General features: G+C 72.5%; 47 protein-coding genes and 3 tRNA genes. 28 read left to right on the top strand and 22 right to left on the bottom strand.

Translation table 11 applies throughout. From position 1 onward, the window contains the following. Nucleotides 1-113: 113 nt before the first annotated feature. Nucleotides 114-196: transfer RNA gene (locus ACFUC1_RS07230), tRNA-Leu, on the bottom strand. 155 nt (nucleotides 197-351) lie between these two features. Between ACFUC1_RS07230 and ACFUC1_RS07225 the strand changes: the two genes are divergently transcribed. From ACFUC1_RS07225 to pknB, 7 genes are read left to right on the top strand one after another with little or no spacing between them, the layout of a single operon-like run. After that, nucleotides 352-1206 (top strand): FhaA domain-containing protein, encoded by an 855-nt coding sequence (locus ACFUC1_RS07225; RefSeq protein WP_379118124.1) that lies wholly within the window; start codon nucleotides 352-354, stop codon nucleotides 1204-1206. Between the two features lie 9 nt (nucleotides 1207-1215). After that, nucleotides 1216-1719 carry an FHA domain-containing protein gene (locus ACFUC1_RS07220; RefSeq protein ID WP_379118122.1) on the top strand — a complete coding sequence of 168 codons (504 nt, stop codon included), beginning with the start codon at nucleotides 1216-1218 and terminating at the stop codon, nucleotides 1717-1719. 11 nt (nucleotides 1720-1730) lie between these two features. Next, nucleotides 1731-3083, top strand: a complete 1353-nt coding sequence (locus ACFUC1_RS07215; RefSeq protein WP_379118120.1) for a PP2C family protein-serine/threonine phosphatase — start codon at nucleotides 1731-1733, stop codon at nucleotides 3081-3083. Beyond that, a complete protein-coding gene (locus ACFUC1_RS07210) occupies nucleotides 3080-4456 on the top strand; it encodes an FtsW/RodA/SpoVE family cell cycle protein (RefSeq protein WP_379118118.1) in 1377 nt (458 codons plus the stop codon). Before ACFUC1_RS07215 ends, ACFUC1_RS07210 begins: the two co-directional genes overlap by 4 nt. Then, nucleotides 4453-5910 (top strand): peptidoglycan D,D-transpeptidase FtsI family protein, encoded by a 1458-nt coding sequence (locus tag ACFUC1_RS07205; RefSeq protein WP_379118116.1) that lies wholly within the window; start codon nucleotides 4453-4455, stop codon nucleotides 5908-5910. Before ACFUC1_RS07210 ends, ACFUC1_RS07205 begins: the two co-directional genes overlap by 4 nt. Continuing rightward, nucleotides 5907-7166 carry a serine/threonine-protein kinase gene (locus tag ACFUC1_RS07200; RefSeq protein WP_379118114.1) on the top strand — a complete coding sequence of 420 codons (1260 nt, stop codon included), beginning with the start codon at nucleotides 5907-5909 and terminating at the stop codon, nucleotides 7164-7166. The genes ACFUC1_RS07205 and ACFUC1_RS07200 overlap by 4 nt, the downstream gene beginning before the upstream one ends. Beyond that, nucleotides 7163-9025: a Stk1 family PASTA domain-containing Ser/Thr kinase gene (gene pknB / locus ACFUC1_RS07195; protein ID WP_379118112.1), complete on the top strand. Its 1863-nt coding sequence runs from the start codon at nucleotides 7163-7165 to the stop codon at nucleotides 9023-9025. The genes ACFUC1_RS07200 and pknB overlap by 4 nt, the downstream gene beginning before the upstream one ends. A 107-nt stretch (nucleotides 9026-9132) precedes the next feature. On the opposite strand, the gene ACFUC1_RS07190 is transcribed toward pknB, so the two are convergent. The 4 genes from ACFUC1_RS07190 to ACFUC1_RS07175 are packed head-to-tail and all read right to left on the bottom strand — an operon-like array spanning nucleotide 9133 to nucleotide 11434. Continuing rightward, the gene (locus tag ACFUC1_RS07190; RefSeq protein WP_379118109.1) at nucleotides 9133-9792 is read right to left on the bottom strand and encodes an aminodeoxychorismate/anthranilate synthase component II; all 660 of its coding nucleotides are present in this window, start codon (nucleotides 9790-9792) and stop codon (nucleotides 9133-9135) included. Then, the gene (locus tag ACFUC1_RS07185) at nucleotides 9789-9998 is read right to left on the bottom strand and encodes a hypothetical protein (protein ID WP_379118105.1); all 210 of its coding nucleotides are present in this window, start codon (nucleotides 9996-9998) and stop codon (nucleotides 9789-9791) included. The genes ACFUC1_RS07190 and ACFUC1_RS07185 overlap by 4 nt, the downstream gene beginning before the upstream one ends. Nucleotides 9999-10001: 3 nt before the next feature. Then, complete coding sequence (locus ACFUC1_RS07180) at nucleotides 10002-10685, bottom strand: class E sortase (RefSeq protein WP_379118103.1); 684 nt, start codon at nucleotides 10683-10685, stop codon at nucleotides 10002-10004. Beyond that, nucleotides 10682-11434: a DUF881 domain-containing protein gene (locus ACFUC1_RS07175; RefSeq protein ID WP_379118102.1), complete on the bottom strand. Its 753-nt coding sequence runs from the start codon at nucleotides 11432-11434 to the stop codon at nucleotides 10682-10684. The genes ACFUC1_RS07180 and ACFUC1_RS07175 overlap by 4 nt, the downstream gene beginning before the upstream one ends. A gap of 65 nt (nucleotides 11435-11499) precedes the next feature. On the opposite strand from ACFUC1_RS07175, the gene ACFUC1_RS07170 reads away from it, so the two are divergent. Then, on the top strand, nucleotides 11500-11748 hold the full coding sequence (locus ACFUC1_RS07170; protein WP_379118100.1) for a cell division protein CrgA: 249 nt from the start codon (nucleotides 11500-11502) through the stop codon (nucleotides 11746-11748). 358 nt (nucleotides 11749-12106) lie between these two features. Here ACFUC1_RS07170 and ACFUC1_RS07165 read toward each other — a convergent pair whose 3' ends face one another. Further along, a complete protein-coding gene (locus tag ACFUC1_RS07165; RefSeq protein WP_379118098.1) occupies nucleotides 12107-13024 on the bottom strand; it encodes a rhomboid family intramembrane serine protease in 918 nt (305 codons plus the stop codon). Between the two features lie 69 nt (nucleotides 13025-13093). Then, on the bottom strand, nucleotides 13094-13612 hold the full coding sequence (locus tag ACFUC1_RS07160) for a peptidylprolyl isomerase (protein ID WP_310152177.1): 519 nt from the start codon (nucleotides 13610-13612) through the stop codon (nucleotides 13094-13096). Between the two features lie 167 nt (nucleotides 13613-13779). On the opposite strand from ACFUC1_RS07160, the gene ACFUC1_RS07155 reads away from it, so the two are divergent. The 6 genes from ACFUC1_RS07155 (at nucleotide 13780) to ACFUC1_RS07130 (ending at nucleotide 18839) form a co-directional block, all read left to right on the top strand. After that, entirely contained in the window at nucleotides 13780-14622 is an 843-nt protein-coding gene (locus tag ACFUC1_RS07155) for a hypothetical protein (RefSeq protein WP_379118095.1), read from the top strand. 115 nt (nucleotides 14623-14737) lie between these two features. Next, entirely contained in the window at nucleotides 14738-15265 is a 528-nt protein-coding gene (locus ACFUC1_RS07150) for a MauE/DoxX family redox-associated membrane protein (protein ID WP_379118093.1), read from the top strand. Between the two features lie 5 nt (nucleotides 15266-15270). Further along, nucleotides 15271-16227, top strand: a complete 957-nt coding sequence (locus ACFUC1_RS07145; RefSeq protein WP_379118091.1) for a hypothetical protein — start codon at nucleotides 15271-15273, stop codon at nucleotides 16225-16227. 96 nt (nucleotides 16228-16323) lie between these two features. Beyond that, a complete protein-coding gene (locus ACFUC1_RS07140; protein ID WP_379118089.1) occupies nucleotides 16324-16923 on the top strand; it encodes a hypothetical protein in 600 nt (199 codons plus the stop codon). Between the two features lie 3 nt (nucleotides 16924-16926). Then, on the top strand, nucleotides 16927-17442 hold the full coding sequence (locus tag ACFUC1_RS07135) for a hypothetical protein (RefSeq protein WP_379118087.1): 516 nt from the start codon (nucleotides 16927-16929) through the stop codon (nucleotides 17440-17442). Next, nucleotides 17439-18839, top strand: a complete 1401-nt coding sequence (locus ACFUC1_RS07130; protein WP_379118085.1) for a hypothetical protein — start codon at nucleotides 17439-17441, stop codon at nucleotides 18837-18839. Before ACFUC1_RS07135 ends, ACFUC1_RS07130 begins: the two co-directional genes overlap by 4 nt. A gap of 10 nt (nucleotides 18840-18849) precedes the next feature. Here ACFUC1_RS07130 and selA read toward each other — a convergent pair whose 3' ends face one another. Then, nucleotides 18850-20157: an L-seryl-tRNA(Sec) selenium transferase gene (gene selA / locus ACFUC1_RS07125; RefSeq protein WP_379118084.1), complete on the bottom strand. Its 1308-nt coding sequence runs from the start codon at nucleotides 20155-20157 to the stop codon at nucleotides 18850-18852. 73 nt (nucleotides 20158-20230) lie between these two features. On the opposite strand from selA, the gene ACFUC1_RS07120 reads away from it, so the two are divergent. The 5 genes from ACFUC1_RS07120 (at nucleotide 20231) to ACFUC1_RS07100 (ending at nucleotide 22819) form a co-directional block, all read left to right on the top strand. Continuing rightward, complete coding sequence (locus tag ACFUC1_RS07120; protein ID WP_379118082.1) at nucleotides 20231-20536, top strand: hypothetical protein; 306 nt, start codon at nucleotides 20231-20233, stop codon at nucleotides 20534-20536. Between the two features lie 86 nt (nucleotides 20537-20622). Continuing rightward, the gene (locus ACFUC1_RS07115) at nucleotides 20623-20805 is read left to right on the top strand and encodes a YegP family protein (protein ID WP_379118080.1); all 183 of its coding nucleotides are present in this window, start codon (nucleotides 20623-20625) and stop codon (nucleotides 20803-20805) included. Between the two features lie 92 nt (nucleotides 20806-20897). Then, nucleotides 20898-21398 carry a hypothetical protein gene (locus ACFUC1_RS07110; protein WP_379118078.1) on the top strand — a complete coding sequence of 167 codons (501 nt, stop codon included), beginning with the start codon at nucleotides 20898-20900 and terminating at the stop codon, nucleotides 21396-21398. A gap of 155 nt (nucleotides 21399-21553) precedes the next feature. Then, the gene (locus ACFUC1_RS07105; RefSeq protein WP_379118076.1) at nucleotides 21554-21934 is read left to right on the top strand and encodes a hypothetical protein; all 381 of its coding nucleotides are present in this window, start codon (nucleotides 21554-21556) and stop codon (nucleotides 21932-21934) included. 96 nt (nucleotides 21935-22030) lie between these two features. After that, entirely contained in the window at nucleotides 22031-22819 is a 789-nt protein-coding gene (locus ACFUC1_RS07100) for a hypothetical protein (protein ID WP_379118074.1), read from the top strand. Nucleotides 22820-22869: 50 nt separating this feature from the next. Here the strand turns inward: ACFUC1_RS07100 and ACFUC1_RS07095 are convergent. From ACFUC1_RS07095 to gyrB, 6 genes are all read right to left on the bottom strand, one after another. Next, nucleotides 22870-22945: transfer RNA gene (locus ACFUC1_RS07095), tRNA-Ala, on the bottom strand. A 37-nt stretch (nucleotides 22946-22982) separates the two neighbouring features. Continuing rightward, nucleotides 22983-23102 carry a DLW-39 family protein gene (locus tag ACFUC1_RS07090; RefSeq protein WP_379118072.1) on the bottom strand — a complete coding sequence of 40 codons (120 nt, stop codon included), beginning with the start codon at nucleotides 23100-23102 and terminating at the stop codon, nucleotides 22983-22985. Nucleotides 23103-23141: 39 nt separating this feature from the next. Next, nucleotides 23142-23218 (bottom strand) — tRNA-Ile (locus ACFUC1_RS07085). Nucleotides 23219-23426: 208 nt separating this feature from the next. Further along, entirely contained in the window at nucleotides 23427-23954 is a 528-nt protein-coding gene (locus ACFUC1_RS07080) for a DUF3566 domain-containing protein (protein WP_379118070.1), read from the bottom strand. After that, the gene (gene gyrA, locus ACFUC1_RS07075; RefSeq protein ID WP_379118068.1) at nucleotides 23951-26620 is read right to left on the bottom strand and encodes a DNA gyrase subunit A; all 2670 of its coding nucleotides are present in this window, start codon (nucleotides 26618-26620) and stop codon (nucleotides 23951-23953) included. The genes ACFUC1_RS07080 and gyrA overlap by 4 nt, the downstream gene beginning before the upstream one ends. A 97-nt stretch (nucleotides 26621-26717) precedes the next feature. Continuing rightward, nucleotides 26718-28877, bottom strand: coding sequence for a DNA topoisomerase (ATP-hydrolyzing) subunit B (gyrB, locus tag ACFUC1_RS07070; RefSeq protein WP_379118066.1), 2160 nt, complete (start codon nucleotides 28875-28877; stop codon nucleotides 26718-26720). Nucleotides 28878-29138: 261 nt separating this feature from the next. On the opposite strand from gyrB, the gene ACFUC1_RS07065 reads away from it, so the two are divergent. After that, nucleotides 29139-29963: a hypothetical protein gene (locus ACFUC1_RS07065; RefSeq protein WP_379118064.1), complete on the top strand. Its 825-nt coding sequence runs from the start codon at nucleotides 29139-29141 to the stop codon at nucleotides 29961-29963. Between the two features lie 11 nt (nucleotides 29964-29974). Here ACFUC1_RS07065 and ACFUC1_RS07060 read toward each other — a convergent pair whose 3' ends face one another. Beyond that, nucleotides 29975-31489 carry a protealysin inhibitor emfourin gene (locus ACFUC1_RS07060; protein WP_379118062.1) on the bottom strand — a complete coding sequence of 505 codons (1515 nt, stop codon included), beginning with the start codon at nucleotides 31487-31489 and terminating at the stop codon, nucleotides 29975-29977. 120 nt (nucleotides 31490-31609) lie between these two features. Between ACFUC1_RS07060 and ACFUC1_RS07055 the strand changes: the two genes are divergently transcribed. Continuing rightward, nucleotides 31610-32365 carry a metallophosphoesterase family protein gene (locus ACFUC1_RS07055; protein WP_379118061.1) on the top strand — a complete coding sequence of 252 codons (756 nt, stop codon included), beginning with the start codon at nucleotides 31610-31612 and terminating at the stop codon, nucleotides 32363-32365. A gap of 37 nt (nucleotides 32366-32402) precedes the next feature. On the opposite strand, the gene ACFUC1_RS07050 is transcribed toward ACFUC1_RS07055, so the two are convergent. Beyond that, on the bottom strand, nucleotides 32403-33311 hold the full coding sequence (locus ACFUC1_RS07050) for an SDR family oxidoreductase (protein WP_379118059.1): 909 nt from the start codon (nucleotides 33309-33311) through the stop codon (nucleotides 32403-32405). Nucleotides 33312-33425: 114 nt separating this feature from the next. On the opposite strand from ACFUC1_RS07050, the gene ACFUC1_RS07045 reads away from it, so the two are divergent. Beyond that, nucleotides 33426-34010: a TetR/AcrR family transcriptional regulator gene (locus ACFUC1_RS07045; RefSeq protein WP_379118057.1), complete on the top strand. Its 585-nt coding sequence runs from the start codon at nucleotides 33426-33428 to the stop codon at nucleotides 34008-34010. On the opposite strand, the gene ACFUC1_RS07040 is transcribed toward ACFUC1_RS07045, so the two are convergent. From ACFUC1_RS07040 to ACFUC1_RS07020, 5 genes are all read right to left on the bottom strand, one after another. Beyond that, nucleotides 34001-34528: a DUF721 domain-containing protein gene (locus ACFUC1_RS07040; RefSeq protein ID WP_379118055.1), complete on the bottom strand. Its 528-nt coding sequence runs from the start codon at nucleotides 34526-34528 to the stop codon at nucleotides 34001-34003. The two genes, ACFUC1_RS07045 and ACFUC1_RS07040, sit on opposite strands and share 10 nt — an antisense overlap. Further along, on the bottom strand, nucleotides 34521-35720 hold the full coding sequence (recF, locus tag ACFUC1_RS07035) for a DNA replication/repair protein RecF (RefSeq protein WP_379118052.1): 1200 nt from the start codon (nucleotides 35718-35720) through the stop codon (nucleotides 34521-34523). Before recF ends, ACFUC1_RS07040 begins: the two co-directional genes overlap by 8 nt. A 34-nt stretch (nucleotides 35721-35754) precedes the next feature. After that, the gene (gene gnd / locus ACFUC1_RS07030) at nucleotides 35755-36801 is read right to left on the bottom strand and encodes a phosphogluconate dehydrogenase (NAD(+)-dependent, decarboxylating) (protein ID WP_379118050.1); all 1047 of its coding nucleotides are present in this window, start codon (nucleotides 36799-36801) and stop codon (nucleotides 35755-35757) included. 188 nt (nucleotides 36802-36989) lie between these two features. After that, on the bottom strand, nucleotides 36990-38123 hold the full coding sequence (gene dnaN, locus ACFUC1_RS07025; RefSeq protein ID WP_379118126.1) for a DNA polymerase III subunit beta: 1134 nt from the start codon (nucleotides 38121-38123) through the stop codon (nucleotides 36990-36992). Nucleotides 38124-38844: 721 nt separating this feature from the next. After that, nucleotides 38845-39561, bottom strand: a complete 717-nt coding sequence (locus tag ACFUC1_RS07020) for a TetR/AcrR family transcriptional regulator (protein ID WP_379118048.1) — start codon at nucleotides 39559-39561, stop codon at nucleotides 38845-38847. 123 nt (nucleotides 39562-39684) lie between these two features. Here ACFUC1_RS07020 and ACFUC1_RS07015 point away from each other — a divergent pair, with 123 nt between their 5' ends. Then, nucleotides 39685-40212, top strand: coding sequence for a nitroreductase/quinone reductase family protein (locus tag ACFUC1_RS07015; RefSeq protein WP_379118046.1), 528 nt, complete (start codon nucleotides 39685-39687; stop codon nucleotides 40210-40212). On the opposite strand, the gene dnaA is transcribed toward ACFUC1_RS07015, so the two are convergent. After that, the gene (gene dnaA, locus ACFUC1_RS07010; RefSeq protein WP_379118044.1) at nucleotides 40193-41695 is read right to left on the bottom strand and encodes a chromosomal replication initiator protein DnaA; all 1503 of its coding nucleotides are present in this window, start codon (nucleotides 41693-41695) and stop codon (nucleotides 40193-40195) included. The two genes, ACFUC1_RS07015 and dnaA, sit on opposite strands and share 20 nt — an antisense overlap. A 443-nt stretch (nucleotides 41696-42138) precedes the next feature. On the opposite strand from dnaA, the gene rpmH reads away from it, so the two are divergent. The 5 genes from rpmH (at nucleotide 42139) to ACFUC1_RS06985 (ending at nucleotide 44769) form a co-directional block, all read left to right on the top strand. Further along, a complete protein-coding gene (rpmH, locus tag ACFUC1_RS07005) occupies nucleotides 42139-42276 on the top strand; it encodes a 50S ribosomal protein L34 (protein WP_106297453.1) in 138 nt (45 codons plus the stop codon). 11 nt (nucleotides 42277-42287) lie between these two features. Next, the gene (gene rnpA, locus ACFUC1_RS07000) at nucleotides 42288-42656 is read left to right on the top strand and encodes a ribonuclease P protein component (protein ID WP_379118042.1); all 369 of its coding nucleotides are present in this window, start codon (nucleotides 42288-42290) and stop codon (nucleotides 42654-42656) included. Then, on the top strand, nucleotides 42653-42928 hold the full coding sequence (gene yidD, locus ACFUC1_RS06995) for a membrane protein insertion efficiency factor YidD (protein ID WP_379118040.1): 276 nt from the start codon (nucleotides 42653-42655) through the stop codon (nucleotides 42926-42928). Before rnpA ends, yidD begins: the two co-directional genes overlap by 4 nt. A 96-nt stretch (nucleotides 42929-43024) precedes the next feature. Beyond that, nucleotides 43025-44086: a membrane protein insertase YidC gene (gene yidC, locus ACFUC1_RS06990; RefSeq protein WP_379118038.1), complete on the top strand. Its 1062-nt coding sequence runs from the start codon at nucleotides 43025-43027 to the stop codon at nucleotides 44084-44086. 11 nt (nucleotides 44087-44097) lie between these two features. Then, nucleotides 44098-44769: a protein jag gene (locus ACFUC1_RS06985; RefSeq protein WP_379118036.1), complete on the top strand. Its 672-nt coding sequence runs from the start codon at nucleotides 44098-44100 to the stop codon at nucleotides 44767-44769. The last annotated feature ends 158 nt before the right edge of the window (nucleotides 44770-44927 follow it).

Raw genomic sequence — 44927 nt, 5'->3', positions numbered from 1 at the left:
CAGAGCGACCTTCCTCCTCCCAGATCCCACCGTGCCGTCCGGACGCGATGACGATGGGCCCCCGAAACCGCAATGGGCCCCGACCGTGAAGGTCGGGGCCCATCGTCATCGCGTGCGCAAGGGGGGATTTGAACCCCCACGCCCGTAAGGACACTGCCACCTGAAGACAGCGCGTCTGCCGTTCCGCCACTTGCGCGTGGACGGCCCCCATTGTGGGGTACGTCCACGCCGTTCGCCAAACCGGGTGGCCCGAAGACGCACATCCGCGGACGACCCTCCGCACGGCGGCACCGCTCCACCCGGCCGACCCGGTTACGATCGTGTGCCGGACACACGGAAGGAGTGCGAGCGGTGGGACTGTTCGACCGCGTCGAGCGGCGCCTCGAGCGCGCCGTCAACGGTGCCTTCGCACGAGCCTTCAAGTCGGAGGTGCAGCCGGTCGAGATCGCGAGCGCGATCCGCCGGGCCATGGACGACCGGGCCGCCATCCTCGGGCCGGGGCGCACGATCGTCCCCAACCTCTACACCGTCGAGCTGTCCGACACCGACTACGACCGCCTCGGTGGCTACGACGAGGAGCTCGAGAACGAGCTGATCGCCGCCGCCCAGGAGCACGCCGAGTCCCAGCGCTACCAGCCGGGCGGCCCCATCCAGGTCTCCTTCTCCAGCGCCAACGACCTCGAGACCGGTGTCTTCCGGCTGCGGACCTCCACCGCACGCCGCCCCGGCGCGGCCCCGGGCCGTGCCACCACCGCCCCACCGGCGGCCGCGGCCCCGGTGCCTGCCGCCCCGGCGTCTGCCGCCCCGGCCCCGGTACCCCCGCCGATCTCGGCCCCGGACGCCGACGGCATCGAGGCGACCCAGCGCCAGGCGCCCGTCCAGCCGGCACCACCGCGCCGCCCCAACCCGGCCGACCGGCCGTGGCTGGACGTCGACGGCGAGCGCTACCCCCTCATGGGCGCCATCACGGTGCTCGGGCGCGACGACAGCGCGGACATCATCCTCGACGACCCCGGCATCTCCCGGCGCCACAGCGAGATCCGGGTCACCCACGACGGTCCGCACCTGGTCGCGAGCATCAAGGACCTCGGCTCGACCAACGGGACGTTCGTCAACAGCGAGAGGATCAGCAGCCAGCGCCTGTCCGACGGGGACCGGATCACGGTGGGCCGCACCTCTGTCGTCTACCGTGCCGGTCGGCGGTGATGTCCCCGCATGAGTGAGCTCACCCTGACGATCATCCGCCTCGGCCTGCTCGTCCTCCTGTGGGTCTTCGTGTTCAGCGTCGTCGGCGTGCTGCGCGGAGACCTCTACGGCACCCGTGTCATGAGCCGGACCCCGCGCAAGGCCGCCCGCCCCGCGCGTGGACCCGCCGCGCCCGCGGTCCGCGAGCAGCCCCGCCCGGCCAAGCGCCAGCCGCACTCCACCGCCCCGCGCACGCTCGTCGTCACCCAGGGGTCCCTCACCGGCACGTCGCTGCCGCTGCGCGAGGCCGGCACGGTCATCGGCCGCAACCCCGAGTGCGCACTCGTGCTCGACGACGACTTCGCCAGCGGCCGGCACGCCCGCGTGTTCCAGCGCGACGGCGCCTGGTTCGTCGAGGACCTCGGCTCGACCAACGGCACCTGGCTGGGCACCCAGCGGCTCACCGAACCCGTCCGCGTCGAGGCCGGCACCAGCCTGCGCATCGGCAAGACCGTCATCGAGCTGCGGCGATAGGCAGCGACACGATGCCCTTCGCGTTCAACTACGCCGCCCGCTCCGACGTCGGGATGGTGCGGTCGGAGAACCAGGACTCCGGGTATGCCGGGTCCCGGCTGCTCGCCATGGCCGACGGCATGGGGGGGCACGCCGGGGGTGACATCGCCTCCTCGGTGGTCATCGGCGCGCTCGCCGACCTCGACGACGAGGCCCACGGCTCGGCCGAGGCGAGCCGGGCGCTGCTCGAGCGGATCGAGCGCGCCAACGCCGAGCTCGCCGACATGGTGCGCAGCGACCCGAGCCTGCACGGCATGGGCACGACGCTCATCGCGATCCTGCGCTCGCGCAACAAGCTGGTCGTCGCCCACATCGGCGACTCCCGTGCCTTCCTCGTCCGCGACGGCGAGGTCACCCAGATCACCAAGGACCACTCCTTCGTCCAGAGCCTCGTCGACGAGGGCAGGATCACGGCGGACGAGGCGATCGGCCACCCGCAGCGGTCCCTCGTCACCCGCGTCCTCACAGGTGCCCCCGACGACGAGCCGGACATCGCCGTCCGCGAGGCCCGGGTCGGCGACCGCTACCTCATCGCCTCCGACGGGCTCACCGACTACGTCGCGGCCGACACCGTCGCCGAGGTGCTGACCGCCGGGGAGTCCCCGGGCCGCACGGCCGACCGGCTCGTCGAGCTCGCCCTCAAGGCCGGCGCCCCGGACAACGTCACGATCGTCATCGGTGACGTCCTGGACGCCACCCGCGCCGCGGAGACCCCGACCCAGCCGCAGATCGTCGGCGCCGCGGCCTCCCGCAGTGCCCGCAGCGGCACCCGCCCGATCCCACTCACCCCGGCCGGCAAGGCCGCGGCCCTCGCCCGCGAGGCAGCCGGCGAGGCCGACGACGACGGGGTCCCCCTCGCGGAGGAGGGGCCGGCCGGGCCGGGACGCTGGGTGCGCCGGATCGCCCTCGTGCTCGTCGCCCTCGTGGTGATCGGCGGCGGCGCGTACGCGGCATACGCCTGGACCCAGCGCCAGTGGTTCGTCGGGGCCCACGCCGGCCAGGTCGCCGTCTTCCAGGGGGTGTCGCAGAACATCGGGCCGGTGACGCTGTCGCACGTCGAGCAGCAGACCGACGTGCTGGTCTCCGACCTGCCCGACTTCTACCGCAACAAGGTCGAGTCGACCGTCTCCACCGACACCCGCCAGGCCGCCGAGACGCTGGTCGAGCAGCTGCGCGCCGAGGCCTCCCGCTGCGCCGTTGCTCGTGCGACCGGCGGCGCCTGCGACAGCTCCGGGTCGACCACGCCGACCCCGACGACCACCACGACCACTCCGAGCGCGACGAGCAGCACCACCAGCTCCCCGTCGACCACCACCACGCCATGACGACCGTCTCCAGCCACCCCCCGCGCACCCGCCGCAACGTCGAGCTGGTGCTGCTGCTGCTGGCCGTGGGCATCGTCGTCCTGGCCTACGTCAACGTCTCGCTCGCCGTGAGCGGCAGCGTCCCGCCCGGCCTGACGACCCAGGTGGCAGGCCTGCTGGTGCTCGCCGTCGGGTTCCACCTGCTGCTGCGCTGGAAGGCCGCGTATGCCGACCCGCTGCTGCTGCCGATCGTGACGCTGCTCAACGGCCTCGGCCTGGTCATGATCCACCGGCTCGACCTCGCGCACGGGAGATCCCTCGGCCAGGGGCTGGCGCTCAAGCAGCTCATCTGGAGCGCGCTGTCGGTCGCCATCGCCGCCGCGGTCATCTGGTTCCTGCGCGACCACCGCGTCCTGCGCCGCTACACCTTCACCGCGGCGGTCGCCGCGTTCGTGCTGCTCATCATGCCGCTCGTGCCCGGCATCGGCCGGTCCGTCTACGGTTCCCGCATCTGGATCGGCCTGGGACCGTTCACCTTCCAGCCGGGCGAGGTCGCCAAGATCCTGCTGGCGATCTTCTTCGCCGGTTACCTCGTACAGACGCGCGACGCCCTGTCCCTGGCGGGGCGCAAGGTCCTCGGCCTGACGCTGCCGCGCGGGCGCGACCTCGGCCCGATCCTCCTGGCGTGGGTCATGTCGCTGGGGGTGCTCGTCTTCGAGACCGACCTCGGCTCCTCGCTGCTGCTGTTCGGCCTCTTCGTCGCCGTGCTCTACGTCGCCACCGAGCGCGTCTCGTGGATCGCGATCGGCATGACGCTCTTCTGCGCCGGCGCCTACGTCGCGTACCTGATCTTCGGGCACGTGCAGGAGCGGGTGCAGCTGTGGCTCGACCCGTTCGCCCCCGGGCAGTCCGACCAGGTCGCCAAGGGGCTCATGGGGATGGCGGCCGGCGGTCTCCTCGGCACCGGGCTCGGCCGCGGCCGCCCGGACCTCACGTACTTCGCCGAGTCCGACTTCATCGTCCCGAGCTTCGGCGAGGAGCTCGGCCTCATCGGTGTCTTCGCCCTGCTGATCTGCTACGTCCTCATCGTCGAGCGCGGCATGCGCACCGCGATCGGCGTGCGCGACGGCTTCGGCAAGCTGCTGGCCGCCGGCCTGGCGTTCTCGGTGGCGCTGCAGTGCTTCGTCGTCGTCGGTGGCGTCACCCGGGTCATCCCGCTCACCGGCCTGACGATGCCGTTCCTGTCCTACGGAGGGTCCTCGCTGCTGGCCAACTGGTCGCTCGTCGCCCTGCTCCTGCGCATCAGCGACCGCGCCCGGCGGCCGGTGGCCGAGGTGCCGGAGGGGCCCAGCGCCGCCGCCGAGGCGCGCACGGAAGTGGTGCCGATCCGGTGAACGCCCCCATCCGCCGCCTGTCGACCGTCGTCGCGCTGCTGTTCAGCACGCTGCTCGTGTCGACGACCCTCATCCAGTTCGTGCAGGCCAAGTCGCTCGACGAGCGGCCGGGCAACCGGCGCACCCTGCTCGCGACGTATGCCCGCGAACGCGGCCAGATCCTCGTCGGCGGTGCCCCCATCGCCAAGTCCGTCCCGTCGAAGGACGAGCTCAAGTGGTTGCGGACGTACCCGAAGAAGGACCTGTACGCCCACGTCACCGGCTACTACTCGTTCACGTACGGCGCAGGCGGCGGCATCGAGGGTGCCGAGGACTCGCTGCTGTCCGGCGCCTCGGACAAGCTGTTCTACCGCCGGGTGTCCGACATCCTCACCGGCAAGGAGCAGACCGGCGCCAGCCTCGAGCTGACCCTGAACCCCAAGGCCCAGGCGGCGGCCGACCAGGCCCTCGGCAACCAGCGCGGCGCGGTCGTCGCACTGAACCCGAAGACCGGCGAGATCCTCGCGCTGGTCAGCCACCCGTCCTACGACCCCTCGGTCCTGAGCAGCCACGACACCGCGACGGTCGTCGCCGCGTGGAAGAAGCTCCTCGCCGACGGCAACGCGCCCCTGGTCGACCGCGCCATCGCCGGCAACCTGTACCCGCCCGGCTCGACCTTCAAGATCGTCACGACGGCTGCGGCGCTGGAGTCCGGCAAGTTCACCGAGGAGAGCCAGGTCCCCGGCCCGGCGACGCTCGACCTGCCCCAGACGACGGTCAACCTGCCCAATGACGACCGCCGCCCCTGCGGACCGAACGACAAGACCTCCCTCACCCACGCGCTCGAGATCTCGTGCAACACGGCATACGGCTGGCTCGGCATGCAGGTCGGGGCCGACGCGTTCCGCGCGCAGGCCGCCAAGTTCGGCATCGGCGACCGGCTCTCGATCCCCATGACGGTGACGCCGAGCAGCGTGCCCGACCAGCTCAACCAGCCGCAGCTCGCGCAGTCCGCCATCGGCCAGTACGACGTGCGCGTCACCCCGCTGCAGATGGCCATGGTCGCCGCCGCCATCGCCAACAAGGGCATCGTGATGAAGCCCTACCTCGTCTCCAAGGTCACCTCCTCGGACCTCGAGACGATCGACGAGGCCCAGCCCGAGCAGATGTCCCAGGCCGTCTCCGCCAACACCGCGGCAGCCCTGACCCGCATGATGCAGGCCGTCGTGAAGTCCGGCACGGGCACGGCCGCGCAGATCAACGGCGTGGACGTCGCCGGCAAGACCGGCACCGCCCAGCACGCCACGGGCCAGCCGCCGCACGCCTGGTTCATCTCCTTCGCACCCGCCCAGGACCCCGCGGTCGCGGTCGCGGTCGTCGTCGAGGACGGTGGCAACGCCGGCAGCGAGGCCTTCGGGGGCCGCGTCGCCGCTCCCATCGCCAAGGCGGTCATGGAAGCGGTGCTGGGCAAGTGAGCTTCGAGACCGGCCAGGTCCTGGCGTCCCGCTACCACCTCACCGAGCGCATCGCGGCCGGCGGGATGGGCGAGGTGTGGCGCGCCCACGACGCCACCCTCGACCGCGACGTGGCGGTCAAGGTGCTGCGCCCGGACGGCTCGGACGACGAGGCCTTCGTCGAGCGGTTCCACGCCGAGGCCCGGCACAGCGGCGGCCTCAGCCACCCCAACATCGGCACCGTGCACGACTTCGGCGACGACTCCGGCACGGCATACCTCGTCATGGAGCTGCTCGAGGGGGAGCCGCTGTCGACGATCATCCGGGACCGCGCGCCGCTGCCGCAGGAGGAGGTGCGCGACGTGCTCGTCCAGACGGCACGGGCCCTGCAGGCCGCGCACGAGGCGGGGGTCGTGCACCGCGACGTCAAGCCGGCGAACATCGTCGTCAACGCCGACGGGTACGCCAAGCTCACCGACTTCGGCATCGCCCGGGCGCTCAACGAGGCACCGATGACCCAGACCGGGGAGGTCCTCGGCACCCCGCACTACCTGTCGCCCGAGCAGGCGCAGGGCCAGCCCGCCGGACCGCTGAGCGACGTGTACGCGCTGGCGGTGGTGGGGTACGAGATGCTCACCGGGCGCCGCCCGTTCTCCGGCGACACCATGGTCACCACCGCCCTGGCGCACGTCAGCCAGCCGGCGCCCCAGCTGTCGGACGAGATCGGCGAGCCGCTGCGGACCACCGTCATGGCCGCGCTGGCCAAGGACCCGGCGAAGCGTCCGCAGAGCGCGGCCGAGTTCGCCGCGGCCCTCTCCCTGCCCGAGGGGCAGGTGCCCGAGCACCTCGTCGCCGGCGCCCGGTCGGCCGTCGCCCCCGTCGTGGCCGGGGCCCCGGGGCTGGCACCGGACGAGGCGCTGCCCACCTCGGTGCTGGTCACCACCCCGGCCCAGGCCGCGCTGCGCGTCACCGAGAGCACGGTGGAGCACGACACCCGCCGGCCGGCGTGGCTGCTCCCCGTCGCGGGGATCGCCGCCGTCCTGCTCGTCCTGGTCGTCGCCCTCGCCGTCGGCGGACGCGCCGGTGGCGCGACCCCGGGACGGGCCACCAACCCCACGCCGTCCGGAGGCGTCACCACAGGGGCGACCTCGTCACCCCCGACGACGGCCCCCTCGACCAGCACGACGACCACCGCACGACCAGCAGCCAGCCGACCCCAGCCAGCGCCCGCACCCCAGCCGGGCCACGGCAAGGGCAAGGGGGAGAAGAAGAAGTGATCGCACGACAGGTCCTCGGGGGCCGCTACGAGGTCGGTGAGCTCCTCGGCCGCGGCGGCATGGCCGAGGTCCACCTCGGGCACGACACCAGGCTCGGCCGACCCGTGGCCATCAAGATGCTGCGCTCCGACCTCGCCCGGGACAGCTCCTTCCTCGTCCGCTTCCGCCGCGAGGCCCAGTCCGCGGCCGGCCTCAACCACGCCTCGATCGTCGCCGTCTACGACTCCGGCGAGGACACCGTCACCGAGGCCGGCGGCGCCACGCGGCCCGCCCCCTACATCGTCATGGAGTACGTCGAGGGCCAGACGCTGCGCCAGCTGCTCGGCGAGCGCTCCCCGCTCGACCCCTCCGAGGCCGCCCGCATCACCGAGGGGATCCTCGACGCCCTGGCCTACAGCCACCGGATGGGCATCGTCCACCGCGACATCAAGCCCGCCAACGTCATGGTCGGCCGGCACGGCGAGGTCAAGGTCATGGACTTCGGCATCGCCCGCGCGATGGCCGACGCCAACGCGACCATGACCCAGACCCAGGCCGTCATCGGGACTGCCCAGTACCTCTCGCCCGAGCAGGCGCAGGGCAAGCAGGTCGACGCCCGCTCGGACCTGTACTCCACCGGCTGCCTGCTCTTCGAGCTGCTCACCGGCCGGCCGCCGTTCCAGGCCGACTCGCCGGTCGCGATCGCCTACCAGCACGTCGAGCAGGCCCCGCTGCGCCCGTCCGCGCTCAACCCCGACGTCCCACCGGCGCTCGACGCCGTCGTCCTGCACGCCCTGGCCAAGGACCGCGAGGCCCGCTACCAGGACGCCACCGCCTTCCGCGCCGACCTCCAGGCCGCGCGGCTGGGCCGCCCGATCAGCGACGGCGCGCGCGGCACCGCCGCGGTGGCCGGCGCCGCGGCCACCATGGCGATGACCCCGCTGTCGGCGGCGGCAGCGACGACGGTGATCCCCACCGAGATGGGGTATGCCGGGGCGCCGGACGCCGTGCACGGCAACACCGCGACCCTCCCGGCGATCGGGCACGACCCCGACGACGAGCCCCGCAAGCGGCGCGGCTTCGCCTACGTCCTGCTGCTGCTCGCCGTGGTCGGCGCGCTCGCCCTGCTCGTGCTCGCCGGGAAGTCGCTGCTCAACCGCGCCCCGGACACCACGGCCACGGTCACCGTGCCCGGCGTCGTGAACCTTCCGGTGGAGACCGCCGAGGCCAGGATCCGCGCGGCCGGCCTGGTGCCCGAGCGCATGGACGTCGCCAGCCCCAAGGACGTCGGCACGGTGGTCGACCAGAACCCCGGCGACGGCGAGAAGGCACCCAAGGGCAGCCAGGTGCAGCTCAGTGTCTCCAAGGGCCCGGACACCGTGCAGCTCCCGGACCTCAAGGGCTACGGCGAGGACGAGGCGCGCACCGCCTTGGCCAACCTCGACCTCAAGGTGGCCTCCCAGGTGAAGACCGTCGACGACTCCGGCGTGGACAAGGGCAAGGTCGTCGAGACCACCCCGTCCGCCGGGACCACGGTCTCCGCGGGCAGCGAGGTCGTGCTGACCCTGTCGTCGGGCAAGGTGACGGTCCCGGACGTCGTCGGCCGCACCCGCAACGACGCCTCGGACGCCCTGACCCAGAAGGGGCTCAACATCAAGACGGTGTTCAAGGAGAGCACGGAGCCCGAGAACACCGTCATCGCGCAGAGCATCAAGGGCGACACCAAGGTCGACGACGGGACGACGATCACCATCACGGTGGCGCAGGCCCCCACGCCGACCCCGACGACGACCACCACGACGACCCCGACCACACCACCCACGACGACGACCACCGCCCCCACCCTGCCGACGCTGCCGACCACGCCGCCCGCCTCCTGAGGCCGGCGGACCGGCGCCGCAGCGCCGGTCGGAGCCAGCGATAGCCGCTCCTGAGGCCCGGTCGGCCCGCGCCGCCGTCATGGGTCCGCGTCGCGCGCGCCCCGACGTCAGTCGCCGGCGGCGACCACGCGCGCGACACCCTCGGCGTCGCGCACGAGCGGGCTCAGCCCGGCCGACCGCTCCACGGCGTCGGGCAGGCCGCACAGGGCCAGCCAGTTCGCCAGGATGCGGTGACCACCCTCGGTGAGGACGCTCTCGGGGTGGAACTGCACGCCGTGCAGCGGCAGGTCCCGGTGCCGGGCGGCCATGATGATCCCGGACTCGGTGTGGCCGTTCGGCAGCAGCTGGTCCGGCACCGTGGCCGGGTCGATCGTGAGCGAGTGGTACCGCGTCGCGGTGAACGGCGACGGCAGCCCCGCGAGCACGCCGGTCCCGTCGTGCAGGACCCGCGAGGTCTTGCCGTGCAGCAGCTCCGGCGCGCGGCCGACCGTGGCGCCGAGCACGACGCCGAGTGCCTGGTGGCCGAGGCAGACGCCGAGCATCGGCTGGGCGCGCTCCCCACAGGCCTCGATCATCGCCATGGAAACCCCGGCCTCCTCGGGGGTCCCGGGGCCGGGGGAGACGAGGACGCCGTCGAACTCCGCCGCGGCGGCCGGGCTGATGGCGTCGTTGCGCACCACCTCGCAGTGCGCGCCGAGCTGCTGGAGGTACCCGACGATGGTGAAGACGAACGAGTCGTAGTTGTCGACGACCAGGACGCGGGTCATGCCGCGCTCCCCACCGGGACCGTGACGTGGACCACCGCCGCCGACGGACCGTCCACGGTGTTGTCGTTGAACGGCATGAACGGGGCGATGCGGGGGAAGAGCCAGAGGAAGCAGAACGCGACGACCGCTGCGAGCAGCACGAGTGCGAGCAGCACCCGCACGACGAGGGGTCCGGGCAGGGCGCGCCAGATCGCGGCATACAGCACGGGTCAGTCCCCCTTCGGGACGGCGAGGGTGCCCACGGGCAGGCCCTTCGCGCGCGGGTAGGTCTGGTCCAGCTCGGCGAAGACGACGTAGCGCTGCGCCGCGCTGTACTTGGGGTGGCAGGCGGTCATGGTCATCCAGCGGCCCGTCGGCTTCACACCCGGCTCGTCCGGCACGGGGGCGATGACCCGGACCGCGGTGGGGTCGACGATCTCGTGCCGCCGGACGACGTAGACGCTGTAGGCCTGCGCGGTCTCGACGATGATCTTGTCGCCCGGGCGGAGCCGGTCGATGTCGTGGAAGGGCCGACCGTAGGTCGTGCGGTGACCGGCCACGGCGAAGTTGCCGACGGCTCCGGGGCCCGCGGTGCCGGTGTAGTGCCCGACGCCCTGCTGCAGGATGTCGAGGCTGGTGCCCTCGAGCACCGGGCGGGCGTAGTCGGCCCCGAGCCGCGGGATGCGCAGGATCGCGAAGGCCTTGCCGAACGGGACGGCCTTCGGCGTCTCGCTGGCCGGGGTCGAACGGCCGGTGCCGAAGTCGCGGGTCAGGGCGTGCACCGTGTCGCCCTGCACCCGGTTGGCGGTGACGTCGGTCCACCACAGCTGCCAGGCCACGAAGAGCAGCAGCACGGCGCCGGCCGTCACGAGCAGGTCGCCGACGATGCCGAGCGACCAGCGCAGGGCCTTCACGAGCCGGTCCTGGCGAACTGCAGGTTGATCGAGCCGGCATACGCGGGGAACGTCTGCTGCGGCCTGGTCTGCACGTCGTATCCGAGGCCCACGGCGTCGACGTACTGGCGGTAGATCTGCACCGACGGGCTGGTGTTGAGCGCGGCCCGCAAGGCCATCGGGTCCCCCATCGCGGTGATGACGTAGGGCGGGGAGTAGACCCGGCCCTGCAGGATCAGGGTGTTGCCCACGCACCGGACGGCGCTGGTGGAGATGACCCGCTGGTCCATGAGCATCATCGCCTCGGCGCCGCCCTGCCACAGCGCGTTGACGACGGCCTGCACGTCCTGCTGGTGCACGACGTAGTCGTCGACGGTGAAGCCGTCGGGCAGCGGGTCGGGCACGTTCTTGGCGTCGGTGAGGGTCACCCGGACGGTCGGCCCGGTCACCGCCTCGGTGCCCGCGGCCAGCTGCAGCTTGTCCGCCTGGTTGGTGAGCTGGGTGATCCGCAGGTCACCGGGGGCCTGCTTGGCCGAGAGCTGGTCGACCTGAGCGCGCAGCGACCCGACCTTCTCGGCGGCCAGGGCGTTGCTGCGGGTGTGCTCGCGGATGAGCCCGGGCAGGTCCGAGGTGGACGACCTGAGGTCGGTGCCCTTGGCGGTCGCGGCGCTGGTCGCGAAGAGGATGCCGGCACCCAGCGCCACCACCGGGACGAGCGCGGACCAGGGCGTGGGGCGGCGGGTCAGCCACGTCAGCTTCTGGTCCGGCATGGCACTACGCTATGCCACACGTCACGGCGGCCCGTACGCCGCTCGAACTCGCAAGGAGTGAACCCGTGCCGGAGTCCAAGGGCCGCGAGAAGCGCGCCTACACCCCGCCCAGCAAGCCCGCGAAGCCGAAGGTCGGCAACCCGGCGTGGTTCGTCCCCGTGATGCTCACCCTCATGGTCGTCGGTCTGCTGTGGATCGTCGTCTTCTACATCACCTCGCAGCGCTTCCCGGTCGAGTCGCTCGGCCGGTGGAACCTCGGTGTCGGCTTCGGCCTCATGCTCGTCGGCTTCGGGATGACGACCCGCTGGCGCTGACGCGCCGTCCACCGGTTGTCCACAGGGGCGCAGTTGTCCACAGGGTTGTTCACAGCTGGGGACAGAATGACAGGCGTGTAATACGTCGCCGGTAGGAGCCACGGCTCCACCTCGAGGCCGAGGACGAAGGTCCCCAACCCGGGCACATGCCGCCGCACCACCCACCCGACGACAGGCGCCGGCCGCCGCGCCCCCGCGACGTCTGCGCCCTTCGGCTCCACACGCTGGTCTGTCCACACGCTCGTCTGCGCACAGACCTCCGCACCACTGCGCGCGGATCCGCTCAGCGCGCACAGGCACGGAGGTGTGTGCACAGACCAGCGGGTATGCCGCGCGCCGCGCCGCGCCGGGGACGGGGTCAGCCGCCGAGGAAGACCTGGGTGGGGTCGGAGGTGAGGGCGTACTTCGCCACGGCCAGCACGACCAGCAGCGCCAGCACGCCGACCAGCGCCGGCCACTGGTAGCGACGGCTCTCGCGTCCGTTGAACCCCACGAGCACGGCGGCACAGGCGGCCCCGGTGAGCAGGCCGCCGAGGTGGGCCTGCCAGGCGATGCCCGGGACCACGAACCCGATCACGGCGTTGATGCCGATGGTGGCCCAGATCCCGCCGTTGGACAGACCCAGCTTGCGGTTGACCACCACGAGCGCCCCGAAGAGGCCGAAGACCGCCCCGGACGCGCCGACCGCGGCGGTGAACCAGTTGGTCCCGCCGACGAGCTGCCCCCCGACGACCTGCGGCGGGGTGCTCAGCAGCAGGTAGCAGACGCCGCCGCCGATCGCGGACACGAGGTACACCGCGGCATACCGGACCCCACCGAGCAGCCGCTCGAGGTACTGCGCGCCCACCACCCACAGGGCGAGCATGTTGAACAGGATGTGCGTGATCTGGCTCGGGCTGTGGGCGAAGGCCGAGGTGAGGAAGCGCCAGGGCTCCGTGCGCCCGAGCGCCGGCACGAACGCGATGTCGCGGGTCAGGCCGGGGATCGCCAGCTGGAGCACGTAGACGAGCACGCAGAGCCCGACGATCGCGTACGACACGACCGGGGCGGCGTTGGGGCGCCCACCGAGGACGGTCCGGGCGGAGCGGACCGTCCGGGCTTGCTCGCGGACGCAGTCGACGCACTGCACCCCGACGGCCGCAGGACGCTGGCACTCCGGGCACACCGGGCGCTGGCAGCGCTGGCAGCGCACGTACGACACGCGGTCGGGGTGGCGCGGACAGACCGGCGGCGCCTCCTGCTGCGAGGAGGCGCCGGGGGTCGGTGGCTCGGTCATGCGGGACCTTCCGGGTCGGGGTGCGCCGGCCGGCTCTGGGTCGGGGACACCGGGACCGGTCGGGCCTGCTCAGTCGTTGACGACGACCTGTTCGATGACAACGTCCTCGACCGGCTTGTCGTTCGCACCGGTGCGCACGTTCGCGATCTTGTCGACGACCTCACGGCTCGGGCCGTCGGCGACCTCGCCGAAGATGGTGTGCTTGCCCTGCAGCCAGGTGGTCGGCCCGACGGTGATGAAGAACTGCGACCCGTTCGTGCCCTTGCCCATGCGCTTGCCGGCGTTGGCCATGGCGAGCATGTAGGGCTTCGTGAAGTCCTTGTCGGGGCTGATCTCGTCGTCGAAGGTGTACCCCGGGCCGCCGAAGCCCTGGCCGAGCGGGCAGCCGCCCTGGATCATGAAGCCGGGGATGATGCGGTGGAAGACCAGGCCGTCGTAGAACGGGGTCGGGTTGGAGCGGCCGGCGTCGTCGCGGTACTCCTGCTCGCCCTTGGCCAGGCCGACGAAGTTGCGCACCGTCTTCGGCGCGTGGTCGGGGAACAGGGTGACCTTGATGTCGCCGTGGTTGGTCTTGAGGGTGACGTCCATGGCGGTCATCCTGTCACGCCCGTGCCACCCGTGGTCGACCGAGCCCGCCGACGCCCGGGCGGGGGCGTCCACGACCCGGCCCCGCACCCGGGGCGGGCTTGCCGACCAGCCGAAACACGGCAGGATGGACATGAAGACGATGTCCGCGACAGCCCACAGGAGGCACGGTGTTCGGCACCAAGACCAGGACTGAGAAGGCCACCGAGGCCGTCCAGCAGACGGCCCACGACGCAGCGGACTACGCCGGCGCCCTCAAGGAGCGCGTCGTCCCCGCGGCCGAGGCGGCGCGCGACGCCGCGGCGTCCGCGAAGGACTGGGCGGGCCCGCACGTGGAGGCGGCCCGCGACTGGGCCAAGCCCAAGGTGGAGCACGGGATCGAGGTCACCGCGCCCAAGCTGCAGGAGGCGGTCGAGGGCCTGGCCCCCAAGGTCGACAGCGCCCGCGACACGATCGTCGACTCGCTGCTGCCCAAGGTGGCCGAGGCGATCGCGGCCGTGGCCGCCGCCTCCTCCGCGGCCAAGGAGTCGGCGCGCGACGCCGCCGGCGACGCCGCAGACCGCTCCTCCGCCGCGTACTCCGTGCTCAAGGGCGACGCCGTCGCCAAGCCCCGCCGGCGCAAGGGCAAGGTGCTGATCGCCCTCGGCGTCATCGCCGCCGCGGCCGCAGCCTTCGCCGCGTTCCGCAAGTCGGCTCCGCGCGAGGACCCGTGGGCGACCCCGCTCGACGACCCGTACACCGCACCCACCTCCGGTCGCAGCTCCTCGGTCGGCAGCTCGACCTCCGAGAAGGTCTCCAACCTCGCCGACGCCGCCAAGGACAAGGCCGCCTCCGCCGCGACGACGGTGAAGGACAAGGCCTCCGAGGCCAAGGACAAGGCGTCCGACGCCGCGTCCAGCGCCAAGGACGAGGCGTCCGAGACCGCCAACCGGGCCAAGGGCGCGGCGCAGGGTGCGGCCGAGAGCGCCAAGGACGCCGCCGACGAGGCGAAGGACAACGGCACCTCGGCCTGACCTCCCGGCCCCAGGGCCACCTCGACCACCCGCAGCGGGGGTCGCAGGACGACATCACGGGACGCCCGTCCCGGAATCGTCCCGCGGCCCCCGCTGTGACGTAGCGTGGGGCGGCATGTGGGACGTCGTCGCCGGTCCGTTCCTCGCCGCGGCGGGGTTGCTCGTCGTGGCCGGGGTCCCCAAGGTGCGCGACCCGCTGCCGCTGGTCCGGGCGCTGCGCACCGCCGGGCTGCCCGTGCACCGGCAGGTGGTGCGCACCTTCGCCGTCGGCGAGGTGCTCGTCGGCCTCTGGGCCGTGCTCGCGCCCGGCCGGTATGCCGCCGGGCTGGTGGCCGCGGCATACCTCCTCTTCACGTCGTTCGTGCTGCGGGTGCTGGCCCGCGGGGGCGTGCTGGGCTCGTGCGGCTGCTTCGGCAAGCCGGACACCCCGGCGACGCGCACCCACGCGACCCTCACCGGCGCCGCCGGCCTCGTCGCCCTGCTCGTCGCCGTGGCGCCCCCGGACCGGGTGTGGCGTGCGGTCGACGGGGCCACCCTCGCGACGGCCGGTCTCGCGGTCGTCGTCGCCTTCCTCGCCTGGCAGGTGATGGCCGTGCTCCCCGCGACCACCCCCGCCGCCGTCCGCAGCACCACGAAGGGCTGACCCCCATGCTCGCCGCCGTCGTCGCCGAAGGCGTCGCCATCGTCCTGCTCGGCCTGCTCGTGCTGGGCCTCCTGCGCAGCCACGCGCTCATCCTCCGGGCGCTGCACGAGCTCGGGGCCGGGCTCGAGCTCGAGAAGGAGGCCGGCACCGGGGTCACGCGCGCGACCAGCGGCGGCGCTCCGGGTCCGGTCCCGGTCGAGCTCGAGAGCGGGGTCGTCCCCGCCACCCGGCACGACTCCGCGCGGGGGCACGACGTCGTCGGCACGGCGCTGGACCGCACCGAGCGCCGGCACGACGTCACGGCGCCGGGCAGTCGCACCCTGCTCGCGTTCCTCACCAGCGGCTGCAGCGTGTGCCAGACGTTCTGGGAGGAGTTTCAGCACGAGGTGGACGTGCCCGGGAACGGCCGCCTCGTGGTCGTGGCCAAGGGACCGGAGGAGGAGTCGCCGAGCGCGCTGAAGTCCCTCGCCGGGCGGCTCGACGTCGTGCAGTCGAGCCGGGCCTGGGTCGACTACGACATCCCCGGGTCGCCGTACTTCGTCTACGTCGAGGGCGGCACCGTCACCGGCGAGGGGTCGGCGACGACCTGGGCGCAGGTCCGCGACCTCATGGCGCAGGGCGTCGCCGACGCCGACGAGGCGCGGGTGGCGGCCGGCCGCACGGGTCCCGGCGCAGTCGGCGCGGGTGCGGTCGCCGCCGTCGCGCCGGTCGACGACGGCGGCCGCGACAGCCCGACGCGGATCGACGCCGAGCTGCAGGCGTCCGGGATCACGCCCGGCCACCCCAGCCTGTACGTGCCGCCGGACCCCGAACCGGTGCCCGCCGACGGGTCGTCGCAGCACCACGACCACGACCACGCGGGCCACGAGCACGAGCACCACGTGCACGGTGACCACGACCACGCGGGCGAGGACCACCACGACCACGCGCACGGGCACCACCGCGCCGGTCGCGACTCCTGACCGGACATGGACGCGACGGCCCTCTCCCTCGTCCTCGGGGTCCCCATGGCGGTGGTCGCCGCAGTCCGGGCCACCTGGTCCCCTTGAGGCGAGTCGATGCTCTCGAGCATCAGCCCGCTCGGTGAGCGGGCCCGCAACTCCCGCTGGTGGCTCACCACCACGGCATACCTCGTCGGCTCCCTGGCCGGCGGCCTGGCGCTCGGCGGCCTCGCCTCGCTGCTCGGCGCCCTGGTGCCCGGAGCCGCCCGGTCCTCCGCGTGGGCGCTCGGCCTCGTCGCCGCCCTGCTGCTCGTGGGCCTCGTCCTCGACCTGCGCGGTGCCGCGGCGGTGCCGTCGTGGCGGCGCCAGGTCGACATCGCGTGGCTGGACGAGTACCGCGGCTGGGTGATGGGCCTGGGTTTCGGCGCCCAGCTCGGCTTCGGCCTGGTCACGATCATCACGAGCGCGACGACGTATGCCGTGGTGCTCCTGGCGGCCCTCTCCGGCGACGTGCGCGTGGGGCTGCTCGTCGGCGGCGTCTTCGGGCTGGTGCGGGCGGCGCCGTCGCTGCTCATGGCCGGCGTGCACGACCGGGCGGCGCTGCACCGGGTCTTCGAAAGGGTCGAACGATGGGCGAAACCGGCACGCATCGTGGCTACAGTGGCTCTGGGCGGTGCGGCGGCGGTGCTGCTGGCCTCCTCGATCGGGAGTGGGTGAGGGATGGCTGACCGCTACGGCCTGCGCGCCGATACTCCTCGGGGGTGGCACGTCGAGGTGACCCGCCGGCCGGGCGCCGAGCCGCCGGCCCCCGGGTCGCGCCTCGCACCGGACGCCCAGCAGGACGTCACCCGCCCGGTGCTGCACGCGTGCACGCGACCGCTGCCTCCCGTGCGCGAGGACTTCGGGACCGGCGTCGTCGACCTGCTCGGGCCGGATGACGTCTTCGTCGCGCTCGTCGACTACGGCACGGAGGTCGCCGACCAGGGCCTGTTCGAGAAGCAGGGACTGCCCCGGCTGGCCCCGTCGCAGTTCGCGCCGAACCGGATGCAGCGACCGCTGCCCGGGATGAGCGCCTCCCAGCACTTCTTCAGCTCCGGCGGTCGCGGCTTCTGCCTCTTCACCGTGATCGGCAGCCACGCGCGACGGATGGCGAACGTCCAGCGTGCCGCGATGTTCGTCACGACCCTGCACATCACCGACCGCGAGACCCTTCTCCGGCAGGGAGGCCGCCCGTGAGCACCCTCGACGACCTCACCACCGGGCCCGGCCCGGGCGGCATGGCCGGTGTCGTGACCCGCCTCGCCCAGCGGCTGCGTCCCGTCTCCCGCCGCAACGTCCTGCTCGGGGCGACCGTCGCGGCGACCGCCCTGGCCACCAAGCCCAAGGAGTACGCGCTGCGGCCGGTCGCGGCATACGCCACCATCTGCGGGCCCGGCAACACCGCCTCGAGCGGGTGGACCGTCTTCTGCGCCACGGTGAACAACGGCGTCAACACGTGCCCGCCCGGGAGCTTCGCCGCGGGGTGGTGGAAGGCGGCCGACTCCTCCTGGTGCGGTGGCGGCTACCGGTACATCGTCGACTGCAACGCGTCCTGCTCACGGTGCAGCACCGGGTGCAGCGACGGCATCTGCGACAGCGCGTGCTGGTCCTGCTCGTGCGGCAGCGGCTCGACCGCCACCTGCGACCAGCGCCGCGTGTGCTGCAACGCCTTCCGGTACGGCCAGTGCAACACGCAGGTGAAGTGCTCCGGCGGCGTGCACTGCCGCGTGGTGAGCTGCGTCGCGCCGTACACGTGGGCCGCCTGCACGACCACGTCGCTCAGCGACGACCGCACCTCCGAGCAGAGCTCGCCGCTGCTGCCGCAGTGGGGCGGCATCGCCGCGAAGTACAAGGCGATGGGGGAGCAGAAGTCGTTCCTCAAGGCGTCCACCGGTCCGGAGAAGGCGATCGGGGACGGGCGCGGGCGGTACGTCGCGTACCAGGGCGGCTGGATCGTCTGGGCGACCGGCACCGGAGCACGAGCCATGAACGGCTGGACGTGGGCCACCTGGGGCGCCCAGCGCACGGTGCTCGGGTACCCGATCTCCGACATCACCACGGGGCTGCGCGACGGGGGTTACATCCAGATCTTCCAGAACGGCGCGATCACGGCGAGCAAGGCGAACGTCCGGCAGACCCTGACGTACAACCGCTGGACCCTCTGGCGGGACAACGGCCGCGAGGCCGGCGTCATGGGCTACCCGACGTCCGGGCTCGTCTACGGACCGGACGGGTACTACTGGATCCAGACCTTCCAGGGCGGAGCCATCACCGCCAGCCGGCCGACGGTTGCCCAGGTCGTCCTCGGTGACATGTGGACGGCGTGGCAGGCCGCCGGGCGGGAGAACGGGGTGCTGGGGTTCCCGACGGCCCCGCGCACCGTGCTGGCCCGGGGAGCACGCCAGGTCTTCACCAAGGGTGAGCTCTGGGCGCTCTCCGGCGGTCCGGCACGCCGCGCCTACGGCACGGTGCTGGACGCCTGGAAGGCCGCTGGTGGAGGGCTGGGGAGCTACGGGTACCCGCTCACGGACACCGTGCCCACCAGTGACGGCCGGCTGACGTGCACCTTCGAGGGCGGGACCATCACCGCCTGAGGGAGGTCCCTCAGTGCCGGAGCCGGGCCAGGGCAGCAGCGACGGCCGGGTCGTCCCGCTCCGGCACGCACCGCAGGTCGACGAGGCAGCGCCCGCGTTCCACGCGGGCCAGCACCGGCGTGTCCTGCGCGCGCAGGTCGGCCGCCGCCCACTCGGGCAGCGACACCGCCCAGCCGGGGAGGACCCGTCCCGGGGCACCGCCGCCGCCGACGACGCCCTCGCTGGGGACGACCGACGCCTCGAGCCGGTCCGGCAGGCCGGCGGCGAGGGCAGCGCACCGCCGGTGCAGGTCGTCGGGGTCGGCCCCGAGGAACTCCCACACCGGGGGCTGCGGCCCGCGCAGGGTGGCCTCGAGCGCGGCGAGGGTGGTCTTGTCGCAGCGGACCGCGCGGGCGAGGGGGTGCCGGCGCAGCCGTTCGACGACGTCGGCGCGGCCGAGCACGACGCCGGCCTGCGGGCCGCCGAGCAGCTTGTCACCGGAGCAGGTGACGACGGACGCGCCCTCGCCCAGGGCCGTGGCGGCGTCCGGCTCGTCGGGCAGCAGCGGGTGCGGCGTGAGCAGCCCGCTGCCGATGTCGTGGACGACGGGGACCCCCAGTGTCGCCAGCTCGCGGACGGGGACCGAGGAGGTGAAGCCCTCGACCCGGAAGTTGCTCGGGTGCACCTTGAGGACGCATCCCGTGGCAGCGCCCATCGCGCTCGCGTAGTCCTGCAGGGTCGTGCGGTTCGTGGTCCCCACCTCGCGCAGCCGGGCCCCGGTGCTCTCGATGAGGTCGGGCAGCCGGAAACCGTCGCCGATCTCGACCATCTCGCCGCGGCTCACCAGGACCTCGCGGCCCTCACCCGCCAGCGCGGTGGTGGCCAGGACGAGCGCGGCCGCGCCGTTGTTGACGACCAGGGCCGCCTCCGCGCCCGGGACCGCAGCCACCAGCGCCTCGAGGGTGCCGCGGCCGCGCCGGGACCGGCGGGCGGTGGCGAGGTCGAGCTCGACGTCGACGTACCCCGCCGCGGCCGTCATCGCCTCCACGGCAGCCGACGACAGCGGCGCCCGGCCGATGTTGGTGTGGACGACGACGCCCGTGGCGTTGACGACCGGGGTGAGCGAGGTGGGTCGGGTGGGCAGCGACGCCGTCGCCACCGCGGCCACCTCGGACGGGTCGATCGCCCCGTCCCGTGCCAGCTGCTGCGCCGAGCGGACCGCGTCCTTGACGCGCTCCCGGCCGAGACGGGCAACCGCCTGCAGCAGGGCCGGCTCGGCGAGCACCGCGTCGGTGCGGGGGACCCGGCGTCGTGCGTCCTCGGGTCCGGGCTGCGACATGCCAGCGAGGCTAGCGCAGCAGTTCCGGCAAGGCCCTTGTGAGCAGGGCGCTCCGGGGCGCAGGCTGGTGCGCATGGCGACGTACGACGTGCACGTGGGCGACGGCCGGGCGGTCCGGGACTTCCGGGCGCACATCACTGCGGCCAGCCCGTCCGAGGCGGTCCAGGCAGCGCGCCGGGCCATTCCCGAGCCGGCGTGGCACGGGGTGGTCACCGTGTACCGGCACCGCCGGCTGCGCGGCCGTGCCCTGGTCGGGAGGTATGCCGCGGCCGGCCGCGGCGACGACGGTTCCGCGGGCGTGCGCGAGCCACGCCGGCCCCGCCCGGCACCTCCCGGGCTCTCCCGGGAAGCCGAGCCGCCGGCACCCAGCCGCGCCTGACCTGCCCCGCAGGGCTGGCCAGCAACCGCGAGCGGGCCTAGGCTGCGGGCGTTCCGCAGGGTGGTCTCGACACGACGAGGTGTGCCATGGCAGGCAAGTTCGAGCTGTACCAGGACAAGTCGGGGAAGTGGCGCTTCCGCCTCAAGGCGGGCAACGGACAGGTGATCGCCGTCGGCGAGGCCTACGAGTCCAAGGCGGCTGCGCAGAACGGCATCGAGTCGGTGCAGAAGAACGCGCCGGGGGCCAGCATCGTCGAGGTCGACGGCTGACCCCAGCCCCTGCCACCGCGCTCGCGGCGGACGGACGCGTGCTCGTGCCGTTGACGGGTTGCGGCTGACCGGCCCGGCGGGACCATGGGTCCATGGCGACACCTCGGTGGAGGCTCTGGGTGGCGCGGGTGGCCGTGGTCGTGGCCCTCGTGGCGGTGTGGGTCGTGCTGAGCCGGTTGTGGAGCTACGCCACCGCCGACGACCCTGCCGTCATCGGGAGCTCGGACGTCGTCGCGGTCGCGAGCGCGGCCTGTGCCCAGATGAGGGAGGCCGCCGCCGCGGCGGCGGTCGGGCCCGCCGCCACGGTGCGCCAGCGGGTGGGTGCCGTGAACGCGCAGGACGACGCCGTGACGACACTCGTCGCCCGCGTGCGCACTCTCGGCGAGGCGCGGCTGTCGGCCGACGCACCCGCCCAGCAGTGGCTGCAGGACTGGGAGCGGCTCGTCGCCGCGCGGGAGGCGTACGCCCGTGACCTCGCTGCGGGGAAGCGGGCCGTCCTCACGCTGCCCGTCGTCGACGGGCGCCCGCTGCTCGACCGGCTCAACAACGTCGGCCTGAACTGCCGCGTGCCCCGCGTCCTGCTCACGCCCTGAGGTCCGCGGGCGCCAGCCGGGCCGGACGCCCGCACCCATGGGCCGGAGGCCCGAACCCCGTGGTGAGCGGCCCGCACCTTGGCGCCGGTGGGACCTTCGCCCCTGCCTGCGGGTCGGCACCCGGGGCACGCTCGAGGGGCAAGGAGGTGGAGACCATGACCACCCACCACCCCGGTCGCACGCACAGCCCCGCCGCGATCCACCGTCCGCGCATCCAGGCGCTGACCTCCCTGTGGATGCTCGCCCTGTTCGTCCCCTGGACGGCGGCCTTCATCGCCCTCAGCGCCCCCGCCGCCCGCCTCTTCGGGATCGACACCCCGGGCGGCGAGGTGCCGTACATCGAGAACTGGTTCGGCTGGAGCGCCGTCGCCCTGTTGTGGGCGGCGCCGCTCGTCGCCGGCGTTGCCTTCGCGTGGCACGCGCTGCGGCGTGACGCCGGCCAGCGACTCGCCCGGGTCGGGCTCATCGTCAACGGCGTGCTGCTGGTCGTCCTCATCGTCCCGCCGCTGCTGGACCGGCTCCTGCACCTGCGGTGACGCCGGTCTCGGTCGTGGAGGCACGCGTCGCCCCCTGACCGGACCCACAGGCCGTTCCCAGCAGGCGTCCAGCGTGCGCTGGTCGGATGGTGGGCCGTGTCCCGACCCACCGCCGTAACCGGCCCTGCCCGTACCCGTCTGGCGCCCAAGGTGCCCCACGTCGCCGCCGTCTTCTGGGTCGTCAAGCTCCTGACGACGGGGATGGGTGAGGCCATCTCGGACTTCCTCGCCGGTCACAACCCCGTCCTCGCCGTCGCCGTGGGGTTCGTGGTCTTCGTCGCCGCCCTCGCCGTGCAGCTGACCCGGCGGACGTACCACGCGGTGAGCTACTGGACGGCCGTCGCCATGGTCGCTGTCTTCGGCACGATGGCCGCCGATGCGGTGCACGTCGTCCTCGGGGTCCCCTATGCCGTGACGACGGTGGGCTACCTGGCTGCCGTGGTGCTCTGCCTGGCTCTCTGGCGCCGGGTCGAGGGCAGCGTCTCCATCCACAGCATCACGACCCGCCGACGCGAGGCGTTCTACTGGGCCACCGTGCTGGCCACCTTCGCGCTCGGCACGGCCGCCGGGGACCTCACCGCCTTCACCCTGCACCTGGGGTACCTGGACTCGGTGCTGCTGTTCGCCGGGCTGATGCTCGTGCCGTTGCTCGCGTGGCGACTGCGCGTGCTGGGCCCGGTGTCCAGCTTCTGGATCGCGTACGTGCTCACCCGGCCCCTGGGTGCGTCCGTGGCCGACTGGCTGGGCAAGCCGCCGACGAAGGCGGGTGGCCTGGGGGTCGGGGACGGCACGGTGTCGATGCTCGCGGCTGCCGTGTTCGTCGTCCTGGTCGGGAGGCTCGAGCGCCGCGGCTCGGACCGTCCGCGCGTCGACGAACCCGCCTGACGCCACACGACGAAGCCCCTCCCGAGTTTCCGGGAGGGGCTTCGTCGTCGTGGTGGAGCCAAGGGGACTCGAACCCCTAACCCCCTGCTTGCAAAGCAGGTGCGCTACCAATTGCGCCATGGCCCCCGAGACGGGTCCGGCGGCCTGTCGGCCGCGGGTCCGCCTAGCGCGGGGAGTCGGTCGCCTCGGCCCAGAGGTCCTTCTCGGCCTGCTGGTCCTTGAGCTTCTTCTGGATCGCCGCGGCGCCGAGGGCGGTCGCGACCAGGAGCAGGAGCTTCTTCACGGCCTCCGCCTTCCTCACCGGAACCGCGGGGATCGGGATTGGTGGGCCTAACAGGACTTGAACCTGTGGCCTCTTCCTTATCAGGGAAGCGCTCTAACCGTCTGAGCTATAGGCCCGTGAGCCCAATCTCCGCTGCGCCACGGGAGGTGGCGCGAGGCATGAGGTTACCCCACGCCCGCGCCGCACTCCAAAACGGGCCCGACCCCCGCGCGGAGCCGGGCATCCCGCACGCAGGACGGCGGTTGCTGGGCTTCCCGCGGGATGACAACCCGCGGTGTGCCGAGCAACCGCCGTGGTGCGCCAAGCGTGGCGTGAGGGAGTGGCTCAGTCGTCGGTGAGGGTCAGCTGGATGCCGCCGACCAGCGAGGAGCAGACGTTGTAGAGGAAGGCCCCGAGCGTCGACAGCGCGGTCAGCAGGATCACGTCGATGACCCCGATGACGATCGACAGCGACAGCACCCGGCCGAAGCCGAGGAAGTTCATGATGTCGAACGGGTTCTGGCTGTCGGAGAAGATCGTCCCGACCAGGCGGTTGATCTCCGAGAAGACGCCCATGCCGGACAGGATCATCCACAGCACGGCCACCATGACGACGCCGGCGATGCCGAGGGCCACGGAGATGAGGAACGACATCTTCATCGCCGACCACGGGTCGACCCGGCTGACGGTGAGCTTGACGCGCCGCTGGCGGACGCTCGCCGCGCCCTCCCCGGGTCGGGACACCGGGGCGCCCGCCCGCGCACCGGGGCGCCCGGTCGTCGCGCCGGGGCCGGTGGTGCCGGTCGCGGCCTGGCCGGTCGTCGAACCACCCTGACCCAGGGCCGACCTGCTCGTCTGGCCTGCCGTGCTCACGCGTTACCTCCGGTGCCCTCGTCGTCGGACCCGTCCGCGGCGGGAGCCTCGGGCGCGACCTGATCGTTCGTTTCCGACGGTACGGCATCGGTGGCCTGCGAGTCGCCTTCGCCACTCACGGGCTGGACAGCGTCGGTGCCGGCCGGGGCCGCGGTCCCGCCCTCGGCTGCCGCCTCGGCGTCGGTCACCACGTCCTCCGGTGCCGTCTCGGGCGCGTCGGTGACGGCCACGACGGAGTCACCCTTGCCCGGGCGGGCGAAGATGACGCCCTGGGTGTTGCGCCCCCGGCGCGCGACCGGCGCGACCGGCATACGCACGACGTTGCCCTTGGCGAAGACCACCATGACGTCGTCGGACTCGGACACGGTGAGCGCACCCACGAGGTCGCCGTTGCGCTCGGTGATCTTGGCGACGGCGACACCGAGGCCGCCGCGGCCCTTGACGTTCCACTCCGAGGACGGCGAGCGCTTGGCCATGCCGTTCTCGAAGACCACGAAGACGTCCGGGTCCTCACCGGCGCGGACCACGCTCATCGACAGCAGGGAGTCGTCGCCGCGGAAGCGCATGCCCGTGACGCCGCTGGTCGCCCGGCCCATGGGACGCAGCTGCTCGTCGGTCGCGTGGAACCGCACCGACTGCGCCTTCCGCGACACCAGGAGCAGGTCGTCCTCGGCGCTGAGCAGGTCGACCCCGATGAGCTCGTCGCCGTCGCGCAGGTTCACCGCGATGAGCCCGCCGGAGCGTGGGGAGTCGTAGTCGGCGAGCCGGGTCTTCTTGACGAGGCCGTTCTTCGTGGCGAGCACGAGGTAGGGGGCCTGGGCGTAGTCGCGAAGGTCGAGCACCTGCGCGATCTGCTCGTCGGGCTGCAGTGCCAGGAGGTTGGCGACGTGCTGGCCCTTGGCGTCGCGGCCGGCGTCGGGCAGCTCGTACGCCTTGACCCGGTAGACCCGGCCGAGGTTGGTGAAGAAGAGCAGCCAGTGGTGCGAGGACGTCGTGAAGAAGTGCTCGACCATGTCGTCACCGCGCAGCGCCGCACCGCGGACACCGCGGCCGCCGCGGCCCTGTGAGCGGTACGCGTCGACGCGGGTGCGCTTGGCGTAGCCACCCCGGGTGATGGTGACGACCACGTCCTCCTCGGGGATGAGGTCCTCCATGGACATGTCGCCGTCGAAGAGGTCGATCGTGGTGCGGCGGTCGTCGCCGTACTTGTCGACGATCTGGCCGAGCTCCTCGGAGACGATCGAGCGCTGGCGGGCCGGCGTGGCGAGGATGTCCTGGTAGTCCAGGATCATCGCCTCGAGCTCGTCGTGCTGGTCGATGATCTTCTGCCGCTCCAGGGCGGCGAGGCGGCGCAGCTGCATGTCGAGGATCGCGCGCGCCTGGACCTCGTCGATCTCCAGCAGCTCGATGAGGCCGTCGCGCGCCTCCTCCACGGTGGGGGAGCGGCGGATGAGCGCGATGACCTCGTCGAGCGCGTCGAGCGCCTTGAGCAGGCCGCGCAAGATGTGGATCTCGGCCTCGGCCTTGCGCAGGCGGAAGGTCGTGCGCCGCTGGATGACCTCGATCTGGTGGTCGACCCAGTGCCGGATGAACGCGTCGAGCGGCAGGGTGCGCGGCACGCCGTCGACGAGCGCGAGCATGTTGGCGCCGAAGTTGGTCTGCAGCTGGGTGTGCTTGTACAGGTTGTTGAGGACGACCTTGGCGACGGCGTCGCGCTTGAGCACGATGACCAGGCGCTGGCCGGTGCGTCCCGAGGTCTCGTCGCGCAGGTCGGCGATGCCGGCGAGCTTGCCGTCCTTGATGAGCTCGGCGATCTTCTGCGCGAGCGTGTCCGGGTTGACCTGGTAGGGCAGCTCGGTGACGACGAGGCACTGCCGGCCCTGGATCTCCTCGACCTCGACGACCGAGCGCATGATGATCGAGCCGCGGCCGGTCCGGTACGCGTCCTCGATGCCGCGGCGACCCATGATGAGCGCCCCGGTCGGGAAGTCCGGGCCCTGGATGATCGTCAGCAGCCGCTCGAGCAGCTCCTCGCGCGGCATGTCCGGGTTGTCGAGGTAGACCTGCGCACCGGCCGCGACCTCCCGCAGGTTGTGCGGCGGGATCTGGGTGGCCATGCCGACGGCGATGCCAGCCGAGCCGTTGACGAGCAGGTTAGGGAAACGGCTCGGCAGGACGGTCGGCTCCTGCGTCTTGCCGTCGTAGTTCGGCTGGAAGTCGACGGTCTCCTCGTGGATGTCGCGGACCATCTCCATGGCGATCTGCGCCATCCGGCACTCGGTGTACCGCGGGGCGGCGGCGCCGTCGTTGCCGCGGCTGCCGAAGTTGCCCTGGCCGTCGACGAGCGGGTACCGCAGCGACCAGTCCTGCACGAGCCGGACGAGGGCGTCGTAGATCGCGCTGTCGCCGTGCGGGTGGTACTGGCCCATGACGTCGCCGACGACACGGCTGCACTTGTTGTACCCGCGGTCGGGCCGGTACCCGCCGTCGTACATGGCGTACAGCACGCGCCGGTGCACCGGCTTGAGCCCGTCCCGCACGTCCGGGAGCGCGCGGCTCACGATGACGCTCATTGCGTACTCGATGTAGCTGCGCTGCATCTCGGTGTTGAGGTCGATCGGCTCCGTCCGATCGCCCGGGGTGATGGTGGGCGGCTGCTCAGTCATGGATTCCCTTGTCCTTCAATGCCATTCGCCAAAGTTCATTCGGTATGCCGGGCGGCTGGTTCCACGTGAAACCCGCCGGCCCGGCGGCATACCGGCCCTAGATGTCGAGGAAGCGGACGTCGCGGGCGTTGCGCTGGATGAAGCCGCGGCGGGACTCGACGTCCTCGCCCATGAGGATCGCGAAGATCTCGTCGGCCGCGGCCGCGTCGTCGAGCGTCACCTGGAGCAGGACCCGGTGGTCGGGGTCCATCGTGGTCTCCCACAGCTCGTGGTAGTTCATCTCGCCGAGACCCTTGTAGCGCTGCACCCCGTTGTCCTTCGGCAGGCGCCACCCGCGCGACTGGCCCTCGAGGATCATCGCGTCGCGCTCACGGTCGCTGAACGCGAACTCGTGCTCGTGGTTGCTCCACTTGAGCCGGTACAGCGGCGGCTGGGCGAGGTAGACGTAGCCGGCCTCGATGAGCGGTCGCATGAACCGGAAGAGCAGCGTCAGCAGCAGCGTGCGGATGTGCATGCCGTCGACGTCGGCGTCGGCCATGAGGATGATCTTGTGGTACCTGGCCTTGGACAGGTCGAAGTCCTCGCCGATGCCGGTGCCGAAGCCCGAGATGAGCGCCTGGACCTCGTTGTTGGCGAGCACCTTGTCGATGCGCGCCTTCTCGACGTTGAGGATCTTGCCACGGATCGGGAGGATCGCCTGGGTGTGCGGGTTGCGGCCCTGGACGGCCGAGCCGCCGGCCGAGTCGCCCTCGACGATGAACACCTCGGAGATCGAGGGGTCCTTGCTCTGGCAGTCCTTGAGCTTGCCCGGCAGGCCGCCGGACTCGAGCAGGCCCTTGCGCCGGGTCGCCTCGCGAGCCTTGCGGGCGGCCATGCGCGCGGCCGCGGCCTGGATCGACTTGCGGACGATGTCCTTGCCCTCGTTGGGGTGTGCCTCGAGCCAGTGCCCGAACTCGTCGGTCATGGCGCGCTGGACGAAGCCCTTGACCTCCGAGTTGCCGAGCTTGGTCTTGGTCTGGCCCTCGAACTGCGGCTCGCCGAGCTTGACCGACACGACGGCCGTCAGGCCCTCGCGGATGTCGTCGCCGGTGAGGTTGTCGTCCTTGTCCTTGAGCAGGTTCTGCTTGCGCGCGAAGTCGTTGATGAGCTTGGTCATCGCCGCGCGGAAGCCCTCCTCGTGGGTGCCACCCTCGTGGGTGTTGATCGTGTTGGCGTACGTGTGGACCGACTCGGAGTAGGCGGTCGTCCACTGCATCGCGAGCTCGAGGCTGAGCTGGCGCTCGGTGTCCTCGGACTCGATCGAGATGATCTCGGCGTTGACCGGCTCGGCCTTCTTCGAGCCCACGAGGTGGGTGACGTAGTCGACCAGGCCGTTGTCGTACCGGTAGGAGACCTGGCGCGGCTTCTTCTCCGCCTCGTCGACGACGTCGTCGGTGGCCGCCTCGTCGCCCGTGGCCGGGTCGCGCTCGTCGACGAGGTTGATGGTCAGGCCCTTGTTGAGGAAGGCCATCTGCTGGAACCGGGCCCGGATCGTCTCGAAGTCGTACGTGGTCGTCTCGAAGATGTCGCCGTCGGCCCAGAAGGTGATGGTCGTGCCGGTCTCGTCGGACGCCTCCATCTGCTCCAGCGGGGCGACCGCCTCGCCGTGGTCGAAGGAGACCCGGAAGACGTGCCCGAGCTGGCGCACCTCGGCGTCGAGCTTGGTCGACAGGGCGTTGACGACCGAGGAGCCGACGCCGTGCAGGCCACCGGACACCTTGTACCCGCCGCCGCCGAACTTGCCGCCGGCGTGCAGCTGGGTGAGCACGAGCTCGACCGTCGACATGCCGTAGGCCTCGTTGCGGCCGGTCGGGATGCCACGGCCGTTGTCCTTGACGCGCACCCCGCCGTCGGCGAGGAGCGTCACGTCGATGGTGTCGGCGTACCCGGCGAGCGCCTCGTCCACGGCGTTGTCGACGATCTCCCAGACGAGGTGGTGCAGTCCCCGCTCACCGGTGGACCCGATGTACATGCCGGGACGCTTGCGCACCGCCTCGAGACCCTCGAGCACCTGGATGGCGCTCGCGTCGTAGTCCGAGCCCGGCTCGGCCCCGGCGAGCTGCGCCTCGGCTAGCTCGCGGGCGGCCTCGGCCTCCGCGGCCGTGAGGTTCTCGTCCTGGACGGGTCGGTCGTTCTGGTCGGGCGCGGGCACGGTGCTCCTCTGTGCTTGCGGCACGACGCACGGGCGGACCCCGCCACGTCGTCGTACCCTGCTCATGGAACGCGACCAGGCTGGAGCCCAGCTGGTCGCGGAATCACCTGCCAGTCTACCTGTCGCGAGGGCTGGAAGGTGCCTCAGGAGGCCCGTGAACGCACGTCAGGGCGAAAAAAACCACGCCTGACGGGTCGGGGGTCGCCACCCGGGCCCCCAGCGGGCCACACGCGCGATTTCCAGGCCGAGCTGCGACACCTCCACCGAACGGGTGGTCCGGGGCAGAACGACACCTTTCCGGCGCCGTCCCCGGCTAGCGTGCCGCGCGTGGGGAGAGCACGTCCGGGAGCGGGGTCGAGTCGGGGGCAGGGGAGCACGCGGGGTCCCGGCCTGCGCGGTGGCGTGCGCGCCGGCGTGTGCGCCTCGCTCCTCGCGGTCTCGCTCGCGGGGTGCGGCGGCGGCCTGAGCGGCTCGCCCGGGACGATCACCGCCCTGCCGCCCGACCCGGACCCCATCACCCCCACCGCGACCGTGACGCCGGGCCAGTCGGCGCCGGTGCCCAGCCCCGACACCGGGCAGGACCCCGCACCCGTCTGGAAGGGGGCCCCGCTGACGGCCGGTGAGCTGCCGGTCGAGGACCCCGACCTCGGGATCGCCTTCGGCGTGCCGCGCACCTTCTCCGAGCTCGATGCCGGGACGGTGGCCAACTCCCAGGGCAGCCTGGAGGAGCGGCGCAAGGTGGCCGCCCTGCTGGGGCTCTCGCTCGAGGACTACACGCAGATGCTCCAGGCCCGGATCGGGCGCATCTTCACCTCGATCGTGTCTGAACCGGGTGACCCGGTCGCACTCGTGGTCACGCACACACCCGGGCGCGCCCTGCCCCCGGACGCCACGCTGCGCGCCGGGGTGTCCACCGGACTGGCCGGTCCCGTGGACCAGCTCACCCACGTCATGACGCAGGCCGGCCCTGCGGTGCGGCTGACCTACCACCTGGGCGGGACGCGCCGCCTGTACGGCGTCGCGATCGCGCTCGTCGTCGGCGACCAGGTGGTGACGTTCTCCTCACAGGGGACGTCCCAGGCCAAGGTCAGCGCCTTCGTGGACCGGGTGGCCTCGACCCTGTGGACGACGCGCACCCACGGTGTCGTCTGACCCGAACGACCTCAGCCCTCGAGGGTCCGGCTGAGCAGGTCGCGGACGTCCTCCGGCAGGTCGAGCTCGGGCAGGTCCACCTCGTCGGAGTCCGGTGGGCAGGCCACGTGGTACGTGAAGGCGTCGGGGACGAGCCGCCCCCCGCGGCCGGCCAGCGCCCGGAGCCCGTCGTCCGCCAGCAGCCCGCGCCACGCGCTCGCGTCCGCCTCGGGCAGCTCGCCGAGGGCGACGGTGCGCCGGCGGTGCTGACCGGCGAGGCCGCCCGTGCGGCGGACCCGGACCGCCGCGCCGGGTGGGGCCGTGCGGTCGCCCCCACCCGGGGCCGTGCCCTGGCCGGCCGGGCCCGCACCACCCGACGCCGCCCCGGTGGACGCGGAACCGGCGGAGGCGGAACCGGCGCCCACGGACGCAGCCGCCCCGGACAGCACACCCACCCGGACCCAGGCGTCGCGCACGGCCAGCGCCTGCGGTGAGCCAGCGGCATACCTCGCCTCGGCGGCTGCCACGGTGAGCCCGGCGAAGGTGGCGAAGTCGCAGTCCGCGGCGATGGTGCCGCCGGTCAGCACGTCGTACCAGACCTGACCGGCACCTTCCCAGGCATTGCCGCCGATCGCCGTTGCGGCGAGGTAGAAGGCGTGGTTGGGGATGCCGGAGTTGATGTGCACGCCGCCGTTGTCGTCGGTGGTCTGCACGTAGCCCGACATGGCGGCGGGCTGCGGGTCCTTGCCGAGCTGCGGGTCGTCGTAGGCCGTGCCCGGCGCCTTCATCGACCGCAGGGCCACGCCGTTGACCGCCGGGGTGAACAGGCCCTTGCCGATGAGCCAGTCGGCGCGGTCCGCCGTCTCGCCGGCGGCGCGCTGGCGCACCAGGGACCCGAACACGTCCGAGATGCTCTCGTTGAGCGCCCCGGACTGGCCCTGGTAGGCCAGGCCGGCCGTGAGCTCGGTGACCCCGTGCGTCAGCTCGTGCCCGATGACGTCGACCGCGACGGTGAACCGGGTGAACACGCGTCCGTCGCCGTCACCGAAGACCATCTGCGTCCCGTCCCAGAACGCGTTGTCGTAGTCGGTGCCGTAGTGCACCGACGCGAGGAGCGGCAGCCCCTTGTCGTCGAGGGAGTCGCGGCCGTACTGCTCGCGGTAGAGCTGCCACGTCGCGCCGAGCCCGTCGTAGGCCTCGTCGGCCGCGGCGTCCCCCGTCGTGGGGTCACCCTCCCCGCGCAGCCGGCGGCCCGGGAGGGTCTGGGTGCCGGCGGCGTCGCTGACCACGCGCCGCGGGGAGGTCCCGTCGTCGGGGGCGGCCGCGCTGCCCGCGGCCGCCCGGGCGGTCACCCCGCCGGCAGTCCCACCACCGGAGGGACCGCCGCGTCCCGCACGATCGGACCCCCGTCGCGAGCGCCACTCCCCGTCGCGGTCGAGCGTCCGGGAGGCGCACTGCGCCGCCTCGCCGGACCCCTGCTGCGACAACGCCTCGAGCAGGTAGGGCGGGACGATCGTGCAGCGGTGCGACTCGGACATCTCGGGCATGTGACCATCGTGCTCCCGTCCACCGACAGCGGCGACCGGAGGACAGGAGCCGGCTGCGACGCCCCTCCACCGGCGGCGAACACCCGGCCGCACGGGCCGGCCACGGCATACCGTCGCTGCATGGTCGAGTCCGTCGCGGTCCTGTCCGACGTCCACGGGGTGCTGCCCGTCCTCGAGGCGGTGCTCGCAGAGCCGGACGTCGCGGGCGCCGACCTCGTCGTCGTCTGCGGCGACCACGCCGCCGGGCCGATGCCGGTCGAGACCCTCGACGCGCTCAGCGCCCTGGGGGAGCGGGCCGTGCTCGTGCGCGGCAACGCCGACCGCGAGCTGGTGGACGTGGCCCGCGGCGGCACGAGCGAGCACCCGGAGTCGCAGTGGGCCGGGTCCCAGCTGCGGCCCGACCAGGTCGACCTGCTGGCCGGGCTGCCGCACCCCGTGACCGTCGACGTCGACGGGTTCGGGCCGGTGCTCGCGTGCCACGGCTCGCCCCGCGACGACGACGAGGTCGTGCTCGTCGACACCCGGCTCGAGCGCTGGGCCGAGGCGTTCTCCGGGCTGCCCGACGACGTGCGGACCGTGCTGTGCGGCCACACCCACATGCCCTTCGCGCGCCTCGTGGACCGTCGCTGGGTGGTCAACCCGGGGAGCATCGGTATGCCGTACGGGCGCCCGGGCGGCGCGTGGGCGCTCCTGCGCGGCGGCCAGGTGTCGCTGCGGCACACCGAGGTCGACCTCGACGCGGTCTGCGCGCGGGTGGTGGCCGAGTCGGGGTACGACGACCGCCGGGCCTGGGTGGACGAGTACCTGCGCGGTCGGTACTCCGACGCCGACGCCCTCCCGGTCTTCGCCCCGCGCGACGGACGCCTCCACCCCTGATCGTCGCGGCGCCAGAGCTTTGGCGCCGGCCGGGAGATCAGGCCCCGTCGTAGGCCCCGTCGTAGGCCCCGGCGGCGATGTCCTCCAGCAGCGTGGGATGGGTGGGCGTCCACCCGAGCCGCGCCCGGGTCGGGTCGCTGCCGGCGGACAGGTCCATGGCGAAGAAGCCGCCGATCCAGCCGAAGTGGTCCGCGACGTCGTCGGGGGCCACGGACCGTGTCGGCAGACCGAGCCGCGCGCCGACGGCCTCGGCGATGTCCCGGGTGGTCACGCCCTCCTCGGCAACCGCGTGCACCGCCGAACCTGCGGGAGAGGCGTCGAGGGCCAGGGCGACGAGCCCGGCGGCGTCGAGACGGTGCACCGCGGACCAGCGGTTGTCCCCGTCCCCCGGGTAGGCCGCGACACCCGTGCGGCGCGCGACCTCGACGATGGCGGCGATGAAGCCGTGGTCGCCCGGACCGTGGACCGTGGGGGCGAACCGCAGGGCCACGGAGTGCACGCCCCGGTCGACGAACTCCATCGCCAGGGACTCGGTGCCGCCACGAGGCGCCTGCGGGCCGCGGGCCGGGTTCGGCTCGTCCTCGGTGGGGGCCCGCCCGTCGACCCGGAACGCCACGCCGGAGGCGAGGAGCAGTCGCCGCCCGCTCCCCTCGAGCTCGGAGGTGAGGGTCTCGACGGCAGCACGCTCGGCCCGGACGGACTCCGCCGGGTTGCCCCAGTCGTGCTTGTTGGCCAGGTGGACCACTGCCTCGGCCTTCCGGGCGCCGCGACGCAGCGAGTCCAGGTCGTCGAGGTCCCCGCGGATGACGGCCACGCCGCGGTCCTCGAGGGCCGCTGCAGAGGTGTCGGACCGGGCGAGACCGCTCACCTCGTGCCCCGCGGCGAGCAGCTCGGGCACGACGGCCGACCCGATCCAGCCGGATGCTCCGGTGACGAACACGCGCATGGTTCCTGCCTTTCCGTGGTCGCCGGAGCCCGGCGACCAGCGATGTTGATGTCAGGGTGTGACATCACACTACCACCGCGATGACAGACTGTGACATCACCTAGGATGGCCGTCATGGGTCGATGGGAGCCGGGAGCGCGGGCACGGCTGCGTGACGCCGCCCTCGACCTGTTCTCCGAGCACGGGTACGAGCAGACGACGGTCGCGCAGATCGCCGCCCGGGCCGAGCTCACCGAACGGACCTTCTACCGCCACTTCGCCGACAAGCGTGAGGTGCTCTTCGACGGCCAGGAGCAGTTCGTCGCGAGGTTCGTCGACCCGATGGCCACGAGCCCGACGAAGGACGTACCGGGGTCGGCGGGAGCGCTGGACCTCGTGGCCGCCGCCCTGCGCGGTGCGGGGTCCTGGTTCACCCCCGCCATGAAGGAGTTCGCCACCCGCCGGCAGGCCGTCATCGAGGCGGAGCCCTCCCTGCGCGAGCGCGAGCTGCTCAAGCTCGGGTCCCTCGCGGACGCCCTGGCCGACGCCCTCGTGGCTCGCGGTGTCCCGACCGACCGGGCCGCCCTCGCCGCCCAGGCCGGGGTCAGTGTCTTCCGGGTCGCGTTCGCGCGGTGGATCGCCTCGGGGGACGACCGCTCACTGCAGGATCACCTCGACCGCGCCCTGGACGAGCTGAGGTCGCTCACCGCTCAGCCGTAGGTGTCGCGGGGACCCGGTCCCTGGGACCGGCGCGGACCCCGGGACCAGGACGGGGCGCTCGGCCCGACGATCTTGAGCGCGCTGACCGTCCCCTTGCCGCTCTCGGCCTCGATCCGCTGCATGATGCTCGACTCGAGCAGGGTGAGCTGCACCGTCCAGGCGGTCGAGTCGGCGCGCACGGTGAGCACGCCCCCCTCGAACGTCACGGGCGTGCAGTGCTGGGCCACCTCGTCCCCGACGATCTGCGGCCACCGCCCCATGACCGACCCCACCGCGACGTCGACCTGCCAGCCGCGGTCGACGAGCAGGCGGTCCATCTGGTCACCGAGCAGCAGCGGGTCACGGCCGTCGCGGTTGGCGCGGCTGCCGTCCACACCCGGGCGGCGGCGGCGCATCGGCTTCAGTCCGGGCCGCAGCCCCTTCTCCCGGGCCGCCGCGCGAGCGCGTTGCAGGGCCGCGGCGGCAGCGTCCTCCGCCTCGGGGTCCAGCCCGGCGCCGGGTTCCGGCTGCTCAGGCACGCTGCACCACCTCGCCGAGCGTCACGGCATACGACCGGCCGGCCAGGCCCGCCGGCACGTCCGCCTCGACGGCCGCGGTGATGAGCACCTGCTCGCAGTCGGCCACCATCGCGGCGAGCCGCTCGCGCCGGCCGGAGTCGAGCTCGGCGAAGACGTCGTCGAGGATGAGCACCGGGTCCTCGCCGAGGTCGTGGCGCAGCAGCTGGTATGCCGCGAGCTTGAGGCCGAGCGCGAAGGACCAGGACTCGCCGTGGCTGGCATACCCCTTGGCCGGCAGCTCGCCGAGGGTGAGGACGAGGTCGTCGCGGTGCGGGCCGACGAGGGAGACGCCACGCTCGACCTCGCGGTCGCGCACCTCCTCGAGCGTGGCCAGCAGCTCGCGGCGCAGCTCGTCCACCTCGGGGACCTCGCCGGCGGCGATGCGCGTTGCCGTCTCCTCGCGCAGCGAGCTCCTGTAGGCGATGCGGGCGTCGGACTGGCCGGCACTCACCTCGTCGTAGGCCTTGCCCAGGTAGGGGCCGAGGTCGCGGACGAGCCGCAGGCGGGCGTAGAGCAGCTGGGAGCCGACGGTCGCGAGGTGGTCGTTCCACACGTCGAGGGTGTGCAGGGCCGACGCGCGGGCGTCGGCCCCCGACTCCTCGCCGGGTCGCGGCGGCCGGCGGCGACCACCGCGGCGCAGCACCGGCTGGGCCGAGCGCAGCAGGGCCCCCCGCTGCCTGAGGATCTTGTCGTAGTCGCTGCGCACCCCCGCCCACCGCGGCTGCCGCGCGACGAGCAGGTCGTCGAGGAACCGGCGGCGCTCGGACGGGTCGCCCTTGACGAGCGCGAGGTCCTCCGGCGCGAAGAGCACCGTCCGCAGGGTGCCGAGCACCTCGCGCGGCCGGGAGACCGGCGACCGGCCCAGCCGGGCGCGGTTCGCCCGTCCAGGGTTGAGCTCGAGCTCGAGCAGGGTCTCACGGCCCTCGCGCACGATCGCCCCACGGACCACGGCCTGCTGGGCACCGAACCGAACCAGGGGCTGGTCGGTCGCGACCCGGTGGCTGGACAGGGTCGCGAGGTACCCGATCGCCTCGACCAGGTTGGTCTTGCCCTGGCCGTTGAGCCCGACGAGCGTCGTGACCCCGGGCTCGAGCGGCAGCTCGGCGGCGCCGTAGCTGCGGAAGTCGGCGACGGAGAGGTGACGGACGTGCACGGGCAGGTGCGACGGTGGCGCGCGGGTGCGCGGGCTACTTCGTCGAGCCGGTGCCCGAGGACGGCCCGGCGTTGGCGGCCTTGCGTCCCTTGGCGGCGGCCTTCGCGGCGCTCTTGGTCGGCTTCTCCTTCGGAGCTGCCTTGGCCTGGGCCTCCTTCTCGTGCTTGGGGGCACCCTCGGCGCGCAGCTTCTCGCCCTCGGCGACGGTCATGACCTGGTGGCCGCCGAACCCGCCGCGCAGCGCCGCGACCGCCTGCATGGTCGGGGACTCCTGCTGGCGCGAGGCGAACCGGGAGAACAGCGAGGCGGAGATCACCGGCATCGGCACCGAGTTGGCGATGGCCTCCTCGACCGTCCACCGACCCTCGCCCGAGTCGACGGTGTAGCCGGAGACGTCCTCGAGGTGCGGGTTCTTCTCCAGGGCGTCGACGAGCAGGTCGAGCAGCCAGGACCGGACGACGGTGCCGCGGGTCCACGCCTTGAAGGCGCCCGGGACGTCGGTGACGATGTCCTTGGCCTCGAGCAGCTCGTAGCCCTCGGCGTACGCGGCCATGAGCCCGTACTCGATCCCGTTGTGGACCATCTTCGTGTAGTGGCCGGCGCCCACCTTGCCCGCGTGGACGAAGCCCTCCTCGCGCGGGCCCTCGGGCCGCAGCGCGTCGAAGATGGGCATGGCCTTCTTCACGTTGGCCGCGGAGCCGCCGACCATGAGGCCGTAGCCGTTCTCCAGGCCCCAGATGCCGCCGGAGACGCCGCAGTCGAGGTAGCCGATGCCCTTGGCCTTGAGCAGCTTCTCGTTCTCGAAGTCGTCGGTGAAGCGGCTGTTGCCGCCGTCGATGACCAGGTCGCCCTTCTCGAGCAGGTCGCCGAGCTTGGCGACGGTCTGGCGGGTCGGGTCACCAGCGGGGACCATCACCCACACCACGCGCGGGGCGTCGAGGGACTTGACCAGCGCGGCGAGCGACTTCACGTCGGAGATGTCGGGGTTGAAGTCGAACCCGACCACCTCGTGCCCTGCGCGGCGCAGCCGCTCGCGCATGTTGCCGCCCATCTTGCCGAGACCGATCAGACCGAGCTGCATGTGAGGAGCCTTTCCGTGCTGTCCAGGGGGACGCGGGTACGCCGCGGTGCCGGCCACCCGGCACACCCGCAGGCCCGGTGGGGCGTGGCTCAGGCTACGCCCGGGGGTGCTCGCCCCGCGAAGTGAGGCGGGTCCGGCGGCGACCCGCCCGGGAGGCGGGGGTCCCGACGCCCGGGGGGCGGGCGGGGTCAGCTGGCGAAGCGGACCGGCATGAGCACGTACCGGTAGGAGGTGTCGGCCTCGCCGTCCTGCTCCTCCTGGCCCGAGAGGACGGCTGGGCGCGAAGGCTGGGTGAACGACAGCCGCGTGAACGGCGTCCCCACGGCGCCGAGGCCGTCGAGGAGGAACTGGGGGTTGAAGGCGATCTCGAGCTCGGGGCCGGTGAGCGTCGCCTCGACCGCCTCGGAGGCCTGGGCGTCGTCGCCGGTGCCGGCCTCGATCGCGACCTGGCCGTCGGTGAACCGCAGCCGCACCGGGGTGTTCCGCTCGGCGACGAGGGCGACACGCTTGACCGCCTCGACGAGCTCGCCGGTCGAGACCACGGCCTCGCTGTCGACGCTGGTGGGGAAGATCGAGGTGACCTTCGGGTACTCGCCGTCGAGCAGGCGGGTCGTGGTGCGGCGCTGGCCTGCCTCGAACCCGACGAGGCCGTCGCCACCGGCCGACGAGCCGAGCGCGATCTCGATCGAGCCCGACGCACCGAGGGCCTTGGCCGTCTCGGAGAGGGTGCGGGCCGGGACGAGCGCGAGGTGGGTCGCGTCGGTGCTGTTGGGGTTCCAGGTGAGCTCGCGCATGGCCAGCCGGTAGCGGTCGGTGGCGAGCAGGGTCACCTTGGAGCCGTCGATCTCGACCCGCACGCCGGTGAGGATCGGGAGGGTGTCGCCGCGGTCGGCCGCCACCGAGACCTGGGCGACGGCCTTGGTGAAGACGTCGCCGGCGATGGTGCCACTGGGCTCGGGGGCGGTCGGGAGCGTCGGGTAGTCGTCGGCCGGCATCTGCATCAGGCTGAACCGGCTGGACCCGCAGGTCACAGACACCTTGCTGCCGTCCGTGGTGACGTCGACCGGCTTGGCCGGCAGGTTGCGGGAGATGTCGGCGAGGAGGCGGCCGAGGACGAGGACGGTGCCGGCCTCGCTCACGTCGGCGGGGACGGTGACCTTGGCCGAGACCTCGTAGTCGAACGCGGACAGGGTCAACGACCCCTCGTCGTTCGCCTCGATCAGGACGCCCGCCAGCACCGGAACGGGCGGTCGGGCCGGCAGGCCACGGGCCACCCAGGTCACGGCGTCGGCGAGGACCTCACGTTCGACCCGGAACTTCACCGTTGTACCGCCCTTCACGCCCGGCCACCGCACGGACCCACTGCCTCGGATGTGCCCATCGACGGACAGGGTGCCACCGATGGAATTCGCACCGACCCTAGTGGGCGGTCGCGGTGCGGCCAACCCGGATCGGCGGAATCGGTGCGCACCCGGTTCCTGTGATTCGCCTGGCGGTCCATCGAGGGGTCGGGGCAGGGTTGGTACTCGGGGCGGGATTGCTGAGTTGAGGGATCTCATCATCGTTGTAGGGGGTGTGGGAACTGTGGACGACCCGCGTCGTCGCAGGTCAGCGGCCGCCAGGCATGTGTACGCCGCGTGGACCGGACCGCGGACGAGCTGGCCCCCGGTGTGGACGACCGATCGCCGCCCACAGGGCCTCCACACCTCCGGGCCCGCCGGTCCCCAGTGCAGCGCGTGCCGTGCACGGGTTGTCCACCGGTTGTCCACAGGGTCCGGGGGAAAGGCTGTCCGTTCGGACGATGGTCGTGGGGCCGACCCACATACCCACAGAGTTGTCCACAGGTGTGGACCACGGGGGGTTCGTCCGGTTGTGACCGGTTTCGTGCTGCGGGGTCGTGACGTCCAGGGGTCGCTGAGCACCGTTCCGGCGGCGTCGGGGCGGAGGTTGCCGTTCGGTGAACGAGTGGACACAGGTGTGGACAACCTTGTGGAGAACGGTGGACAGCCCGTGGACGACGGCTGTGGGGTCCGGGGTCGGGGTTCAGTCGTCGGCCAGGACGAGTCGTCCCGCGACGCCCACCATGTGGTCGAACCAGGCCTGCGGGTCGGCGACGGTCTGTGGCCCGAGCTGCCCGAACACCTCGGCGCTGAGCGTCCCCATGACCATCGACCACGCGGCCATGCCGGCCAGGAGCGCGTCGGCGTCGATGCTGCTGCCCTCGAAGAACGGGTCGGCCAGCATCCGCTGCGCACTGGCGCGTGCACCGTCCGGGGAGGGCTGCCCCACCCGGGAGGGCACCAGCCGCCCGGACCGCGCCGCGTCGTCGAGCAGGCGCAGCACCAGGGCCAGGACCCGAGTGCCGGGCTCGGTGGTGCGTTCCGCCGGCGCCGCGTAGTCCGGGACCGGGGACCCGTAGAGCAGGGCGTACTCGTGCGGCCTGGCGAGGGCCCAGCGCCGCATCGCGCCCGCGATCGCGTGCCACCTCGCGGTGAGGTCGTCCTCGTCGACGCCCTCGTGCGCCCGTTCCACCTCCTCGGCGAGCGAGGTGTACGAGGCGACGATGAGCAGGGTGAGCAGGTCGCCGCGGTTGGCCACGTAGCGGTAGAGCGCCGAGGAGACGACCCCGAGCTCGCGGGCGATGGCCCGCAGGGACAGGGCGGCTGCGCCGTCCCGGGCGAGGTGCCGCCGCCCGATCTCGACGATGTCTGCCTCCACCGCGGCACGGTGCCGTGCGCGCACTCCTCCGGTCGTCGGCATACCCCCATCCTCGCACAGTTCCGGAACTGACGCTCTTGTTTGTGACTGGTGCTCTTGACAAGGGCGTCGACGCAGGCGTTCCATGGAACCAATCAGAGAGCAGTGCTCACGAAAGGAACGACCATGAGCGAGAAGAACCCCGGGCGCGGCACCAGGCCGCGCTACGTCATGCCCACCGCGGCCGGCGCCCGGCGGGCCCTGCGGCTGACCAACGGAACCGTCGCCTGGCTCACCGCCCACGGCGTGTCCCTCGCCGGGTCGCGGATCCTGGCCGTCCGCGGCCGCACCAGCGGTGCCTGGCGCACGACCCCCGTGAACCCGCTGGTCGTGGACGGCCGGCGCTACCTGCTGGCCCCGCGCGGGCACACCCAGTGGGTGCGCAACCTGCGCGTGGTGGGCTCCGGCGAGCTGCGCCTGGGTCGCCGGGTCGAGGCCTTCACCGCGACCGAGGTACCCGACGAGCGAAAGCTGCCGGTGATGCGGGAGTACCTGCGCCGGTGGGCCTGGGAGGTCGGCCAGTTCTTCGAGGACCTCGACAAGGACTCCAGCGACGAGCAGCTGCTCGCGGCCGCGCCCGGCTTCCCCGTCTTCGAGATCGAGCCGGCCGTGTCGGCCGCGCAGGACCGGCTGGTCAGCGGGACTGCTGCTTGATCCTGTTGGTGAGCTCGGTGACCTGGTTGTAGATGGCCCGGCGCTCGGCCATGAGCTGGCGGATCTTCTTGTCCGCGTGCATGACCGTGGTGTGGTCGCGGCCGCCGAACTGCTGGCCGATCTTCGGCAGGGACAGGTCGGTGAGCTCGCGGCACAGGTACATGGCGATCTGCCGGGCCGTCACCAGGACGCGCGAGCGGGACGTGCCGCACAGGTCCTCGATGGTGAGCCCGAAGTAGGCCGCGGTCTGGGCCATGATCGTCGCGCTCGTGATCTGGCTGCCCTGCTCGGTGGGGATGAGGTCGCGCAGCACGATCTCGGCCAGGCCCATGTCGACGCTCTGCCGGTTGAGGCTCGCGAACGCGGTGACGCGGATCAGGGCGCCCTCGAGCTCGCGGATGTTGGTCGAGATCCGGCTGGCGATGAACTCGAGGACCTCGTCGGGGGCGCTCATCCGCTCCTGGATGGCCTTCTTGCGCAGGATCGCGATGCGGGTCTCGAGGTCGGGCGGCTGGACGTCGGTGAGCAGCCCCCACTCGAACCGGCTGCGCATCCGCTCCTCGAAGCCGCTGAGGAGCTTGGGCGGCAGGTCGCTGGTGATGACGACCTGCTTGTTCGCGTTGTGCAGCGTGTTGAAGGTGTGGAAGAACTCCTCCTGCGTCTGCACCTTCCCCTGCAGGAACTGGATGTCGTCGATGAGCAGCACGTCGACGTCGCGGTACCGCTTCTGGAAGTTGGCGGCCTTGTCGTCGCGGATGCTGTTGATGAAGTCGTTGGTGAACTCCTCGGAGTTCACGTACCGCACCTTCACGTGCGGGTAGAGGTTGCGCGCGTAGTGGCCGATCGCGTGCAGCAGGTGGGTCTTGCCCAGCCCCGACTCGCCGTAGACGAACAGCGGGTTGTACGCCTTGGCCGGCGCCTCGGCGACCGCGACCGCCGCCGCGTGGGCGAACCGGTTGCTCGCCCCGATGACGAAGGTGTCGAACGTGTACTTCGGGTTGAGCCGCGTCGCGGACTCGTCCGTGGTCACGACCTCTGCGCGGGGCAGGCGCTGTGGCTCGGCGGCCGGGATCGGCACGCTGGCCGGAGGGGCCAGCGGCTGCGCCGGGCCTTGGGCGTGCGGCGACTGGTGGGCGGCGTCGTATGCCGACGTGGCGTCGTACGCCGGGGGGACGGCGGGAGCCAGGGCGACGCCGACCGTGTCCTCGGTGACGGTGTCCAACGCCGGGTCGACGGTCACGGCCAGGTGGACCGGGGCGCCGAGCTGGTCGGACAGGGCCCGGGTGACGGCCTCTCGGATGCGCTGCTCGAGCACGTCCTTGGTGTAGTCGTTGGGGACCTTGACCACGGCTGTGCCGTCGAGCAGGCCGGCCAGGCGGCCGAGGCTCAGGAACGCGCGCTCCCGGACGGGCAGCCCGTCGGCGTCGAGGGTCGTGATCGTGTTCTGCCAGATCTGTGCATAGTCCAGATCGGCTTGGCTCACGAGGTCCACATCCCTTTCGACGTCTGTGCGGTGCTGCCCTTGTCGCAGGGTCATGGTGCCTTGTCCACATGTTTGTCCACAACCTGTGGGGAACGTGGGACAAGGGGGGACCGTAACAAGGTGCGGGTGCGCGGAGCAACCGGATCCGGGAAAATGGGCGGTCGGACCACGACCTCGTGGGTTGCTCCTCGGCGTGTCGGGCCGGAAAGGGACGTTTCGTGCTGGTAGTGGGCGGCCCGATCGCACGCGGTCGTGCTGGTTTGACCCTGTGCCGCGCGCTCGCGTACCGTGGAGCAGGCCTGTCGGCCGTTTTCGCATGCCCGTGACGCCCGCTTCCGGTGGTGGTACCGCCGGTCCGTCGTGGCGGGTTTCCGATTGCGGCCGACCAGGCGCCCACCCCGACTCATCAGGCCCGCCGGGCCTGACCAGCAACGGAGAATCTCGTGAGCAAGCGTACTTTCCAGCCGAACAACCGCCGCCGGGCCAAGACCCACGGCTTCCGCCTGCGGATGCGCACCCGTGCGGGTCGCGCCATCCTGTCGGCCCGTCGTCGCAAGGGTCGCTCCGAGCTCTCCGCCTGAGGCAGACCCCGGTGCTGCCCGCGGGGCACCGGCTCCGTGCGAGCTCGGACTTCGCTGCAGCGCTCCGGGGGCCCAGGGGAGCCCGGGCCGGCTCCACGCTGATCGTGGTCCACGCCAACCAGACCGACGCGCGTGCGGGACACCCGCCGCGGGTCGGTTTTGTTGTCTCCAAGGCCGTGGGCACGGCCGTGGTCCGGAACCGGACCAAGCGCCGGCTGCGGGCCCTGATGGCGGCCCGGCTCCGGGACCTCCCCGCGGGCACTGATGTGGTCGTGCGCGCGAATCCCGTTGCGGCACAGGCTGATTCGTCTGTCTTGGGCGCCGATCTGGACCGCCTGCTGGGGCGCGTGCTCGGCCGGTTGGGTGGTGTGAAGGCATGAGCGACATCGGCAGGACCCTGCAGAAGGTGGCCGCGGCCCCGCTCATCGGGCTGATCGTGGTGTACCAGCAGGTCATCTCCCCGATGCGGCCCCCGACCTGCCGCTACTACCCGTCCTGCTCGGCATACGCCCTCACCGCGATCCGGCGGTTCGGACCGATCACGGGAACCTGGCTGGCGCTCAAGCGGTTGCTCAGGTGCCATCCGTGGACCCCCGGCGGGGTGGACCACGTCCCGGAGAAGCGGCCGGCCAACCCGTCCCACGCCCACTAGGGCCGCGGACCCCAGACCTGCCGGTCGCGCAGCCCCGAGCCGCGGACCGGACCACCGGTGGGCCCCTCGCGGGACCATCACCAGATTGAGGACACGATGAGTTTCAGCTCCCTGGTCTACCCGTTCGAGTGGATCGTCGCCTGGATCCTGTACGGCTGGCACAGCCTCTTCACGCTCATCGGGATCCCGCCCGCCTCGGGCGCCGCGTGGGTCCTGTCGATCATCGGCCTCGTGGTCGTGATGCGGGCGGCGATGATCCCGCTGTTCGTCAAGCAGATCCACGCCTCGCGACGGATGCAGCTCATCCAGCCCGAGATGCAGAAGATCCAGGCCAAGTACAAGGGCAAGAACGACCCGGACTCCCGTCAGGCCATGACGCAGGAGACCATGGACCTGTACAAGCGGACCGGGACCAACCCGTTCAGCTCGTGCCTGCCGATCCTGCTGCAGTCCCCGTTCTTCTTCGGCCTCTTCCGCGTGCTCAACGGCCTGCAGGGGATGGCCGCCGGCACCAAGGACACCATCGGCCCGATCACGCGTGACCTGGCCCGGCAGGCCGAGCAGTCGACGCTCTTCGGTGCCCAGCTCTCCGACAAGTTCATGGGCTCGGACACGGTCACCGTCAAGGTCGTGACCGTCGTGCTCATCGTGCTCATGTCGCTGTCGACCTTCACCACGCAGCACCAGCTGATGCGCAAGAACATGCCGGCCTCCGCGCTCGACAACCCGTTCGCGCGGCAGCAGAAGGTCCTGCTCTACGTCATGCCGCTGTTCTTCGCGGTCTCCGGCGTCAACTTCCCCATCGGCGTCCTGCTCTACTGGCTCACCACCAACGTGTGGTCCATGTGCCAGCAGTTCTACGTGATCCGCCGTATGCCGGCGCCGGGCTCCCCCGCGGAGCAGGCACTGCGTGAGCGCAAGGCCCGGCGCGGCAAGGTGCACGAGGAGTTCACCGTCAAGGGCCTGGACCAGGCTCCCGCCGAGGAGGCCAAGCCGGTCTCCGGCCAGCGCCAGCAGCCCAGCCGCAAGAAGAAGAAGAAGAAGTCGCCGGCGGCCAAGTCGCCGACCGGCGCGCAGGGCAAGAGCCCGGCCAAGACCACGTCCACGGGCGCGAGCAGCTCGGCCGTCGCCGAGAACAAGCCCCACACCGACAACTGAGAGCGACCCCCATGAGCGAGCACGACACCGTGACCGAGGCGACGACGACCGTCGCCGGTTCCCCTGACGACGCGCCCACCGCCCCGGCTGCCGACGCCGAGTCGTCCGCGCAGGCCAGTGTCGAGACGGACGCGGCCCCGAGCGACGTCGTGGACGCCGGCGAGACCGCGGACGGGGACGACACCGTCGCCCCCGCGAGGTCGCGTGGGCGCGCCGACCTGGAGCGGGAGGGTGAGGTCGCTGCCGACTTCCTCGAGACCCTGCTCGACATCGCCGACCTGGACGGCGACATCGACGTCGACATCGAGGGCGACCGGGCGTCGGTCTCCATCGTCGACTCCGAGGACGGCCGGGTGCCCCGCCGCCTCGTCGGCCAGGACGGCAAGGTGCTCGACGCCCTGCAGGAGCTCACCCGGCTCGCCGTCCAGTCGGCCACGGGTGAGCGCAGCCGCCTCATGCTCGACGTCGCCGGCCACCGCGCCGAGCGCCGATCCGCCCTCGTGGCGGTGGCGCAGGAGGCCATCGCCGAGGTGAAGCGCAGCAACGCGTCCGTGGCGCTCGACCCGATGAGCGCGTTCGAGCGCAAGGTCGTGCACGACGAGGTGCTCGCGGCCGGGCTGGTCTCGGAGTCGGACGGGGTGGAGCCGCGACGCCACGTCGTGGTGCGCCCTGCGGCCTCCTGATCCGTTTCACGTGAAACAGCGCGCATGACGACTCGCCACCACGGCGCCGACGACGGGCGCGGTACCGGGATCCCCGGTGCCGCGCGCGCCTCGTCCCGCCACGCCGGCACCGAACCCGTGGCCGCCTCGTCCGCCCCGGGGTCCGCCGGCGGTCCCGA

Origin of the sequence: Pedococcus sp. NPDC057267, from assembly GCF_042668795.1 — a bacterium.
GTDB lineage: Bacteria > Actinomycetota > Actinomycetes > Actinomycetales > Dermatophilaceae > Pedococcus.
This window is presented reverse-complemented; position numbering and strand designations above follow the sequence as displayed.

What these genes read in the sequence shown, in the direction of transcription:
- ACFUC1_RS07160 (WP_310152177.1), bottom strand. Translation starts at nt 13,612, where the DNA reads ATGGACGTCACCCTCAAGACCAACCACGGCGACATCAAGGTCACCCTG.
- ACFUC1_RS07050 (WP_379118059.1), bottom strand. Translation starts at nt 33,311, where the DNA reads ATGCGCGTGTTCGTCACCGGAGCATCCGGCTGGATCGGGTCGGCCGTC.
- ACFUC1_RS07220 (WP_379118122.1), top strand. Translation starts at nt 1,216, where the DNA reads ATGAGTGAGCTCACCCTGACGATCATCCGCCTCGGCCTGCTCGTCCTC.
- gyrB (WP_379118066.1), bottom strand. Translation starts at nt 28,877, where the DNA reads ATGAGCAGGGTACGACGACGTGGCGGGGTCCGCCCGTGCGTCGTGCCG.
- ACFUC1_RS07215 (WP_379118120.1), top strand. Translation starts at nt 1,731, where the DNA reads ATGCCCTTCGCGTTCAACTACGCCGCCCGCTCCGACGTCGGGATGGTG.
- yidC (WP_379118038.1), top strand. Translation starts at nt 43,025, where the DNA reads ATGAGTTTCAGCTCCCTGGTCTACCCGTTCGAGTGGATCGTCGCCTGG.
- ACFUC1_RS07120 (WP_379118082.1), top strand. Translation starts at nt 20,231, where the DNA reads ATGGCGACGTACGACGTGCACGTGGGCGACGGCCGGGCGGTCCGGGAC.
- ACFUC1_RS07145 (WP_379118091.1), top strand. Translation starts at nt 15,271, where the DNA reads ATGCTCGCCGCCGTCGTCGCCGAAGGCGTCGCCATCGTCCTGCTCGGC.
- ACFUC1_RS07150 (WP_379118093.1), top strand. Translation starts at nt 14,738, where the DNA reads ATGTGGGACGTCGTCGCCGGTCCGTTCCTCGCCGCGGCGGGGTTGCTC.
- ACFUC1_RS07175 (WP_379118102.1), bottom strand. Translation starts at nt 11,434, where the DNA reads ATGCCGGACCAGAAGCTGACGTGGCTGACCCGCCGCCCCACGCCCTGG.
- ACFUC1_RS07115 (WP_379118080.1), top strand. Translation starts at nt 20,623, where the DNA reads ATGGCAGGCAAGTTCGAGCTGTACCAGGACAAGTCGGGGAAGTGGCGC.
- yidD (WP_379118040.1), top strand. Translation starts at nt 42,653, where the DNA reads ATGAGCGACATCGGCAGGACCCTGCAGAAGGTGGCCGCGGCCCCGCTC.
- ACFUC1_RS07190 (WP_379118109.1), bottom strand. Translation starts at nt 9,792, where the DNA reads ATGACCCGCGTCCTGGTCGTCGACAACTACGACTCGTTCGTCTTCACC.
- ACFUC1_RS07165 (WP_379118098.1), bottom strand. Translation starts at nt 13,024, where the DNA reads ATGACCGAGCCACCGACCCCCGGCGCCTCCTCGCAGCAGGAGGCGCCG.
- ACFUC1_RS07135 (WP_379118087.1), top strand. Translation starts at nt 16,927, where the DNA reads ATGGCTGACCGCTACGGCCTGCGCGCCGATACTCCTCGGGGGTGGCAC.
- ACFUC1_RS07020 (WP_379118048.1), bottom strand. Translation starts at nt 39,561, where the DNA reads ATGCCGACGACCGGAGGAGTGCGCGCACGGCACCGTGCCGCGGTGGAG.
- gnd (WP_379118050.1), bottom strand. Translation starts at nt 36,801, where the DNA reads ATGCAGCTCGGTCTGATCGGTCTCGGCAAGATGGGCGGCAACATGCGC.
- ACFUC1_RS07210 (WP_379118118.1), top strand. Translation starts at nt 3,080, where the DNA reads ATGACGACCGTCTCCAGCCACCCCCCGCGCACCCGCCGCAACGTCGAG.
- ACFUC1_RS07105 (WP_379118076.1), top strand. Translation starts at nt 21,554, where the DNA reads ATGACCACCCACCACCCCGGTCGCACGCACAGCCCCGCCGCGATCCAC.
- ACFUC1_RS07055 (WP_379118061.1), top strand. Translation starts at nt 31,610, where the DNA reads ATGGTCGAGTCCGTCGCGGTCCTGTCCGACGTCCACGGGGTGCTGCCC.
- ACFUC1_RS07140 (WP_379118089.1), top strand. Translation starts at nt 16,324, where the DNA reads ATGCTCTCGAGCATCAGCCCGCTCGGTGAGCGGGCCCGCAACTCCCGC.
- ACFUC1_RS06985 (WP_379118036.1), top strand. Translation starts at nt 44,098, where the DNA reads ATGAGCGAGCACGACACCGTGACCGAGGCGACGACGACCGTCGCCGGT.
- ACFUC1_RS07110 (WP_379118078.1), top strand. Translation starts at nt 20,898, where the DNA reads ATGGCGACACCTCGGTGGAGGCTCTGGGTGGCGCGGGTGGCCGTGGTC.
- ACFUC1_RS07015 (WP_379118046.1), top strand. Translation starts at nt 39,685, where the DNA reads ATGAGCGAGAAGAACCCCGGGCGCGGCACCAGGCCGCGCTACGTCATG.
- gyrA (WP_379118068.1), bottom strand. Translation starts at nt 26,620, where the DNA reads ATGACTGAGCAGCCGCCCACCATCACCCCGGGCGATCGGACGGAGCCG.
- selA (WP_379118084.1), bottom strand. Translation starts at nt 20,157, where the DNA reads ATGTCGCAGCCCGGACCCGAGGACGCACGACGCCGGGTCCCCCGCACC.
- ACFUC1_RS07045 (WP_379118057.1), top strand. Translation starts at nt 33,426, where the DNA reads ATGGGTCGATGGGAGCCGGGAGCGCGGGCACGGCTGCGTGACGCCGCC.
- ACFUC1_RS07060 (WP_379118062.1), bottom strand. Translation starts at nt 31,489, where the DNA reads ATGCCCGAGATGTCCGAGTCGCACCGCTGCACGATCGTCCCGCCCTAC.